The following is a 57,138-nucleotide window of genomic DNA, read 5'->3' as shown; positions in this document are numbered from 1 at the left end:
GGCGCACGGCGAGCACGGCGGCCATGACAAGGTAGATGAGCATCGAGGCCAGCGCGGGGCCCGCGGTGTCCGCCGTGCTGCGCTCCATGAGGCTGCGCAGCAGTGTGGGCAGCGCGGTGCGACCGACGGTATCGACCACGCCGACGATCAACGCCGCGAGAAACGCGCCGCGCACCGAGCCGATGCCGCCGATCACGATCACGACCATCGTCAGAATCAGGATCGGCTCGCCCATGCCCGGCTGAACCGACAGGATCGGGCCTGCCATCAGGCCGGCAATCCCGGCGAGAATCGCGCCCAGGCCGAAGAGCAGCGAATTGAGCAGCACGATATTCACGCCCAGCGCGCCGACCATCTGGCGATGCGTGGAGCCGGCGCGGATCAGCATGCCGATGCGCGTGCGATGGATGAGCACGTAGCAGCCCAGCGCCACCGCAAGGCCCACCACGATGATGAGGAAGCGGTATGCCGGATACGCCAGGCCGAACAGATTCACCGTGCCGGCGAGCCACTCGGGCACTTCCATGTAGTACGGCGATGGCCCCCAGATCATGCGGGCCAGTTCGTTGAAGAACAGGATCAGGCCGAAGGTGGCCAGCACCTGGTCGAGGTGATCGCGGTCGTATAGGGTCTTGAGCGCGACAAACTCGACAATCAGGCCGATGAGGAGCATGGCCGGCACGATCGCCACGGCCGCAAGCGCGAACGAGCCCGTGTGGTTATATACGGTCGCGGCGATGAAGGCGCCCATCATGTAGAGCGAGCCGTGCGCGAGGTTCACGAAATTCATGATGCCGAAAACCAGCGTGAGGCCGGCGGCCATCAGGAACAGCAGGATGCCCAGCTGCAGCCCGTTCAGGCACTGCATGATGAAAAGCGTGAGACTCATGTCGCCTCCCGGGGGAGCCCCATCTGGCGGAAGATGGCCTGCGTGAGCGGGCTCGCGGTGTCGTTGAGCGTGAGCACGATATCGAAGTGATTGGTGCCGGGCATCGGCACGTACGTCCCTTCGAAGCCCCTGGCGCGCCAGGCCGCGAGGTAGTCGTCGGTCTGGCGCTTGAACTCGGTCGTCTCGGTCTCGCCGTAAGACACCACCAGCGGGCAACCGTGCGTGGGCAACTGGAAATACGGACTGTTGCGGCGCGCGTCTTCCTCGGAGAGCTTCATCCATTCATTGATATGCGTGAACGGAATGGGCGTGAGGTCGAACAGGCCCGAGAGCGGCGCCGCGCCGGCGATCACGTTCTCGGGCACGCCGTACGCCGCGTGCCAGCCGTGGGCGAGCAGCATGCCTACCAGGTGGCCGCCGGCCGAGCTGCCGCAGACATGGATGCGGCGCGCGTCGCCGTGGTGCTCGCCGATGTGGCGATGCACCCACGCGAGCGCACGTCGGGTCTGGTCGACGATGGTGTCGAGCGACGCGCCTGGCGCGAGCGAGTAGTTGACGGCGACCACCGTGGCGCCGGCGCGCGTGAAGGCGGGTGCCATATTGCTCGAATCGCTCTTGTTGAGCGCGCGCCAGTAGCCGCCGTGCACGAAGAAGAATACGGGGGCGCCGGGCGCGGGCGCGGGAAAGATGTCCAGCGTTTCGTCGGGATGGTCCCCGTAGGCGACATCCAGGACGCACGGCGTGGTCGCGCGGGCATGGGCGCTGTCGGCGGCGTACTGTTCCAGGATGTCGAGAATGTTCGGCGTGGTGGCGCGAGCGTTGTATTGAACGTCCAGCTCGGCGTCGTCGAAATTGCGGTAGCGCTTCATAAACCCTCGATGGTGCTCCGGTATGACCCGGGTCGTGCAACGGCGGTGACGGTGGCGGTGGGGGCCACGGACACTTCAGCAGCGGCCCGCGGCGATCACGCGCGCCGGGCGCGCTCGCCGTGTGCCGGTCCAACAGTTCACATCACGCATGGCGGGACATCGTGAGTCACGACGGCCCCACCATGCAATGCGCGGCAGCTTACGATTTGATCTTGCACTGTGCGGCCAGATCGGCGCGCGTCTTGATGTGGATTTGCCCCTTGGTGGCGAAGGCGGCGCCCGTGGCGTCCTTCACCACGTCCACGCGATAGAACTGCGCGACGGGGAACTGGTTGCTGGCGAACTTGAACGGTCCGCGCACCGACGCGAAGTCGGCCGCCTTGAGCGCGGTGCGCAGCGCTTCGCGGTCCGCCACGCTGCCCTTGGTCTTGGCAAGCGCGGAGTCGATCAGGTTGGCTGCGTCATACGACTGGGCGGCATACATCGAGGGCACGCGGTTGTACTTCTTCTGGAAGGCTGCGACGAACTGCTTGTTCTGCGCGTTGTCGAGATCCGGCGAGTACGGCGCACTGGTTATCGCCCCCACGGCCAGTTCCTTGAGCGCGGGCAGGGTGGAGCCGTCGATGGTCGACACCGAGATCAGCGGGATCTTGCCGAGCAAGCCGGCCTGACGGTACTGCTTGACGAAGTTCACGCCCATGCCGCCCGGATAGAACACGTAGACGGCGTCGGGCTTGGCGGCCTGCAACTGGGCAATTTCGGCCGAGTAGTCCGGCTGATTGACCTGGGTGTACACCTCGTCGACGATCTGCCCCTTGTAGTCGCGCTTGAAGCCGTTCACGGCGTCGCGTCCCGCCTGGTAGTTCGGCGCCATCACGTACATCTTCTTGTAGCCGAGATCGGTCGAGAGCTGACCGCCCGCCTCGTGCAGCTCGTCGTTGTCCCACGAGGTCGAGAAGAAGTTAGGTGAGCACTGTGCGCCGGCGATCGGCGTCGGGCCGGCATTCGAGCCCACCATGACCACGCCGGCGTTCGTCACGTTCTTGTGGATGGCCATCATCACGTTCGAGAACGTCACGCCGGTGATGATCGACACCTTGTCGCGCTCCACGAGCTTCTGCGCGGCCTGCACACCCACGTCGGGCTTGAGCTGGTCGTCTTCCTTGATGACCTGCACCGGCACGCCGCCGAGCTTGCCGCCCTTTTGCTCGACGGCGAGCATGAAGGCGTCGTACTGGTCCTGCCCGAGCGCGCCGCCGGGGCCGGAGAGCGTACCGATGAAACCGATCTTCACCTGGGCGTGCGCCCCGGTCGATGCGAACATCGCGGCGGCTGCGGCGACGGCGCCCAGTACGGCGATGGCTTTGCGTTGCGTGGTCTTCGTTCCCGTCATCATGGTCTCCAAACTAAGTGCCGAAACTGGCAATCACTGTCAGCAGAGGACTTGCGCCGGGATACTTGACCGCTTCTTCACGTCGGTCATGGCAGGCCAGGCGCGTCAGACTAATACAAATCGTCCTATATTGTTTAAGCGTCAAATATTTCAGTGCCCAGCCTAAACGACGCCTTTTGCGTAGGCAAGCAATTTCAAAAACACCTCGGGAAAGCACCAGTCAGAGGTTGAAGAACTCCCGGGCGTTGCCGGCCAGAATGCGTGCCCGGGCGGTCTCGTCCAGGTCCGGCTGGTCGGCCACGAGCCGGCCGATGTCCTGTTCGCCGAGCGGGAAGGGGTGGTCCGAGCCGAGCATGATGCGCGCCACGCCCATGGTGTCGACCAGCAGGCGCAGGGCGCGCGGGTCGAACACCGCGCTGTCCACGTAAAAGCGATCGAGATAGTGGGATGGCGGGTGGGGGCTGTCGGCGCGCACGATGTCGCGGCAGTGCCACGCATTCTCGGCGCGGCCGAGCAGATACGGGAACGCGCCGCCGCCATGGGCGAAGCACAGCTTGAGCGAGCGCGGCAGGCGCTCGAACGCGCCGGAGAGGATCAGCGAGAGGATCGAGAGCTGCGTCTCGGCGGGCATGGCCACGAGCCACGGCATCATCCACTTCTTCATGCGCCCGTCCGTCATCATGTCCCACGGGTGTACCAGCACGGGAATGTGCTCGTTGCCGCAGTGCCGCAAAAACGCCACGAGTTGTTCGTCATCCAGATCTTTCGGTCCGAGGTGGTTGCCGATCTGCACGCCCACGTGACCGGTGGCCTTGGCGCGCGAGGCTTCCGCGCAAGCCAGGTCGAGGTCCTGCAGCGGCACCTGCGCCATGGCCTTCAGCCGGGTGGGGGCGTAGGCGCAGTGTTCGAGCGCGAGATCGTTCATGCGCTGCACCCAGTCGACGACCTTTCGGCCCTCGTAGCGGTAGCCGAACATGATCGGCGTGGCGCAGACGACCTGGAGGTCGATGCCGTGACGGTCGAGTTCTTCGATACGCAGCGCGGGATCCCACAACGCGCGGTAGACCGGCCGGAAGGCACGGTCGTCGAGCATGATGTTGCCGGTCTCGCCGCTGTCGTCGATTCGAAGCCAGGGCGCGGTGGCGGGGTCGAGGCGGGCCGCTTCCTCCCGCGTGATGCGCGGGAAGAAGTGGGCGTGCATGTCGATTTTCTTCATGACGTGACGTATTGGGTTCAGAGGGCGACGCCGCGGCTCAGGCGGACGCCGCGGTGGTCTTCGGTTGCGCGGCGCGCCCCGGGTGGATCTCGCCGCAGCCCGGGCAGCGGCGCAGCGCCTCATTGCCGTAGAACGCCTCGAAAAGCGGGGGCAGGTCGGTCACGATGCTCTTGAGCTGGACTTCCACGCGGTGCACGCGGGTGCCGCAATTCAGGCAGTACCACTCGAAGCCGTCGAGCAGTCCGGCGGGGCGCTGGCGCTCGATCACGAGGCAGAGGCTGCCGGCCTCGGGACGCTGCGGCGAGTGACGCACGTGCGGCGGCAGCAGGAAGATGTCGCCTTCCTTGAGATCGATGCGCTCGGCGCGGCCGTCGATCCACAGGTTCACCCAGGCATTGCCCTTGAACTGGTAAAAGAATTCCTCGAGCGGATCGTCGTGATAATCGGTGCGATGGTTCGGCCCGCCGACGACCGTCACGATGAAATCGCTGTCCTGCCAGACCTGCTGGTTGCCCACGGGTGGTTTGAGCAAATGTGCGTGGTCGTCGATCCAGCGCTGGAAATTGAAAGGCTTGCCATACGTCAACATGCTGTCTCCCGGGTCATGCCGCGTCAGGTGGGGTATCGGTTGGCCGCTGTCTCGTCAGCGTGCGCGCGGCGAGTAAGCCACGCACTTGATCTCGACGAGCAGTAGCGGATGCGGCAACTGATGTACTGCCACGGTGGTGCGCGTGGGGCCGTTTTCGTCGAAATACTCGCCGTACACTTCGTTGTAGCCGCCGAAGTCGTTCATGTTGACGAGAAACGCGCCGACTTCGACCACGTCGGAGAGCGACGCGCCTTCGCTGGCGAGAATGTCGCGAATGTTCTCGATGACGGCGCGCGTCTGCTCGCGAATGTCCAGTTGGGTCACGCCCAGGGCATCGACCTGGGCGCCGGCGTAGGTATTGTCCGGACGGCGCGAGCTGGTGCCCGAGACGAACAGGAAGTCTCCGGCGCGCTTGATGTGCGGGAATTTGCCGCGAGGTCTGGCCTTGCCTTCGACCACGCGGGCCTGCGTGTCTTGCGATGCGCTCATGGATTCAGTCTCCGATTGGCTTGGGTAGCGTTGGCGCACGGGTGCGGCGCGCTCGACCCCCATCGATTGCGCCGCACCGTCGCCTCACAGTTTGATGCAGATGTTGGTGATCTCGGAATAGAAATCGAGCGAGTGGCGGCCGCCCTCGCGGCCCAGTCCCGAGAGCTTCACGCCGCCGAACGGCGTGCGCAGATCGCGCAGGAACCACGTGTTGACCCACACGAGTCCGGTCTGGAATTGACGCGCCACCCGGTGCGCGCGCGAAAGATTCGTCGTCCAGACGCATCCGGCCAGACCGTAGTCGCTGTCGTTCACACGACGAACCACTTCCTCTTCGGTGTCGAACGGCGCCACGTGACACACCGGTCCGAAGATCTCTTCGCGCACGCAGCGCGCCGAGTCCGGCAGGCCGGTCCAGACGGTGGGCTGCACGAATGCGCCTTCGTCGCGGTCGTCGCCGAACGTCGGCACGCCGCCGCCGGTGACGACCGTGGCCCCTTCCTCGACCGCGAGCCGATAGTACGAGAGCACCTTCTCGCGATGCTTTCGAGAAACGAGCGGCCCCATCTGCACCCCCGGGGCATCGGGTGCGTCGATGCGCAGCGCGGCGGCCCGTTCGCCGAGCGAGGCCACGAACTTGTCGAAGATCGGGCGCTCGACATAGACACGCTCGGAGCACAGGCAGACCTGGCCGGCATTGGTGAAGGAGGAGCGCACCACGCCATCGACGGCCTTCTCGAAGTCGGCGTCGGCGAACACCACGGCGGCGTTCTTGCCACCGAGCTCGAACGAGATTTCTTTCACGCCGTCGGCCACGGCCTTCATGATGGCGCTGCCGGTGCGCGATTCGCCGGTGAACGTGATTGCGGCGACGTCCGGGTGCCGGGTGAGGAATTCGCCCGCCGAGTTCGGCCCGAATCCGTGCACGAGGTTGAACACGCCCGGCGGCACGCCGGCATCATGCATTACCTCGGCGAGCAGCGTGGCGGACGACGGGGTTTCTTCCGAGGGCTTCGCCACCACGCAGTTGCCCATCGCCAGCGCGGGGGCGACCTTCCACGTGAAGAGCAGCAGCGGCAGATTCCACGGCGAGATGATGCCGATCACGCCGAGCGGCTTGCGCGTGACGTAGTTCATCACGTCGCCGCCGTCGGCCGCACGCATCTCGAAGACCTCGCTGCCGGCAGTCTTGATGAGATCCGCAAACATGCGGAAATTGGCGATGCCACGCGCGATGTCGAGCGTGCGGGCCTGCTCCTGCGGGCGTCCCGTGTCGGCGACTTCGGCGGCCACGAACTCGTCGAAGCGCGCCTGGATGCCGTCGGCGATGCGATGCAGCACGGCCGCGCGCTCCGCCGGCGTGGTCTTGCCCCATGGGCCTTCGTGCAGGGCACGGCGTGCGGCGCGCACGGCGCGATCGACCGTGGCGGCGTCGGCTTCGCAAACTTTCGCGACGCAATGCCCATCGACCGGGCTGAGGTTATCGAACTGACGATCGGTGGCGACAAACGCACCGTCCACGTAATGCCGCAGCAGCGGCGCAGTCGCAAGGCTCACGAGGTCTCCTGGAGCTGAGTGTTTTGCGGGGTGGCGGCGCGGCGCTCGGCGCCATGGGTCCTCCACCGGATGCCTTCAAGTCTAGGCATCCGGATCTATAAAAAATAATGAAATGTCGTGGATCGTCTATTCCTGAATGGAATAGCAGCGGGAATAGCAGCGGGAATAGCAGCGGGGTCAGTGGTGGGAAGGGTGGCTCACCCGGGCGCGGGCTTCACGAAGGTCGCGCGGGTCGCGTTCCTCGCCGATGGCCGCGGGAGGCAGGTCGGAGTCCAGGTACTCGACCAGGTGGGCGTTGAGCAGGGCGGCAAGTCCTTCGCCGCCGCGGCGCATCACGTAATTATGGTTCCAGCGGAACAACGGCTGGGCAAGGGGGGCGAGCTTGTTCATCCATGGTCGCGTGGTGTGCACGTCCCAGGCATAGCGCACGACCGTGATCGCGCCTTCGGTGTCGAAACGCCACACGCCGGTGCCTTGCGCCTCGCCGCTGGCCACGCTGCGCACTTCGCGCATGGGCTCGACGTGGGTGATGCGGGTCTCGAACGTCAGTGAGTAGGGCAAGGCGCCATGCCATGTGAGTTCGCGCACGGCGCCCACGCCGTCGGCATCGCCCGGATCCAGCGTGCGCACTTCGCGCACGCATGGCCACCACCGTGCCCAATGGTCCACGTCGCGGATCGTGTCCCAGACTTCGTTGAGCGGCGCCGTGAGCCGCCAAAGGGTCAGAAAGTGATACTCGTTCATGGCCGATCCCGTTCGTGGTTGGAGGGGGCGTCGTCATGCTCCGCAACGGCAAATTCGCCCGCGGGGAACCGCATGGGACTTTCAGTATAGGCGGCCTGTCGCGCTTCGTCGGATGTCGGTCAGTGCCCCGGCTGTCATCGATTCATCACATTTCCTCCATACAATCCCGTAGTGAAAACGTTTTCGTAAACGTTTACATTTACGCAAAATCCGTCAACGTCGATATCGGCGTCGTTTGACGACACTAACGAGAGGAGCATGGGCGTGGCAGATATCCGGGACGTGGCGCAGCGCGCGGGATGTTCGATTGCGACGGTGTCGCGCGCCCTCAATTCGCCGCAACTGGTGCGCCCTGAGACGCTGGCACGCGTGCAGGCCGCCGCGGCGGAACTCAAGTTCCGCCCGAATGCGCTCGGCCGGCAGTTGCGTGGCGAGCGCACCGGCCTGATCGGCGTGATGCTGCCCACGCTGGGCAACCCCGTGTTCGCCGACTGTCTCGAAGGGATCGAGGCGGCCATCGACGGCACCGGCCGCCGGCTGCTGCTCGTGACAACGCAGTACGACCCCGAGCGCGAGCGCAACGCCATCGAAACGTTGTTGCAACAGCGCGTCGACGGCCTGCTGCTCACGCTGGCCGATGCCGAGCACAGTGCGCTGATCGACGATCTCGCCGCCGAAGGCGTGCCCTGCCAGATGCTCTACAACGATGCGCCGGCGCGTCCCTGCGTGTCGGTCGACAACCGGGCGGCCGCCGCGCAGGGCGTGGCAATGCTGATCGATGCGGGACACCGCGACATCGTCATGGTGACCGGGGCGCTGCACGCTTCCGACCGCGCCAAGCGACGCTATCTCGGCTATGGGGACGCGATGCTGGCCGCCGGCCTCACGCCGCTGCCCGCCGTGGAAATCGATTTCAACAGTGGTGCACGCGGCGAGCGCGTGCGCGAGTGGCTGGCGCAGCGCGAGCGCGACGGCGCTCGTCCCACCGCCATCTTCTGCTCCAACGATCTGCTTGCCCTGGGCGTGATGCGCGCGCTGCGCGAGGCAGGGCTACGCGTGCCCGACGACATGTCCGTACTCGGTTTCGACGGCCTGGCCGTGGGCGAGCTGCTCTCGCCCACGCTCGCCACCGTCGTGCAGCCGAGCGTGGAGATCGGCCGCCACGCGGCGCAACGCCTGCTCGCGCAAATCGACGCGCGCGCCGGTGCTACGCCGGCACACGACGCGTCGCTGACCCATGCGCTGATCCTGCCGCACGAAATTCGTCGCGGCGGCACCGTGGCGGCGCCGCCGCACGACATCGGCCCGCAAGGCCCAGGCAGACATGAATAGCGGCCGCCGAGGGTTGCAATGGATTTACGGTTTTGAAGGTTTTGCAAGGCAGCAGTAAGCAAGGAAATTGGCGCACGACTGGCTCCGCCAAGAGAGCACAGCGTTCGCCGAGGCAATCAGGCATTGGACCAGCACTAGACCGCAACTTGAGGCGGCATGAAGTTGCCGCCAACGCTCAGACATTCAGGAGCCCGGAAATGAAGCTTTGGATTACCCGCGCCGCACGCACGCTGGCGCTTTTCACCTTGCTCGGCGCCGGCGCCGCGCAGGCCCAGCAGACCGCCATCTGTTACAACTGTCCGCCGGAATGGGCGGACTGGGCCGGTCAGGTCAAGGCGATTGCGCAGGACACCGGCATTCGCGTGCCGCTCGACAACAAGAACTCCGGTCAGGCGGTCGCGCAGCTCATCGCCGAGCAGAAGGCGCCGGTCGCCGACATCGTGTACCTGGGGATCACGTCCGCGATCGAGGCGGCGAAGAAGGGGCTGCTCGCGCCCTACAAGCCCGCCAACTGGGACCAGGTGCCGGCCAATCTGAAGGATCCGAACGGCTTGTGGACCACGATCCACTCCGGCACGGTGGGTTTCTTCGTGAACCGCGACGCGCTCGAAGGCAAGCCGGTGCCGCGTTCGTGGGCCGATCTGCTCAAGCCTGAGTATCGCGGCATGGTGGGCTATCTGGACCCGAGCAGCGCGTTCGCGGGCTATGCCGCGGCGATCGCGGCCAACCAGGCGCTCGGCGGCTCGATGGACAACTTCGGTCCGGCCATCGGCTATTTCCAGAAGCTCAAGGCCAATGCGCCGATCGTGCCGAAGCAGACGGCCTACGCCCGCGTGCTCTCGGGTGAGATTCCCATCCTGATCGACTTCGACTTCAACGCCTATCGTGCGATCTACAAGGACCGCGCCAACGTGCAGTTCGTGATCCCGATGGAAGGCACCGTATCGCTGCCGTACGTCATCGCACTGGTCAAGGGCGCGCCGCATGCCGACAACGGCAAGAAGGTGATCGACTACACGCTCTCGGACAAGGGCCAGGCGCATTGGGCGCATGCGTTCCTGCGTCCGGTGCGCGCCAGCACGATGCCGGCCGACGTGGCCGCCAAGTTCCTGCCGGCCACCGACTATGCTCGCGTGAAGCCGGTCGATCTGCAGAAGCTGGCCGCGCAGCAGGATGCGTTCGGTCAGCAATATCTGAAGAACGTGCGCTGAGCACGGCCAAGTCCAACGAGGAAGAGGAGCAAAGCAAGCGATGCGTGACCTGACTCTGCCGCGCGGCTGGCGCGTGGCACTTCTGCTACCGGCGCTGGCGGTCTTTCTGGCGTTCTGGCTGTTGCCGATGGCCGCCCTCGTGCAGGTGAGCGGCGACGGTCATGCGTTCGAGACCTATCGCGCGATTCTCACCAATGCGCGCTATCTCGACAGCCTATGGCAGACCGTGGTGCTCTCGGCACTGGTCACGCTGGCCACACTGGCGTTGTCGCTTGTGGCGGGCCTCTTCCTCACCCGTCATGACTTTCGGGGCAAATCGGCACTCGTGTCGATGCTGACCCTGCCCTTGGCGTTCCCCGGCGTGGTGGTCGGCTTCATGGTCATCATGCTCGCGGGGCGTCAGGGCCTCATCGGCGATCTCACGCTCAAGCTCGTCGGCCACAAGCTCGTGTTTGCCTACTCGCTCGCGGGCCTGTTTCTCGGATATTTGTACTTCTCGATTCCGCGCGTCATTCTCGCCGTGATGGCGGCGGCGGAATCGCTCGATCATTCGCTCACGGAAGCGGCGGCGTCGCTGGGCGCGGGGCCCTTCGCCATTGCGCGCGACGTGACACTACCCGCGCTGGCTCCGGCGCTGATCGCCTCGGGCGCGATGTGTTTCGCGACCTCGGTTGGCGCATTCGGCACGGCCTTCACGCTCGCGACGGATATCGACGTGCTGCCCATGACCATCTACACCGAATTCACGCTCAACGCCAACGTGGCGACCGCGGCGGCGCTCTCCGTCATTCTCGGCATCGTGACCTGGGCCGTCCTCATGCTGGCCCGCAATTTCACGGGTCAGGCCGTGGCCGCCGGAGGTTGATCCGATGCTCAAGAAAATGCTCTTCGTACTTCAGCTCACGCTCACGCTGCTGATGTGCGCGTTCCTGCTGATTCCCGTGGGTATGTCGATTCTCGCCGGGTTGTCGGTGAATTACTTCCGCGGGCCGTCGGCCGGACTCACGCTCCGATGGGTGATCCAGGTCTGGCAGGATTATCACGACGCCATTCTGAATTCGCTGTACGTCGGGCTGAGCACGCTGCTGCTGGTGACGCTGCTCGGCGTGCCCGCCGGCTATGTGCTCGCGCGCTGGAAGAGCCGCGTGGCGCGATGGATCGAGGAACTGCTCACGCTGCCCATTGCGCTGCCCGGCCTGGCGAGCGCGCTGGCGCTGATCAGCGTGTATGGCGGCATGCGCGGTTTTCGCGAGAGCCTGGCGTTCATCGTGGTGGGCCACGTGATCTTTACGCTGCCGTTCATGGTGCGCGCCGTGGCCGCGGCGTGCGCCGACTCGCGCATCAAGCTGATGGAGGAGGGCGCGGCCAGTCTCGGGGCGAGTTTCCTGCGACGCTTCACCACCGTGGTCCTGCCCAACATCCGCAGCGAGATCGTGGCCGCGGCGCTCATCGTGATCACGCTCTCGCTGGGCGAATTCAACCTCACCTGGATGCTGCACACCCCGGACACCAAGACATTGCCGGTCGGCCTCGCGGACGCCTACGCGTCGCTGCGACTGGAGATCGGCAGCGCCTATACGGCGGTGTTCTTCGTGCTGATCGTGCCCCTGCTCGTCGTGATGCAGATGACGGCGCAGCGCGCGAAGGCCACCAACGGGAAAAATTCGGCGCGCGGTCGCACCTGAACCGAACGCCAAGGACATGACGATGAAACTGACTTCCATCCCCATTCATCTGGAACGTTGTGCCAAGACGTTCAACGGCAACACCGTGCTCCAGCCGCTGGACCTGACCATCGGTGCGGGCGAGACGCTGGTCCTGCTCGGGCCGTCCGGCTGCGGCAAGACCACGACACTGCGCATGATCGCCGGGCTCGAGCGCCCCGACGCGGGAGGCCGCGTGCTTTTCGGCGACGAGGACGTCACACGCCTGCCGATCGAGAAGCGGCGTGTGGGCATGGTGTTCCAGAACTATGCGCTGTTTCCGAACTTCAGCGTGCGCGGCAACGTGGCGTACGGGCTCAAGCTGCGCGGCCTGCCGTCGGCGCAGATCGACAAGCGCGTGAACGAATTGCTCGAACTCGTGCACCTCACACCGTTCGCCGAGCGCGCCATCGCGCAGCTCTCGGGCGGCCAGAAGCAGCGTGTGGCCCTGGCGCGTGCGCTCGCACCGGAGCCGCGCGTGCTGCTGCTCGACGAGCCGCTCACGGCGCTCGACGCCAAGCTGCGCGAGACCGTGCGTGCCGACATGGATCGTCTGCTGCGCGGGCTCGGGGTGACGACGGTGTACGTGACGCACGATCAGGACGAGGCGATGGCGCTGGGCGATCGCATCGTGGTGATGAGTGCCGGGCGCATCGAGCAGATCGGTGCGCCGCGCGACATCTACTATCACCCGTCGTCGCGGCATGTGGCCAACTTCGTCGGTACGCTCAATCGTCTGGCCGGCGTGTGGCGCGACGGGCATTTCCATCTCGAGGGCGGCCGCCTGGCCTGTCCGGACGTACGAGCCGACGTGCAAGAGCTTTACTTCCGGCCTGAGGATGCCATCGTCGTGCCCGCGGGCGAGGCCTCGCTCGTCGGCTGCATCGACGAAGTGCAGTTCCTCGGCGACCGCACGCGCCTCACGCTCAGCGGTGTGTCGTCGGCCGGCGCGGTGCTGGTCGAAGTCTCGAGCCGTCGCGAATGCCGCGTCGGCGACCGGGTGGGCCTGTCGTTGCCCGCCGCTCATGTCTTCTCGCTTCACGGATAAACCGCTCATGCTGTTCGCGCAAATCAGCGACCTTCACATCAAACGTCCCGGCAAACTCGCCTATCGGCGTGTCGATACCGCCGCCTATCTGACGCGTTGCGTGGCACGGCTCAATACGCTCGCGCCACGCCCGGACTTCGTGGTGCTCACCGGCGATCTCGTCGATTTCGGCGCGCGCGAGGAGTATGAACACCTGCGCAGCCTGCTCGCGCCGCTGGAGATTCCGTACTACCTCGTCATCGGCAATCACGATGGACGCGATGCGCTGCGGGAAGTGTTTCCGGAGCACACGTATCTGGGCAATCCCGGGGAGTTCGTGCAGTACGCTGCGACGTTCGGCCCGATGCGGCTCGTGGCGCTCGATACCCAGGATCCGCCCAACGGCGGCGGCAGGCTGTGCGATGCTCGACTGCAATGGCTGGAGGCGACTCTGGCCGGAGATACCCAAACGCCGACGGTCATCGCGATGCACCACCCGCCGTTCGTGTGCGGCATCGAGCACATGGACGTGCAGTCGCTCGACGCGGCCGACGCCGCGAAGCTTGCCGCCGTGGTGCGCCGGTTCGACAACGTCGAGCGCGTGATCTGCGGGCACGTGCACCGTCCCATTCACACGCGTTTCGCGGGCACGATTGCCAGCGTGTGCCCTTCGCCCGCGCATCAGGTCGCGCTCGATCTGCGCGACGGCGGCCCGTCCGCGTGGGTGCTCGATCCCCCGGCGTTCCAATTGCATCGTTTCACGCCGTCGACGGGACTGGTGTCGCACCTCGCCTTCGTCGACGACGCGGGGGGCGCGCATCCCTTCTACGATGCCGCCGGTGCGTTGATCGATTGAGGCGATGGTACCGGCGCGACCCGCGCCGAATGCCCGAAACGACACAAGGCCCCCACGGGGGCCTTGTCGTTGGCGGCAATGACCGTGCGGCGACGGCTTACAGCAGATGGTCGAGCGCGTCCGGGCCGAAGACCTCGCGATGCAGGCGTTCGGCCGGCACCCCGGCATCTCGCAGGGCACGCCATTGTGTCTGCATGAACGGTACCGGACCGCACAGCAGGTAATCGGCATTGGCGGGCAGCGACAGGTGAGCGACGTCCATGCGCCCGGCATGGGTGAAGTCGACGCCTTCGCGCTCGGTGTCCTGCGGCGTTTCGAAGAACGTGATCACGCGCAGGTGCGGCAATTGCTTCGCCGCGTATGCGATGTGACGGCGCAGCGCCATATGCGAACCATTGCGGGCGGCGTGAGCGAACACGATGTCGCGCCGCGAGCCCTTGGCCGCGAGTGCCGCGAGCATCGACATCATCGGCGTGATGCCGACGCCGGCGCTGAGCAGCACGAGCGGACGATCGACGTCGAGACGGGGGGTGAATTCGCCGTAAGGCGGGCTGACCATGATGCGATCGCCAGCCTTCAGATGGGCGTGCAACCAGTTCGACACCTGGCCGGCCGGCCTCGCGGCGTCGGCGTCTTCACGCTTGACGGTGATGCGCCAGTGCGGGGCGCCCGGCGCGTCCGACAAGCTGTACTGGCGGCGCTGAACCAGCCCGTCCGGCAACGTGACCGACACGCTCACGTATTGGCCCGGTACGAAGTCGCCCGGGGAGCCGCCCTCGGGCGTACGCAGGTAATACGAGACGACGTGGTCCGTCTCTCGGTCCACATCGGCCACGATCAGTTCGCGCAGCGTGCCCAGCGGCGCATGGGTGCGCTCCGACAGACGCGCCTCGGCGGCGATCAGCTCCCCGGCGAGCAGCCAGTAGGCTTCATCCCAGGCGGCGATGAGTTCGGGCGTGGCGGCCTCGCCGAGCACGTCCTTGATGGCGCCGAGCAGGTGGCGACCGACGATCGGATAGTGCGACGGCGTAATGCCCACGGAGACATGCTTGTGCACGATGCGCTCCAGCACCGGCCCGAGCGCCGCGGCGTTATCGATGTTGGCCGCATAGGCGAACACCGCCGAGGCGAGCGATTGCTGCTGTGCCCCGCTGGCCTGATTGCCCATGTTGAACAGATTGCGCAGCTCGGGGTGGGCGTCGAACATGCTCGCGTAGAAGTGGCGCGTGATCGCAAGACCGTGCTCGCGCAGAACGGGAACGCTGGCGTCGATGTAAGGGCGGGAAGCTGCGGAAAGCATGGCAAGACTCCTGGATATATAAGATGCAATTCATATGCATCTTTTTGGTCGCACGTGTGCGTGTTTCGTTGGCATCGTGCCAGGCGTCTGGCGAGGTAGTGGCACGGTGCGGCATTCGGTCGCCGGTACCCCAGGGCTCACAGCTCAACTCACAACGACAACATCGGGGCCCGGCGAAGTGATTATAAGATGCAAATCAAATGCATATTATTGGGATGCGGCGGAATGTCGCATCGGTGGGGCAGCGGCGCCCGCACCGCGCACCGCAGGCGCGGCGCGCTGGCGACGATGGGCAATCGTCCATTGGGCGCGGCGTTGAGTTTCGGCGACAAACGCGTGGGTGGCGCGCACGAACCGCGCGCGTTCGCCGCCGAGCATGGCCAGCGGCGTGGTGCCCGCCCGGTTCGCGCGGTTCGGATCGGCACCGTACCGCATGGCGACATTGAGCAGGTAATCGGCGTGGGTCGGGTCGCCTGCCGCGCGCGTCGACCCGGCGAGGTAGTGCATCAGGGTGTTGCCTTCATCGTCGGGCGCGTTGCCGGCGTCCGGATGCAACGAGAGCAGGACTTCGGCGGCGCCGCAGTAGCCGTGCCGGCCGAGCCAAACGATGGGCAACGTGCATTCCCGGTGGACGGCCTCCCGGTCGGCGCCTGGACGTAGCAGTGCTCTGGCCGTCTGGAACAGCGACGCGTGCGGCAGCAGCGGATCGTGCCCGGCATCGCACAGGCGCTTTGCTTCGCGCTGCATGGCGACGGTCAGCGGTGACAGGCGAGCGTCGGTGTCCGACGCCGTCGGCGCGTCGCCTGTGAGTATCAGATGGCGGGCGCGCTCTCGCGCCTGCGAGAGCATCGCCTGGTAGAGGCGGACGTATTTGACGAGGCTGCTCGACAACAGGGCGATGGGCGTGGCACCGGCATGATTGGCGTGGCCCGGATCGCCGCCGTAGCGAAGGGCGACCGTGAAAAGAAAGAAGGCAGCGAACGAGTGCGCCGTGTGCTGGGTGGCAGCGGCCAGGTGGTGCATCAGGGTATTGCCGTCGTGGTTCTCGACGTTGCACGTCTCGCCGAGCGACAGCACGGCCTCCGCGGCGGCGCAATAGCCGTTCAGGGCGAGCAGCATTGCCGGCGGCGAAGCCGTGGGCGCCGGTTGCGACGCGAGGGCGCCGTTCGACAGAAGCAAGGCGCCCAGGCGGTAGAGCGATTCGTGAAGGATCAGCGGATGGTGTCCGCTGTGGTGCAGGCGCTCGGCCTCGGCAGCCATGGCGGCGGCGAGCAGCGGCACGCCGGAAGCCGCGCGCTGATTGGCATCCGCGCCGAACGCCAGCAGACGTGGCAACCACTCCGGCGCGACCACGCTGCACAGATGCGACAGCGGAGGATGGAAGTGACCGGGCATCTCCGAGGCCGCAACATCGTTGGTCGTGTCGCGACCACAGGCGACGAGCACGCGCAGCGCCGTACCCAATCGTGAGTCGGTTGCGCTCGCCTCGGGCGTCACGCTCATTCCGGTCATGCCGACCGTGATGCATTCGTTCATGATCGTGTCGATGAACACGCTCGGGTAGGCGCTGGGCGACGCGGCGTATTGGAGCCAGAGGAGCAGCCCCTGGTCGCTGAGCAGCAGGTCGGCTTCGTCGCGGCGCAAGTGGAGGCGGCGCGATGGCGTGACGAAAATTCCGCACTCGTCGAGTTGCGCGAGCGTTCGGTCCTTCGCCGGTGTGCCCAGCAGCGATGCCATGGAGAAGACGAGGGCCTCGCACGCCTCGATGTCCCTCATTCGGCAGGCATCGCGCAGTTCACGGCCCGCCGCGGAGTCCGCGCGCAGCAGCAGGTCGCGCACTGCTTGCGCGGCGCAATGGCCACGTCGCATGGCGGCAAGCAACTGGGGCAAGGACAGTTCCGTCAGGTTCACCGGTTTGGGTTGGAGGGGTCTCAGTGGGGTGGACGACGATGTCGAAGGCAGGGGCGGTACGGTGGAATTCGTCGCGCGTAGGTCGTGTGGCATGGTGCGTCGGTGCAAGGAGAAGCCGTTTGCGGCGCGTGCCGCCGCTCGTCGTGTCGATGCCTGGGGGGCGGCGTGGACAGGGGGCCGGTGACCGGCCGCGGTCACAGGGCGGGACCGCCGATGCGGCGCAATGCTGTCTTGCGCACGGCCTCGAGGAATTCGGGACTGATGGCGGGCGGCGTGCCCTGGGCGTCGGGCATCCAGGACAAGGGGGCGTGGCCCGCGAGGTTCTTGCGCGCCAGGTCGCCGTGGTGTCGCGCCGCCACGGCAAGGCTGTAAAGGGCGAGGTTGGCGTTGTCGCGCTTCGCGGCGGTGTCGCGCGCACGGGCGATGACGCCCAGATGGTGCATGAACGTATTGCCGTGGCGATCAGGGGTGTTCGGATCCGCGCCGGCCAGGAGCAAGGCTTCGACGGCGCCGCACAGTCCGAGCATCGTGAGCATCACGCCTGCGGGTGCGCCGTGCCGGTTGGGTTGCATCAGGTCGCCGCCGTAATGTCTGAGCAAGCGGGCGAGTTGGCTCAGCGACACATGCGGATGCAAGGGATCCTCTCCAGCGCAATGCAGGCGCAGTGCCTGTGCACGCATGGCGATGACGGTGAGCGGCATGCCGTGGCGGTTGGTCTGATTGGGACTGGCGCCGATTTCCAGAAGACGCCTGAGCCATTGCGGGGCGATCTGGCTGCACAGGTGGACGAGCGGGTTGTCCGGCACTGTGCGCGTCATGCTCGAGGGGCGCGCGTCGGTTCTGTCGCGGCCGCAGGCGACCATCACCTGGAGGACGTGGTCGATACGTTCGGCGTTTTCGTCGTCCGGTTTGCCGAAGATGTCGGAGGCGTCGAACAGGTTCAGATAGCCGGTGGGCGTCGCCGCATATCGCAGCCAGAGCATGAGGCCTTTGTCGCTGCGCAGCAGGGCGCTGGCATCGCGGCTCGGGGACAGGTCGCGTGTCGGTATCAGGAAGACGCCGGCGTCGGACAGTCGATCGATCGAGCGTTCGGCTTCCGGCATCATCAGCAGCGTCACCATTTCGAGGAAAAGCGGGCCGTTCGGGCACGCGGCTTCGCAGAGGTCGTGTAGTTCGCGGCCTGCGTAGGAGCGCGTGTTGACCAGCGTGTTCCAGATGTCCTGCGGGCGAAATTCGCGGTGAAAGTGGGCCTGGAGGACTTCTCGCAGCGACTGAGTGGCCAGAGGTGCGGTGTCCCGGTAATACCCCCGTCGCTCGGATTCGATGGCGGGGCGAGTGACCGGACTGCTCGTGCTGTGAGCGGCGGAGGCGACGGGAGGTGTGCCTGGCATGGTGTGAAGGTGAACGGTGGTGGGAAAAGCGCATGGTTGCGCACAAGGCGCGTGCGTGTTTTGGCATTCGTGCCGCGGAGCTATCGGACGCGGCCTTGCCGAAGGCGACGCGCGGCGATTTACAATGCCGTCTTCAGGATTCATCGCCAGTTTTTGATATGCCGGAGAAAAATTCCCCTGCTGCGGGTTCGATCGCGCAGTCTGCGCAGACATCGGACCACGACGCCGTGATTGCCGCCACGCGCCACTGGCTCACGCGTGCGGTGATCGGGTTGAACCTTTGCCCATTTGCAAAGGCGGTTCACGTCAAGGAGCAGATTCGCTATGTCGTGAGCGACGCGCGCGACATGGAGGGGACGCTGGTTGATCTCGAGCGCGAACTGCAATGGTTGGCCGAGTCGGAACCGCAGGCGGTCGACACCACGCTGCTGATCGTGCCCGCCGCACTGCGCGACTTCCACGAGTACAACGACGCACTGTTCTTTGCGCAGCGCATGCTCAGGCAACTGGGCCTGGAGGGCGAGTTGCAGATCGCGAGTTTCCATCCGGACTATCAGTTCGAAGGGACCGCGCAGGACGACGTGGAGAACTACACGAACCGCTCGCCATATCCGATTCTGCACCTGCTGCGGGAGTCGAGCATCGACCGCGCCGTGGAGGCGTTTCCGGAAGCCGAGACGATCTATGCGCGCAACGAAGCGCTGATGCGCAAGATGGGCGTGGCCGGTTACCACGCATGGATGGCGCAGCCCGCCGCCGACGAGGACGGCGCAAATGACAACGCGGGCGAGATCATGGACACTGTGGATGCAACGCGCGATACGCGGGGTAACGCAGGGCAGTGAGGCGATACGGCCGCATCGGTGCGACCCGCGCGCCGCATCGGAATGCAAGCCGCGGGCGCGGGGATGGTGAACATGGGGGCGGCAGGCATGACCCGGGAACCCCGGGCGATTCGAACCGGACGCAGAAAACAAAAAAGCCGCGCGACGAATTCGGGCGGCTTTTTTGATGACTGCTGAGGACTGCGGTCTTGCTTGCATGACCAGGGACTTGAAGAAGTCGCTGGTGCCGGAGAGAGGAATCGAACCCCCGACCTTCTCATTACGAATGAGCTGCTCTACCGACTGAGCTACTCCGGCGCTGCGAAGAAGTGAGATAATAGCAGAATTTCCGTGATTGTCACGACTTTTTTCAAAGATTTTTTGCTGTCTCTGCGCGAGTCACGCGTAAATCATTGAAATTTCAGAAATCCTGCGCTTCGCCGTCGAGAAAATTTTTGCGCGACATTTTCGTGCGACGTCTTCCCACCTCTCTCGCATCACTGAGACTTACTTTGCCCCGGCTTCATGGTGATAGCCGGTGACACGTTCGACCTCGTTCTTCGAACCGAGGAACACCGCCACGCGCTCGTGCAACTTTTGCGGCTGGATGTCCAGAATGCGCTGCAAGCCGTTCGTCGCCGCACCGCCCGCCTGCTCGACCAGGAAGCTCATCGGGTTCGCTTCATACATGATGCGCAGCTTGCCCGGCTTGTCCGGATCGCGCTTGTCGGCCGGATACATGAACACGCCGCCGCGCGTCAGGATGCGATGCACGTCCGCCACCATCGACGCGATCCAACGCATGTTGAAGTCCTTGCCGCGCACGCCTTCCTTGCCTTGCAGCAACTCGCCGATGTAACGCTGCACCGGCGGGTACCAGTGGCGCTCGTTCGACATGTTGATGGCGAATTCCTTCGTGTCCTCCGGAATGCGCATGCCTTCCTGCGTGAGTACCCACGAACCCATCTCGCGATCCAGCGTGAAGCAGTTCACGCCATGTCCCGTCGTGAGCACCAGCACCGTCTGTGGACCGTACACGGCATAACCGGCGGCGACCTGCTGCGTGCCGGGCTGAAGGAAGTCCTTCTCCGTCGGATCCGTCACGCCTTCCGGGCAACGCAACACCGAGAAGATCGTGCCGATCGACACGTTCACGTCAATGTTGGACGAGCCGTCGAGCGGATCGAACATCAACAGGTATTCGCCCTGCGGGTAACGGTTCGGAATGTGGAAGACGTCCTCCATCTCTTCGGATGCCATCGCCGCCAGGTGGCCACCCCACTCGTTGGCCTCGAGCATGATCTCGTTGGAAATCACGTCGAGCTTCTTCTGAACCTCGCCCTGCACATTCTCGCTGCCAGCGCTGCCGAGCACACCGCCCAGCGCACCCTTGGACACCGCATGGCTGATGGACTTGCACGCGCGCGCGACGACTTCGATCAACAGGCGCAGCTCGGCAGGAATATTATTGTATTCCCGCTGCTGTTCGATGAGATATTGCGTTAGGGTCTTGCGCCGCATGAGGGCCTCCAGAAAAGCAAAAAAGCGTACATATTCGCGATGGACGCAATTTTACTCGTAAAGCGACGCTGCCCCCGGGAAAATCCTCGGGGGCAGCGCATTTTCAGCGGTGTCAGAAGCACGTCTCGGAAGCGTCAGAGACATGCGGGCGGCACGTTCGTCGCTCAGTCGATGGCGTCGAACAGGGCGTCGTCCGGACCGATGTGCGACGGTGCGCGCCAGGCGGCGTCACGCATGCTGTGCTGTACCTGCTTGTCCACACCGAGCAGCACGGCGAAGATCGCCATGCGCACCGGAATGCCGTTGTCCGTCTGGCGGAAGATTGCCAGGCGCGGGTCGTGGTTCAGGTCGGTCGACAGGTCGTTCGCGCCCGGACGGCTGTCGCGCGGCAGCGGATGCATGATGATCGTGCGGGCGTCGCAGTACTGATTGATCAGCGCCTCGTTGATCTGGAAGTCGGGCGTATAACCCTCGATCGCCTCGTCGGCGAAACGCTCCTTCTGGATGCGCGTCGCGTACACGACGTCGGCTCCGGTCAGGTCGGCGAGCGAGTTGCTCTGCACGATCACGTGACCGTTCTGCGAGATCTGGTCGAGAATGTACGTCGGCATTTCCAGCGATGGCGGCGAGATCAGCGTGAACTTCAGGCCGCGGTACAGGGCGAGCAGCTTGATGAGCGAGTGCACCGTGCGGCCATAACGCAGATCGCCGACCATGGCGACATGCGCGCCGTCGACCAGTTTGCCCAGACGCGAAAACTCGCGACCGATCGTGTACAGGTCGAGAATCGCCTGGCTGGGGTGTTCGCCGGGGCCATCGCCGCCGTTGATCACGGGGATGTTCGTGGCGCGGGCGAATTCGGCGACCGACCCCTTTTCCGGGTGCCGTACGACGAGGGCGTCGACGTAGCCGCTCATCACGCGGCTCGTGTCGTAGATCGATTCGCCCTTGGCCATCGACGAGAACGTGAAGCCGGTCGTGTCGCACACCGAGCCGCCCAGGCGGCAGAAGGCGGCGCCGAAGCTCACCCGCGTGCGGGTGCTGGCCTCGAAGAACAGATTGCCCAGCACGGCCCCCTCGAGCACGCGCGAGATCTTCTGGCGGCGTGCGATCGGCTGCATGATGTCGGCAACGTGAAACAGTTCTTCGAGCGAGTCGCGCGAGAACTGGTCGACTGAGATCAGGTGCGGCTTGCCGTCGAGGCCCATGCGTTCGCGTAGCGGCTTGTGTGCGCTTTGCGTAGATTCCGCGGAGGGCGCTTCACGGCCGAGGATTTCGCCCACGAATTTCTCCACGATGCTCGGCATCGTGCGGTATTCGCTCGAATCCTCAGGCAGCAGCCAGGTGTCGAGGGCGCGCCGGCGAACGCCGATGCGCTCGGCGAAACTGTCGCGGGTCATGTTCAGGCGACGCATCGCGTCGCGCAGGAAAGTCTGCTGTGCACTCATGGTCGGGTCGGCAGGGCTGTGTACGCGATGCGTATAATAGGCGTCGAATCGTTGTTTGTCCAGCAAAAGACGTGCTCCGCGTGGAGCCGCGCCGGCCGGGCGTTTCCGGCATTTCCGATGGGTTGCACGACGGGTATGGAAAACCTTCTCCGCAAGCTTGACCTCACTTCTTTGCGCCTTTTCGTGGCCGTCTGCCAGGAGCGGAGCATGGCACGCGCGGCCGAGCGAGAATTCATCGCGCCCTCGGCGATCAGCCGACGCATCGCCGACGTCGAAGCGATCGTCGGGCTGCCCTTGATTCAGCGTCATCAGCGTGGCATTACCGTCACGCCGGTGGGCGAGACGGTGCGCCGCTACGCCGAACGTATCCTGGGGACCATCGAATCCCTGGGGGCCGAGCTGTCGCAATTCCACGAGGGCGCGCGCGGGAGCGTGCGCATTGCGGCGAACCTTTCGGCCATCGTGCAGTTCCTGCCGGAAGACCTCGCCGCCTTCGGTCGGGTGTTTTCCGCCGTGGACGTCGAGCTCGACGAGCAGCACAGCAACGAAGTGCTTCAGCGTGTGGCCGAGCGCGCGGTGGATGTGGGTATCTGCAACGCCGTCGAAGGTATCGAGGCATTCACGATGGTGCCGTACCGTCGCGACCGGCTGGCGGTGATTCTGCCGGTGGGGCATCCGCTGGCCGCGCGTACGGGCGAGATTCCGTTCTCGGCCTGCGTTGGAGAGACGCTCGTGGGGCTTCAGGGCAATAGCGCCCTCACGCAGTTGCTGCGTCAACAGGCGAGCGCGGCGGGTGCGTCGTTGCGCATCAAGATCCGGGTGTCGAGTCTCGATGCGCTGTGCCGCATGGCACACGCGGGCCTGGGCATCGCCATCGCGCCCGAGCAGGTCGGCCAGTTGTACGTCGGCAAGCTCGACGTGGTCGTGCGCCCGCTCACCGATGAGTGGGCGCACCGACAGCTCTGGCTCGTGTTCCCGTCGCGCGAGCAGTTGAGTGCGACCGCGTCGGCGGTGGTGAATTTCCTCGCGCAGGGGCAGGGCGCCGGCGACGTGGCCAACGTCAAGGGATAACGACGCCCGCCGGCGCACGCCACACTTCGCGATCTGTCATGCCGGGCTTGCCGAGACGGCACGGCAGACGCTCTGCCCGGCCGCTATGCTGTCTTCCGGAGGTAATTGCCGCATGGAAGACACCATTCGTTTCGACGGTCGCATTCTGTTTCTGTCCGACGACCCTGCCATCGTGCGTCGACAGTTGGCGGGCGAGTCCCTCGCCCGCGTCGAGGCCGGGCGGCTGCGCGACAACGTCTCGACCGACGAGATCACGCCCGTCACCGTCATGCTCACTTATGACGAGCGGCTCGGGCGCTACCCCTACGTCGGTTTCAAGGCGGGAAACGAGATGCCCATCGGCGAGCACGACGTGCGCCGCGGCGGTTTTCAGGTTACGGTCGCGGGCAAGCGCTACGGCAAGGGCTCGTCGCGCGAGTCGAGTCCGCTCGCCGAGCTCAGCGCCGGCATTCGCCTGATCGTGGCCGAGAGCTTCGAGCGCATCTATCAGCAGAACTGCGACAACATCGGCATTCTGACCACGACCGACTTCAGCGTTCTCGATCGCATCGCCGCCGGCGAGCCGATCCCCATCACCGAATTTCTCAAGGGGCGCGACGCCCTCACGCAACAGATCATCCGCAGCGGCGGCCTGCTTGCGTTCAGCAAGTTTGCCGACTGGCCGGCGCCCGCCACCGACTCGCACGACGAGGCGAATGCCGACGATCGGCCCGCCCGAACCCTCGTCGAGAAGATCATGGCGCGTCGGCTGCATCCGTCGACACCCGGGCTCGCCCACGGCGACGGCGTGTTCCTGCGCGCGGACTGGCGCTTCTCTCACGACTACTTCACCGGCATGTGCGCGCATCTGATGCACCGTGCCTTCGGCGAACCGGCGGCATTGCACGATCCTGCGCGCATCATCGCGTTTCAGGATCATCTGGTGCTGGCCGGGCAAAGCGTGCCGCACGTCAGGCAGGGATTGCTGCCGGGCGTGGCCAATCTGACGCGCGGCCACCGCGACTTCGTGACGCGATATCCCGTGCTGGCGCATGGCGAACGGGCGGCGCGGGGCGGGCCGGCGGGCGATGGGGGGCAAGGCGGCGGTGGTGCCGATGGTGTCGATGGCGCTGATGGCGTTGATGGGGCGGACGGCATTTGTCATGCGCTGATGGCCGAGCGCTACGCGCTGCCCGGACAGATTGTGATCGGCACCGATTCGCACACGCCGCACGCCGGCGCGCTGGGTTGCCTGGCCTTCGGCGCGGGCGCGACAGATGTCGCCAACAGTTGGGTTACCGGTTACGTGCGCTGCAAGGTGCCTGAGACGCTGCGCGTCGAGATCGACGGTGAGCTGCCCGCCGGTGTCACGGCCAAGGACGTGGTGCTGCACCTGCTGCGCCTCGATGCGATTCGCGGCGGCGAGGCCATCGGCGTTGTGTTCGAGTACGCGGGAAGCGCGGTGCGCGCGATGTCGATTGACGAGCGCGCCACACTGACCAACATGGTCGCGGAGCTTGGCGGCTTCACCGGGATCGTTGCCCCCGACGAAAAGACCGTGGCGTTTCTCAAGACCCGTCGGGGCGTCGATATCACGCTCGAGCCGTGGATGACGAGTGACGAGGGCGCGCGCTACCGCGATGTGATCCGTGTCGATGCCAGGTCTCTCACACCGATGCTGGCGCGTCCGGGCGATCCGGGCAACGGCGTGGCGCTTGCCGAGCTCGCCTCGCCCGTGGCCATCGATATCGCATACGGCGGCTCGTGCACGGCGGGCAAGCGCGACGACTTCGACGCCTATCACGCCGTGCTCGCCTGGGGCGTGGCGAATGGGCTGCGCGTGGCCGACGGCCGCCGGCTGTTCCTTCAGTTCGGCACGATGGACGTTCGCGCCTATTGCGAAGCGCAGGGCTATCTCGCCACGTTCGAGGCGGTCGGCGCCACGCTGATCATGCCCGGTTGTGGCGCGTGTGCGAATTGCGGGCCTGGGCAGTCGACATCGGCCGATCAGGTCACGATCAGCGCCATCAACCGGAATTTCCCGGGGCGTTCGGGGCCTGGCAGCGTGTGGCTGGCGAGCCCCTATACGGTGGCCGCCAGTGCGCTGGCCGGACGTATCGCGAGTTTCGAGGAACTGAAGGCGGCGGCCGCCGTGGCGGACTGAGCGCGCGGCGACGGCGGCGTTGGCGCGGCCATTTCGCTGGATGAGGCGGATGCCGCGAATGGACGAATTCGTGGAACGCTCCGCTCGGCGGCAGACGGGAGATCGGCACGCGGTGCTGCCGTCGGCGTACATCGTAGTTTTTTCGTAGTGCGTGATAAAGCTTGGCAAAGGTGACCGGCGCGGTGTCGTTCGTGGCACAATTTCGGCCTCGTGCCTGTCGATTCATGGTGTATCCGGCGTCCCGGCGACCGTTGGCGAACGCCTTCGGGAACGCGCTGCGCGACGCCGGCCAATGAGCAGTTCGGCCATGACCGAACGGGCCCGGAGACGATTTTCATGCCATCCCCCGACGTTTCGATGCCTTCCATGCCTCATACCGGCCAAGCGGTTTGCGCGGCCACCCGCCTGACTGCCGGCGACATTTCCGCCCGCCTCGACCGACTTCCCCCAACCCGCACCGTGTGGAAACTGGTGGTGCTGCTCAGTCTCGGTTTCTTCTTCGAGCTTTACGACCTGCTGTACACCGGCTACGTGGCGCCCGGCCTCGTGAAGAGCGGCATCCTCACGCCGACCACGCCGGGCCTGTTCGGCACCACGGGGGTCGCCAGTTTCATCGCGGCGCTGTTCTCGGGGCTGTTCATCGGCACCATCGCGTGCGGTTTCCTCGCCGATCGTTTCGGACGTCGCGCGGTGTTTACGGGCTCGCTGCTCTGGTACACCGCGGCCAACGTCATCATGGCGTTTCAGGAGACGGCCACGGGGCTGAACTTCTGGCGCTTCGTGGTGGGCCTCGGCATCGGCGTGGAGCTGGTGACGATCGGCACCTATATCGCCGAGCTTGTGCCGAGGCAGATTCGCGGACGCGCGTTCGCCTGCGAGCAGGCCGTGGGCTTCACGGCCGTGCCGGTCGTCGCGTTTCTCGCGTTCTGGCTCGTGCCGCGCGAATTCCTCGGGCTGGAAGGCTGGCGCTGGGTCGTGCTGATTGGCGCGCACGGCGCGTTGTTCGTCTGGTGGATACGCCGGGCGCTGCCGGAAAGCCCGCGGTGGCTGGCGCAGAAGGGGCGGCTGGACGAGGCGGACCAGGTGCTGCGCGACCTCGAGGCGAAAGTCGAGCGCGAGTATGGCCGACCGCTGCCGCCGCCGGGCGAGCCCGAGCCGGTGGTGCCCAAGCGCGCGTTTCGCGACATGTGGGTGCCGCCGTATCGCAAGCGCGCGATCATGATGATCCTGTTCAACATCTTCCAGACGGTCGGCTTCTACGGCTTCGCCAACTGGGTGCCCACGCTGCTCATCAAGCAGGGCATCACCGTGACGACGAGTCTGGCCTATTCGAGTGTGATCGCGCTGGCAGCGCCGGTCGGCCCGCTCATCGGGCTGTGGATGGCCGACAAGGTCGAGCGCAAGCACGCCATCGTCTGGACGGCCGGTATCGGCATCGTGTGCGGCCTGGTGTTCTCGCAGGTGACGTCGTCGCTGCTGCTCGTCGCCATGGGCATTGGCCTGACGCTCGCCAACAACATCATGTCGTACAGCTATCACGCGTACCAGACGGAGTTGTTTCCCACCGGCATTCGCGCGCGTGCGGTCGGTTTTGTTTATTCGTGGAGCCGCTTCTCTGCGATTTTCACGGCATTCCTGATCGCATCTGTGCTGCGCAATTTCGGTGTGACGGGTGTTTTCGTCTTCATTTCGTGCGCGATGCTCGTGGTCATGCTTTCCATCGGCCTGATGGGGCCGCGCACCCGCGATCTCGCGCTGGAGACGATTTCGCAGTGAGGCAGACAACCCTGGCGTGACGGCGAAGGCGCGCCGTCGCGCGCGAACTTCCGGAGATCGGACCATGACGGACCTGAAAACCGAAGCGGCCTATGAGGCCAATGCCGTGCGTTACAGCGAGGACTGGCTCAACCAGCCGCCCCCCGACGACATGTACGCGCTGCTGATGCGGCACTTCATTGCCGGCGGCCGTACCGTCGATGTGGGGTGCGGCAACGGGCGCGACGCGGCTTGGCTGGCCCGTCAGGGATTCGACGTGGCGGGATATGACAGCTCGCCCGCGCTGATCGAACTCGCTCGCAGGACGTTTCCGTGGGTGCCTTTCCACGTGGGCCGGCTGCCGTTGCTGGAGAACGTGTCTGGCCAGTTCGATAATGTCGTGTGCGAGACGGTGCTCATGCACTTGCCTGCCGCGCAGGTGCCGCAGGCCGCCGACCGCCTTTGGACGCTCGTGCGTCCGGGCGGCGTGCTCTATGTGTCGTGGCGAGTGACCGAGGGGGCGGATCTGCGTCATGACGACGGCCGTCTCTACAGCGCTTTTGCGCCGGACGTCGTGCGCGCCGCGTTGCGCGATGCCGTTGTGCTACACGAGGAGGACGTGACAAGCGCGAGCTCGGGCAAGCGCGTCTGCCGGCTGGTCGTGCGCCGTCCGGTCTGAGCCGTCGGCGCGTCGCGCCTTGCACACACCCTGAGGGCCCGGCGCTTCGACGATCAGAGCAGTTCGATCTCCGGCAGCGTCAACAGGCTCGTCTCGCGCATGAGCGAGACGAACTCGCCGATGTATGGCCTGGCCGTGACGCTCGGCAGCGTGGCCGCCCACAATTCGGCGGTCAGCCCCTCGGGCGTGATCGGCCTCGCGCTTACGTAGCGCCGCTCCAGATAGCCCGTGACTGCCCACAGCGGGAGCGCGGCCAGTCCACGACGACTCGCCACCAGTTGCAGAATCGCCACCGTCAGTTCGGTGGTGCGGCGTGTGGGTTCGATGCCCGCCGGTCGCAGTACCTGGCGCACGATGTCGAGCATCTCGTCGGGCACGGGGTAGGTGATCAGCGTCTCGTCCCGGAAGTCCTCGGCGTCGAGATGGGGCTTCGCGGCGAGCGGGTGGTCGTTCGCCATGAGCGCCATCATCTGGAAGCGGAACAGCGGGTGGAAGTCAACGGCTTCGCCTTCCTCGTGCTCCGAGATGATCGCGAGATCCGCACGATCCTGATGCAGCAGGCCGATCGGATCGGCATGAAAGCCCGACACGATGTCGAGCTCCACCTCTGGCCAGCGCGCGCGAAACGCATCCATCGCCGGCATCAGCCAATCGAAACAGGTGTGGCATTCGACAGCAATACGCAGCGTGCCCTGCGTGCCTTGCGCCAGCCGGGTGAGGTCGCGTCCCGCCTCGTCGACCGCCGGCACCACCTCTTCGGCCAGGGCGAGCAAGCGCTTGCCCGCCGGAGTGAACACCAGCGGCGACGACTTGCGCACGAACAGCGGCAACCCATAGAAGTCCTCCAGTGCCTTGATCTGATGCGACAGCGCGGACTGTGTCAGGTGGAGCCACAGCGCGGCGCGCGACACGCTGCCCGTATCGCGCAGCGCGAGCAGCGTTTGCAGATGACGCAGTTCGATGGGGGTTCTTTGCATGAATAAAATTAATAATAATCCATAAAAACTTTCGTTTGAATAATACATGGGCCGCCGGGATACTGCCAGCCTGGGCGGGAATCGCCCGCCAGCAAAGACGTTGCGACGTCGCCACATTGGAATCTCCCGGAAGGACAACGGACATGGCTCAGGCCCACGTACTCGGATTGCCGCGCATCGGCGCGCAGCGTGAACTCAAATTCGCCGTGGAGGCTTTCTGGCGTGGCGAGATGGACGTGGCGGCGTTGCAGGACGTCGGCCGGCGCATTCGCGCCGCGAACCGGCGCGCGCAGCGCGACGCCGGCCTGGACTGGATTGTCGTGGGCGACTTTCATTGGTACGACCAGGTACTGTCCACGCTCGCGCTGGTCGGCGCGTTGCCGGCACGCTTCGACGCCTCGCCTTCGGCGCTGACGCTGTCCGACTACTTTGCGGCGGCTCGCGGCACAGCGGCGCAGGGCGCGATGGAGATGACGAAGTGGTTCGACACGAACTACCACTATCTCGTGCCGGAGTACTCTCCGCAGACGCGTTTCGGCAACGGTACGGACTGGTTCTTCGAGGAAGTGACGGAGGCGCTGGCCGAGGGCGATAACGTCAAGCCCGTGCTGCTGGGGCCGCTCTCGCTGCTGTATCTCGGCAAGGAAAAGGGCGGGCTCGCCGACCGCCTCGCGTTGCTCCCCGACCTGCTCGCGCAATACGAGCGCGTGCTGGCGCGTCTCAAATCCCTGGGGGTGCAATGGGTGCAGATCGACGAGCCGATCCTCGCGCTCGATCTGCCGGCAAACTGGTGCGAGGCGTTCGCGCCGGTGTATGCGCGGCTGGCGCCCGTGGCGCCGTCGCTGCTGCTCGCCACGTATTTCGGCGACGTGACCGATCATCTGTCGTTGCTCACCGCATTGCCCGTGTCCGGCATTCACCTCGACGGCGTGCGTGCACCGAGGCAACTCGAAGCGTTTGCCCGACAGTGGCCGTGCGACAAGGTGCTGTCCGCCGGGGTGGTCGATGCGCGCAACGTCTGGCGCTGCGATCTGGCCCGCGCGCGCGACATGCTCGCACCGCTGGCCGAAGCGCTGGGTGAGCGGCTGTGGGTCGCTTCGAGCGGTTCGCTGATGCACTGCCCGGTCGATCTGTCGAGCGAAGCGCGCCTGGACAAGGAAGTGCGCAACTGGCTCGCGTTCGCCATGCAGAAGCTCGACGAAGTGGCGCTGCTGTGCCGCTCGCTCGACCCGGCCGAATTCGCCCGGGCCGACGTGCGGGCCGCCTACCTCGCGGACGCCGCGGCGCAGGCCGCGCGCCGCACATCGCCGCGCATCCACAACACGATGGTGCAGAGGCGTCTGGCCGCATTGACCGAAGCGGATGCGCGCCGCAGGTCGGACTATCCGGCACGCGCCGTCGCGCAACGCGCCTGGCTCGAGTTGCCGGTGTTGCCGACGACCACGATCGGTTCGTTCCCGCAGACGGCGTCGATCCGCGCGGCGCGCGCGGACTTCCGGCGCTGCGCGCTGTCGCATCTCGATTACCTCGAGACGATGCGCGAGCAGATTCGCCTGGCGATCGAGAAGCAGGAAGCCTGCGGGCTCGACGTGCTGGTTCACGGCGAGGCCGAGCGCAACGACATGGTGGAGTATTTCGGCGAACAGCTCTGGGGATTTGTCATCACCGAACATGGCTGGGTGCAGAGCTACGGCTCGCGCTGCGTGAAGCCGCCGGTGATCTATGGCGACGTGTATCTGCCCGAGCCGATGACCGTCGCCTGGAGCGCCTATGCGCAGCAACTGACCGACAAGCCGGTCAAGGGCATGCTGACCGGGCCGGTGACGATGCTGCAATGGTCGTTCGTTCGCGACGATCAGCCGCGCGAGATCACTGCCCTGCAGATCGCACTGGCGCTGCGCGAGGAAGTGGCGGCGCTGGAGAAAGCCGGCGTGCGCGTGATCCAGATCGACGAGCCCGCGTTGCGCGAAGGGCTGCCGTTGCGAGAGCGCGACCGGGCGGAATATCTCGAATGGGCGGTCCGCGCGTTTCGTGTGTGCTCGTGCGGCGTGGCCGACGAGACGCAGATTCACACGCACATGTGCTATTCCGAGTTTCACGACATTCTGCCGTCGATCGCAGCGCTCGACGCCGACGTGATCTCCATCGAGACCACGCGCTCCGACATGGAACTGCTCGACGCGTTCGAGGCGTTCGATTATCCGAACGAAATCGGGCCGGGCGTGTACGACATTCACGCGCCGCGTGTGCCGTCACAAGCGGAAATCGAGCGTCTGATCGAAGCGGCGCTCGCACGCATTCCGGCCGAACGCCTGTGGGTCAATCCCGACTGCGGTCTGAAGACGCGCGACTGGGCTCAGGTCGACGCCGCGCTTGCAAACATGGTCGCGGCGGCCAAAGCCGTGCGTGCGCGTCTCGCATCGGCGCGAATTCAGGCCGAGATGCAAACCCGGCTTTGCGCGCAGGTCCAGGCCGCCTGAGCGCACCTCTGGGGTGATATCGGCGGATCTCGGCCGCTTCCCATGTGCTACCGGTACGGCCAGGCGATGGCGGGGTCGTTTCGGCAGCGCGACGAGGGCCGTGCCGGCACCTGTCAGGGTTGACAGGTGCGTAACCGAGGGGCGTCGCCTAGACTGCGCAGCAAATAGCGCGCGTACGAAATATAGGGTGACGACGGCGTACGCGGTAGCGGCATCGTTGGCGAAGTGAACGACGCGCGCGCGGCAACGGCTTTCGGTTCGAGGCAGAAGTCGGGAGGTAGCGCATGGATGAGTTCATTCTCACGCGCGGTCAGCTCGTCGCGCCGTTATCCGTGGACCGTTGCTATCCGCGCGTCATGATCGATGCGCAGGGGGTCTCCGAGCGCGAGTCGGTGCACGCCGACGGTTGCATGCGGGCCTGCCTTTACGAGGATGGCGACAGGAAGCCGTTTCGGCCTGTCGATGTGCGAATCGATACGGTGGACGGCTCGCCTTTCTGGTGGTGCGTGCGCGGGGAAGTGCGCTCACCCGTCGCGTCGCATGCGGCATTCGACGAAGTGCTCACGCTCACCTTCCGTTCGAGTCTGCTCAACGGCACCCATGCGGTGGGGGCGCCGCCCGGCGCTGACGTCATGCTCATTTATCGCCTGATGTTTCGCGATCCACCGGCCTACCCCGGGCGCGACGTCTATGTGGTCGCGGGCGCGACGAGCGGCATGGTGACACTGGGCAACGACCCCGCCAATTACCTCATGGCCGGGGCATTCGGCGAAGCGATCATTCAGGTTCCGGCGCTGTATCCGCTGGTCGGGATCGGGCCACGGTGGCCGTACGACCTTTGCATCAAGGGCGGGTATTTCGAAGTCATGCGGCCGTGACGCGTGCGCGCGTCGGGCCGCATGACGGGTGGACCATCGATCAGGCGAGGGCCTTCTCGACGATCTCGCGCACGTCTTTCGACAGTGCCTTGTGATCCGCGACCCGCTGCAGCGCCTCGCGCATGCGCTCGCGCAGGGCCGGCGTGTATTTGCGCCACCGATCGAGCACGCGGGCCAGGCGCGCGGCGACTTGCGGGTTCAGTGCATCGAGCGCCAGCACCTGTTCCGCCCAGAACTGATAGCCCGAGCCGTCGGCGGCGTGGAACTGGGCTGGGTTGCCGCTGCAGAAACTGAAGATCAGCGAGCGTGCGCGGTTGGGATTCTTCAGCGTGAACGCCGGGTGACGCATGAGCGCACGCACCGCGTCGATCACGCAGTGGCTGCCGTCGCCGCGCTGCATCGCCTGCAGCGCGAACCACTTGTCGATGGCGAGCGGCTCGTGCTCGAAGCGCTGATAGAAGTCGACGAGCGCTTCGGCGGCGTGATTCGGGCCGTGCGCGGTATCGCTCTCGCGAGCGGCGCCGCCGCGCTGCACGAGCGCGGTGAGGGCGGCGAAGCGGTCCGTCATGTTGTCGGCTTCGTCGTATTGGGTGCGCGCGGTTTGCGCCACGCCCGCGTCCGAGAGCTCCATCAGGTAGGAGAGCGCGAGGTTCTTCAGCGCGCGCTCGCCGGCCGACGCGGCGTCGGGGCGGTACGGACCGGGCACGCGATGGTTGTGGTACGCCGCGAGCCATTCGGTATGCAGCGACGCCGCGAGGCGCTGGCGCAGGTATTGGCGCGCCGCGTGAATGGCTGCCGGGTCGATCTCGGCCATCTGCTCGCCCAGGTACGACTCGGCCGGCAGCGTGAGCGCCTGCGCGCGGAAGGCGGGGTCGAGCGTTTCGTCGCGCAGCACCTGGCGGAAGGCTTCGAGCACATAGCTGTCCACGCTCGGCAACTGCCCCATCTGGATCGACTCGACGAGCGCCAGCAACTGGCGGGTGGCCAGTCGCTGACCGGCTTCCCAACGGTTGAAGGGATCGCTGTCGTGCGCCATCAGGAATGCGAGTTCGTCGATGGTGTACTCGTGTTCGACGATCACCGGCGCGGAGAAGCCGCGCAGCAGGGAGGGCATCGGCGCATGAGGCACGTCGACGAACGTGAAGCTCTGACGCTCCTGAGTGAAGTCGAGTACGCGCGTGGTGGCCGCCGGGCCATCGCTCGCCTGGCTCATCTGACGCGTCTCGCCCGCCATGCGCAGCGGCATGTCGCGGCCGTCGCGATCGAGCAGGCCGACGGCGAACGGGATATGGAACGGCTGCTTGACCAGCTGGCTGTCCTGCAACTCCACGCCGACCTTCGGGCAGCGTTGCGTGAGCGTCAGCGTGTAGGTGCGCTCGGCCTCGTCGTAGACGGCGTCGACGGTGACACGCGGCGTGCCGGCCTGGCTGTACCAGCGGCCGAACTGCGTGAGGTCACGCTGGTTCGCGTCGGCCATCGCGGCGCGGAAGTCGTCGCAGGTCACGGCCTGGCCATCGTGGCGCTCGAAGTACAGGTCCATGCCGCGGCGAAAGCCGTCGCGACCGAGCAGCGTCTGGTACATGCGTACGACCTCGGCGCCTTTCTCGTAGACGGTGACGGTGTAGAAATTGTTGATCTCGACGTAGCTCTCGGGGCGCACCGGGTGCGCCATCGGACCGGCGTCCTCTGGGAATTGCGCCTGACGCAGCACGCGGACGTCGTCGATGCGCTTGACCGCGCGGCCCGACTCGGAGCCCATCATGTCGGCGGAGAACTCCTGATCGCGGAACACCGTCAGGCCTTCCTTCAGGCTCAACTGGAACCAGTCGCGGCAGGTCACGCGGTTGCCGGTCCAGTTATGGAAGTACTCGTGGCCCACCACGGCTTCGATGTTGCCGAAGTCGTCGTCGGTCGCGGTGGCGGCGTCGGCCAGCACGTACTTCGTGTTGAAAATGTTCAGCCCCTTGTTCTCCATCGCGCCCATGTTGAAGTCGCTCACGGCAACGATCATGAAGCGGTCCAGATCGAGCACGCGGCCGAAGCGTTCCTCGTCCCAGCGAATCGAGTTCACGAGCGAGTGCATGGCGTGCTCGGTCTTGTCCAGATCCTGCGGCTGCACCCAGACCTGAAGCAGCTTCTCGCGCCCGTCACCCGCGACGATGCGCTCCTCGCGGCAGACGAGGCGTCCGGCCACCAGCGCGAAAAGGTAGCTCGGCTTCTTGAACGGGTCGTCCCAGATGGCGAAGTGACGGCCGTCGGGCAGGTCGCCCTGGTCGATCAGGTTGCCGTTGGCCAGCAGGACGGGATACGCCTCCCGATCGGCGCGCAGCGTCACGGTGTAGGTGGCCATCACGTCGGGTCGATCGAGGAAGTATGTGATCTTGCGAAAGCCCTCGGCTTCGCATTGCGTGAAGAAGTTGCCGCCGGACACGTAGAGCCCCATGAGCGACGTGTTCTCCTGCGGCCGGCAACGCGTCACGAGCGTGAGCTCGAACGTCTCGGGGGGGGCTTCGATCGTGAGCGTTTCCTCGCCCGTCCGATAGCCGGCCCATGGCTTGCCGTCGAGTTCGAGGCTCACCAGTTGCAATCCCTGGCCCACCAGTTCCAGGTCGCCACCGGCGCCGGCCGGGTTGCGGTGCAGCCGCATTCGGCTGGTCACCGTGGTGACATCGGGGGCGAGATCGAAGTCCAGTTGGACGGTGTCGATCAAATACGCCGGGGGCGTATAGTCGGAGCGTTGGATGACACCTGCAAGGTCGGTTCTGAGCATGGACGGTATTTCACGGACGGCCAAGGATCCATAAATTGTAACGGAGTGGCGGGCCATTCGCGCCCGGCGTCGAAATTTGCTGAATTTTGGTGCGTCCCGGTTATCGAAAGCCCGGGACGTGCGCGAGGCGCCGTCCTATGCTTAAATCGGCGCGAGCGGCGCGCATGGGTGTGCCCGGCCTTTCTGTGGAGCAGTGAATCATGTGGAAACGATGGGCAATGGCGACGTTTGCCGTCGCCAGCGTATTGCTGGCGGGTTGCGCCAGCACGGTTACGAGCCAGGTGACCGCTTTCGGGAGCACGCCGGGCTTTGACGGACCTCGCACGTATGCGCTCACGCGCACGGCCGAGCAGCAGAACAACCAGGAGCACGCCACTTACGAGCAATGGCTGCGCAACCGTCTCGCGGGTGACGGCTTCAGCGAGCAGAGCCCGACGAGCGCGCATTACCTGATCGGCATGAGTTATGGCATCACCCAACAGGTGATGCGCGTGACGGAGCCCGCCTACGATCCAATGTTCTCGCCCGGCCCGTGGGGGCCGTGGGGGCGCCCCTGGGGCTGGTACGGCGCTCCGTTCGGTCCGCCTCCGATGTACGTCCAGCGCGACTATCCCTACGGGCTGGCCGGTCTGCAACTGCGCTTCATGGACCGCGCGAGCGGCAAGGAGGTGTATCGCGTGCAGGCCAGTACCAGCGATGCCGGGACGTCGCTCGCCGCGGCCATGCCGTTCCTGATCGACGCGGCGCTCAAGCAACTGCCGTTCCCGAGCGGGCGCACGGTCAACGTGCAGCAGAAAGTCGGACAGTAGTCGCAAGCAACACCGAAGCCGCATGGCGGCCGACCCGCCGGCGGCGACACGGACTGCGGTGAAGGACGACGCCGACGGTGCGACGCGTGATGGCAACGCGTCGCACCGTCGGCGTTTTCGTGTTTACTGCAGCAGCGTGACGATGCCGAGCACCGCGAAGATCACGGCGGCCACGACATGGACGGCCCGCGTGGGCAGCCGGCCGGCGAACTTGTGACCCACGACGACGGCCGGCACGTTGGCGAGCATCATGCCCAGGGTGGTGCCCGCGACCACGCCGAAGAAGTCCTGATATCGCGCGGCGAGCATGACCGTCGCGATCTGCGTCTTGTCGCCCATCTCCGCGATGAAGAAGGTGATGACGGTGGTGACGAAGACGCCGAACTTGCGGCGCGTGTCCGCCTCTTCCTCGTCGAGTTTGTCAGGCACGAGGATCCAGATCGCCATGCCGATGAATGACGCGACGATCGCCCACTTCATGACGGCGGGGCTGACCGCGCTCGAGAGCCATTCACCGACGGCACCGGCAAAACCGTGATTGACCAGGGTGGCGACGAGAATGCCGAGAATGATCGGCACGGGCTTCTTGAAGCGCGCGGCGAGCACGAGGGACAGCAACTGGGTTTTATCGCCGATTTCGGCGAGCGCGACCACACCGGTCGAGACGAGGAATGGGGACACCTTGTATTTTCTCCGCCGGGCCGTGTAAACGCGAGCCAATGACAATGCATCCCGGCCCGGTTGGCGGAAGCATCGTCATCGGTCTCGCCAGGCCCGAGGGCTGCGCACGCCATAGCCGGAACCGGCCAAGTCTGTTGACGTACGCCCCTGTCGAACACGAGTGTCTATGACAGGGCGGCTACTCCCCAATGAATCGAAGCGGATTATAGCATTGCGCGTCGGCGCGGGGGCAAGCGACTTGGTGCTCGTGCCGCGGCACGGCGCGGCTGGGGATTTTCGACGGCCGACGACAAAAAAGGGCAGCCGTTGGCTGCCCAAGGAGATCCCCGACCGCATGCCCCTTGCGCGCGGTCGGTGACCGCGAGGCGGCGTGCGTCGCACCAAGGCGACGACGCCCGCTGCCTCGCGTAAGCGGTACGTGAACGATACGAACCGCCACGACGTGGGTGGCGCCCCCACGCGGCGTCCGGAAGGGACGCGGCACGCGGGAGGCCGCGACTCAATGCGCCGCGCGGCGATGCACCGGCTTGCCGGCCGCATAGGTTGCGGCGATCGCGCGGTCGTCGCCGAGCATGGCGAAGGCAAACAGAAGCTCTTCCAGCGATTCGGCCAGTGCGGTTCGGCGCGCGAGCAACGGCGTCGCCTTCGGGTCGAGCACCACGAAATCGGCCTCCGCCCCGGTTGCGAGCGTGCCGATCGTGCCGTGCAGATCCAGCGCGTGTGCGGCGCCTTCGGTCGCCAGATAGAACATGCGTTCGGCCGACAGGTGATAGCCCGAGAGTCGGGCGACCTTGTGCGCCTCGTTCATCGTTTGCAGCATCGAGAAGGTCGAACCGCCGCCCACGTCGGTCGCGAGTGCGACCGGCATGCGCGAGGCCTCGGCGGCGGCAAAGTCGAACAGGCCGCTGCCAAGGAACTGGTTCGACGTCGGACAATGCGCCGCGACGGCGCCGGTCTCGAACATGCGACGCCGATCGTGTTCGTCGAGCCAGATGCAATGGCCGTACACGGCGCGCTTGCGCAACAGCTTGTAATGGTCGTACACGTCGAGGTAGCTGCGATGCCCGGGAAAGAGCGAGCGCACCCACTCGACTTCGTCGGTGTTCTCCGCCACGTGGCTCTGGATGAACACGTCCGCGTAGCGCTCGGCGAGCTCGCCGCACACGCCGAGCTGCGCCTCGGTCGAGGTCGGCGCGAAACGTGGCGTGAGCGCGTAGAGCTGACGGCCCTTGTTGTGCCAGCGCTGGATCAGCGCCTCGCTGTCGCGCGCGCCGCTCTCGGCGGTGTCGCGCAGAAATTCAGGGCAGTTGCGATCCATCATCACCTTGCCGGCGATCATGCGCAGGTCGCGCGCCTCGCTGGCACGGAAGAAGGCGTCGGCGGAGCCGGGATGCACCGTGCAGTAGACGAGCGCGCTGGTGGTGCCCCCGCGCAGTAGTTCGTCCAGGAAGAACTGGGCGACGTCGGCCGCGTAGTCCGGATTCTCGAATCGCCGCTCGGTCGGGAACGTGTATTTCTCGAGCCACGGCAGCAGCCCCGGCGCGGGCGACGCGATCATGTCCGTTTGCGGATAGTGGATGTGCGTGTCGATGAAGCCGGGTGTGACGACCTTGTCGCGCAGGTCTTCGACAGGCGTGCCGGCCGGCAGCGTGGGCGCCACCCTGGCGTAGTCGCCCACGGCCGTGATGCGTCCGTTCTCGAAGGCGACGATGCCGTCGGTGTGGTGCACCGTGCCGGGCGTGCCGTCGAGGTAGGCACGCGCCGGATCGTGCGTGAAGTAGACCAGTTGCGCGCGTATGGCGCGCAAGCCTTGGTTCGTGGTGGACATGTGCGGGGTCCTTCAGTCGTTACATTTGTGTGAGCAGCAGCACTGCCAATACTGCGACGATCCACATTGCCGGCTTGATCTCCTTCACGCGCCCCGTGAACAGCTTGAGCACGACGAATGCGAGGAAGCTGTAGGCGATGCCGTCGGTGATCGAGTACGAAATCGGAATCATCACCAGCGCAATGAAGCTCGGGATCGCCTCGTCCATGCGGTGCCATTCGATGCGCGCCACGGACTCCATCATAAACACGCCGACCAGAATCAGCGCCGGCGCCGTCGCGATGGCGGGCACCAGCGAGAGCATCGGCGACAGGAACAGGAACGGCAGGAAGAGCAGCGCGCATACGACCGCGGTCAGGCCGGTGCGCCCGCCCTGGGCGATGCCGGCGGCCGACTCGATGTACGCGTTGGCCGGGCTCGTGCCGAGTGGGCCGGAGATGAGCACCGAGAACGAGTCGACGATCATGGCTTGCCGCATATTGCGCGGGTTGCCGTCGCGATCCTTCATGTTGCCGGCTTCGGCAATGCTCATGAAGGTCGAGAGGGTATCAAAGAACGCCGTGAAGAGCATCACGAAGATGAACGGCAGGTACGCGACCTTCAGTGCGCCAAGCAGATCCAGCTGGCCAATGCCCGAGAAGTCCGGCGCGGCGAAGAAGCCCTGGAAGTTCACCAGCGTGGCCGTGGCGATCTCCTTCGGGAAATAGGCGCTGCCGTCGCCCCAGTATCGGCCGATCGGAATGGCCATCAGCGTGGTGACGACGATGCCGATCATCAGCGCGCCGTTCACGCGGCGCGCGACGAGCACCGTCGTGAGCGCCAGGCCGATGAGGAAGGTGACCGTCGGCGGCGACAGATGCGCCAGGCGCACGACCGTGACCGGATCGCTCACCACCAGTTTGGCGTTGACCAGACCGATCACCGTGATGAACAGGCCGATACCGCAGGAAATGGCGTAGCGCAGGTTCGACGGGATCGCCTCGACGACGAAGCGCCGCACGTTGAGCGCGGCGAGCAGCGCGAACAGAATGCCCGACCAGAACACGCAACCGAGCGCCGTCTGCCACGGCATGCCAACGCCGTGCACCATCGTGAAGGCGAACAGGGCGTTCAGGCCCATCCCCGGCGCGACCAGCACCGGGTTGCGCGCGTACAGGCCCATGGCGCAGCTGCCGAAAAAGCTGATCAGCACGGTGGCCGTCAGCGCGGCCGGGAAGGCCATGCCAGTCTTCGAGAGGATGGCCGGGTTCACGACGATGATGTACATCGCCGCGAGGAAAGTCGTGATGCCCGCGATCACTTCGGTGCGCAATGTCGAACCTAGGGCGGTGATGCCGAAGTAGCGGTCGAGCGACGAGACAGGGTGCGCGCCCTCCACGCGCGTGCTGTCGTGGGCCACGTCGGGCGTGGCGCTACCCGCCGGGGGGCTGAGCGATGAGTCCATGGGGTGTTGTCTCCGATGTTCTAGGGTGTCGTGTGCGGTCGGCCTGCGCGGTGTGGGGGCACCGCCTGAAACCTATATGGGCACGCTCGAAAAATAGCATCGGGTCCCGGGGAAAATATTCCCCAGCGGGAATGTTCGACATCATCCGGGGGTAATGTGGGTTGGGGTCGGGGGCGGGGGCGGGGGCGGGGGCGGACCGGTGGAGGACCGGGGGAGTATCAGGGTGGGCTCGGGGTGCCCACGCGGCGGCGGCGATCGTGCCCGACGCCGTGCGTGGCGGTGGAAGGAAAACGCCCGAACGGGGTCGGGCGTAGGGCGCGTGAGGAACGCAAGGGACGAACGGGACGAACGGGGCGGCCGAGTCGCCGCTGCGCTCAGGCCGGATGCGCGGCGCGGAACCGGTCGAGTTCCGCGATGAGGCGGCGCTTCTCGTCGTCGTCGATGAACGACGCCTCGAAGCTGTTCCTTGCCATGGTGTAAGCGTCGTCGAGGGTCATGTCGAGCGCATCGAACGTGGCGAGGAAGTTTTCATTCAGATAGCCGCCGAAGTAGGCCGGATCGTCGGAATTGATCGTCACGGCCAGTCCGCGCCTGAGCAATTGGTGCAGCGTGTGCTGGCCCATGTGATCGAACACCTTGAGGCGCACGTTCGAGAGCGGACACACCGTGAGCGCGATCTTCTCGCGGGCGAGCCGCTCGAGCAGGGCGTCGTCCTCGATGGCGCGCACCCCGTGGTCGACCCGCTCCACGTGCAAGGTGTCGAGTGCCTCGTGAATGTATGCGGGCGGACCTTCCTCGCCCGCGTGCGCGACGATGCGCAGCCCCAGGGCGCGGCAGCGTTCGAACACGCGGGTGAATTTGCTCGGCGGGTGACCCTGCTCCGACGAATCGAGCCCCACGCCGACGAGCCGGTGCGCGTGGCTGTCGAAATAGGGCAGCGCCGTCTCGAGCGTTTGCAGGGCATCTTCCTCGGACAGGTGGCGCAGGAAGCAGAGAATCATGCGGCTGGTAATGCCGTGCCTGCGCTGCGCCTCGGCCAGCGCTCGCTCGATGCCGTTGATGACGGTGGCCATCGAAACACCGCGCGACGTATGCGTTTGCGGATCGAAGAAGATTTCCGTGTGGCGGATGTTGTCGGCCACGGCACGTTCGAGATACGCGCGCGTCATATCGTGGAAATCATCTTCCGTGAGCAGCACGCTCGCGCCCGCGTAGTAAATGTCGAGGAACGATTGCAGATCCTTGAACGCATAGGCGTCGCGCAGCGCCTGCACGCTCGGATAAGGGAGTTTCACCTGATTGCGCTCGGCGAGCCGGAAGATCAGTTCAGGCTCCAGCGTGCCCTCGATATGCAGATGCAACTCCGCTTTGGGCATGGCACAAAGGGTTTTGGCGAGTTCTGGCGTGAGAGGCATGGATCGATCGTGTAATGGGGGATGGCGGAGATTTTACCGTCGACGTCGTTCGCCCGGGCGTGACATGTCACGCGGGCGCAGCGGCGCCGGGCAAGGGGGCGCCAGCACCCATCCGCATCTGCTGCTCACGCACGCGTAACAGCTGTGCGGCGACGGCGATCGCGATCGTGGCGGGCGCCTTGCCGCTGATGCCCGCCACGCCGATGGGGCAGATCATCTGTTCGAGCCGCTCGGCCGACACGCCGCGCTCTCGCAGACGATGCTCGAACTGACGCCGCTTGGTCATCGAGCCGATCAGGCCGAAGTAGGCAAAGTCGTCGCGCCTGAAGATCGCCTCGCACAGGCGCTGATCGAGCGCGTGGTTGTGCGTCATCACGAGGAAATAGGCGCCTGCCGGCGCCTCGGTCACCAGGGCCTCGGGCGTGTCGGTGGATTCGACCACGGTGTTGGCCGGCACCGTTTCGGGGAACGTTTCGGTACGCTCGTCGGCCCACGTCACGCGGCACGGCAGGGTGGCGAGCACCTGGACGATGGCCTGTCCGACGTGTCCCGCACCGAACAGCACGATATGAAAGTCGCTCGGCGCGAGTCGCTCGCTCAGCCACAGCCAGCCGTCGCTGCCCTGCCAGAACGAACAGGCGGCGTCGTCGGCGTCGCGAGTGAGCGTGTGCGGATGCGCAAGCGGTTCGTCGGGACCGAGCTCGGTCAACATGACCGGACCGCCTTGCTGCTGGCTGGCGGCGGCATTCGCACCGGGGGCGCCGAACGCTACGCTGCGCAAGCTCGCCTCGCCCGCCGCCAGGCGCTTGTGCAATGCGCTCACCCACGCCAGATCGGTCAGCGTGAGCACCTCGAACGCGAGCGTGACGGCTCCGCCGCAGCATTGCCCGAGACTGGGGCCGAGGGCGAAACGCTCGACGTGACGTGCGCCTTGCTGCCCGTATTGGCGCAACAGCGTGCGCGCCACCTCCATCGCCTTCCATTCGAGATGACCGCCACCGATGGTCTCCCAGACGTGCTCGCGCGTGACGAGCAGGTGCGTGCCCGCTTCGCGCGGCGCGGAGCCTTCCACGCGTGCGATCGTCACCAGTACCGCAGCTTCGCCGCGGGCCAGCAGCTTGTGGGCGGCGTCGACCCAGCGATGCATCAGGCGGCGCTCCGGGTGCGCAACTCGGTGATGGCCATGAGCAGTGCCTCGGAAGTGGCGGGCGCATTGAGCAACGGTTCGTCGCGATAGTCGTTCACGCTGGCCACGGCGTCGCGCAGGGCGTTGAAGACCGAGAACGGCAGCAGCAGCGGGGGCTCGCCCACGGCCTTGGAGCGATGGATCGAGTCCGAGACGTTGGTGTTCTCGAACAGCGCCACGCGAAAGTCCGTCGGGCAATCGCTGATGCCGGGGATCTTGTACGTGGAGGGCGCGTGCGTCATCAGCTTGCCGTCCTGGTTCCACCAGAGTTCTTCCGTCGTGAGCCAGCCCATGCCCTGGATGAACGCGCCTTCGACCTGCCCGATGTCGAGCGCCGGGTTGATGGACTTGCCGGCGTCGTGCAGCACGTCGGCGCGCAGCAGGCGCCATTCGCCGGTCAGCGTGTCGAGAATGACTTCCGAGACCGCTGCGCCGTAGGCGAAGTAGAAGAACGGGTTGCCGTTCATGGTCGTGGCGTCCCACGACAGGCCTGGTGTGGCATAGAAGCCGTCGGACCACAACTGCACGCGCGCCCAGTAGGCCGCTTCGACCAGATCGGGGAAGGGGACGTCGGTGCCGTTGACGCTGACCACGTCGTTGGCGAAGCGCACGTCATCGGCCGAGCCGCCGTACTTCTGCGCGGCGAAGTCGGCCAGACGCCGGCGAATCTGCCAGGCGGCGTTCTGTGCCGCCTTGCCGTTCAGGTCGGCTCCCGTCGACGCGGCCGTGGCGGAGGTATTGGCCACCTTGCTGGTGTCGGTCGCCGTCACGCGCACGTGCGAGAGATCGACGCCAAGCTCATGTGCGACCACCTGTGCGACCTTCGTGTTCAGGCCCTGGCCCATCTCGGTGCCGCCGTGATTGACGAGCATCGAGCCGTCGCGATAGACGTGCACGAGGGCGCCCGCCTGATTGAAGGCCTGCACGTTGAACGAAATGCCGAACTTCAGCGGCGTGAGTGCGAGCCCCTTGCGCAGCACCGGACTCGTGCGATTGAACGCGCGCACGGCTTCGCGTCGTGCCCGGTAATCGCTGGTCTGTTCCAGTTGCGCCACCAACTCATGAATGACATTGTCCTTCACGAGCTGGCCGTAGGGCGTGGTGTTGCGCTCGGTCTTGCCATAGAAGTTCGCGCGGCGCACATCGAGCGCATCTTTGCCCAGGCGGCGCGCGATCGCGTCCTGGAGGACTTCCATGATGAGCGCGCCCTGCGGGCCACCGAAGCCTCGAAACGCCGTGTTCGATTGCGTATTGGTCTTGCCGCACAGGGCGCGCAGATCGGCGGCCGGCACGAAGTAGGCGTTGTCGAAATGGCAGATGGCGCGCGTGGCGACAGGGCCGGACAGGTCCGCCGAGAAGCCCGCGCGCAGTGTCATGTCGACCTTCGCGCCGACGATGCGGCCGTCGTCGTCGTAGCCGACGTCGTACTCGAAGTAGAAGCCGTGACGCTTGCCGGTCATCATGAAGTCGTCGTCGCGATCCAGACGGAGCTTCACCGGACGTTTCAGTCGCGAGGCACACAGCGACGCCACACACGCGAACAGGCCCGATTGCGATTCCTTGCCGCCGAAGCCGCCGCCCATGCGGCGGCACTCCACCTGCACCTGATGGCTATGCCAGCCGAGTGCGTGCGACACGAGCGCCTGCATTTCGGTGGGGTGCTGCGTCGAGCAATACAGGTGGATACCGTCGTTTTCCTTCGGAATCGCGTACGAGATCTGCCCTTCGAGGTAAAACTGCTCCTGGCCGTTGCACTCGAACGTGCCGCTCAGGCGATGCGGCGCGGCTTGAAGCGCGGCATCGGCATCGCCGCGGCGCAACTGCATCGGCGGCAGCACGCCCGCGCCGGCGGCCTTGGCGGCCTGTGGCGTGAGAATCGCGGGCAGGTCTTCGTACTCGCCCTTGGCCAGGCGCGCCGCACGTCGCGCCGCGTCGTGCGACTCGGCCACCACGGCGAACATCGGCTGGCCGATGTACTGGACCACGCCGTCGGCGAGGATCGGGTCGTCGTGAACGACCGGACCGCAATCGTTCACGCCCGGGATGTCGGCGGCGGTGAAAACCGCGACCACGCCCGGTGCGCGTCGCACGGCGTCGAGATCGAGCGACAGAATGCGGGCGTGCGCCCTCGGCGACGCGCCCAGCGCGCAGTGCAGCGTGCCTTGCACTTCGGGAATGTCGTCCGTGTACGTGGCCTCGCCGGCCACATGGAGGACGGCCGACTCGTGCGGGCGCGAGCGGCCCACCTGCGCGGTGGCCGCGGCCAGGTCGGCATGTGCGGTCTGCGGGGTCTGCGTCATGAAGCCTTCGACTTGCGTGTTCATGGGCAACTCCGGTTAGACGTTCGCGAACGCGTTGACTTCATGCGCCGCAAGCGGCGCATCGGTGCGCGTTTCCAGGAAAAAACGATACAGCAGATTCTGCGCGCCGGCGAGGCGGTAGGCGCTAGTGGCGCGCATGTCGGACAGCGGCTGGTAATCCGTGGGCAGCGCGGCCATGGCGGCGCGCACGGTGGCCTCCGACCACGGCCGGCCCGTCAGTGCGGCCTCGATGGCGCCACCTCGCCTGGGCGTGGCGGCCATGCCGCCGAACGCGACACGGGCCGAGCGCACGGTCTCGCCGTCGAGTTCGATGGCGAACGCGGCACACACGGCCGAGATGTCCTGGTCGAAGCGCTTGGCCAGCTTGTAAGTGCGAAAGCGCTGTACGGCCACCGGCAGCGGCACGCGAATACCTTGCACGAATTCGCCTGCTTCCAGCGCGTTCTTTTGATACGCGAGATAGAAATCCTCGAGCGGCATTTCGCGCACGACGCCTTCGCGATGCAGCACGATGCGCGTACCCAGCGCGATCAGCGCGGGCATCGAGTCGCCGATAGGCGAGCCGTTGGCCACGTTGCCGCCGAGGGTGCCGGCGTTGCGAATCGGGAACGAGGCGAAGCGCTGGCGCAATTCGGCCAGCTCCGGATAGTGAGCCACGAGTGCGTCGAACGCGTCGTTGAGCAGTGCACCGGCGCCGATGTAAAGGCCGTCGGGGCCCTCGGAAATCTCGCGGAGTTCGGCGACCTGACCGACGTAGATCAGGTGAGGGAGCTCGCGAAACTGTTTGGTCACCCACAGGCCGACGTCTGTGCTGCCGGCGAGCAGGCGGGCCTGCGGGTGCGCCGCGCGCAGGCGAGCCAGCTCGGCCAGCGTGCGGGGTGCGTGGAAAACCTGGCCGTCGTGTTCGTACGAGAGCGTTTCGCCGCGCTGCAGGGCCCGGAGCTGTTGGGCCAGTGCGCCGCGGTCGAACGCCTGACGCGGCAGATCGAACATTTTCTGGGCGGCGTCCACGATGGGACGATAACCCGTGCAGCGGCACAGGTTACCGGAGAGCACGTCGTCGATTTCGCGCCGGCTGGGGCAGCCGGCGTCGGCCGGACGGTTCTGGTACATGGCCCACAGCGACATCACGAAGCCCGGCGTGCAGAAGCCGCACTGCGACGCATGGCAATCCACCAGTGCCTGCTGCACCGGGTGCAGCGTGCCATCGGCGCCGCGCAGGTCTTCCACCGTGAAGAGGGCGCGGCCGTCGAGGGTCGGCAGGAACTGGATGCAAGCGTTGACCGCACGCAGCGCCACGTTGCCGTCGTCGGCCAACTCGCCGATCACGACCGTACAGGCCCCGCAGTCGCCTTCGGCACACCCTTCCTTGGTGCCGGTGCAATGCAGGTCTTCGCGCGTGTACTGAAGCACGGTGCGGGTCGTGGCCTCGCCAGTGACCTCGTGCACCTTGCCGCGGTAAAAAAAGCGGATGGCTTGTGTCTCCATGGTTCTCAGTGTAGTGCAGTGCATTGTGGACGCGCCGGATATCGTTGTCTCCGCCGGCGTGGGGGATGGGCCGAAGATAGCACCGCGGGCCGAGGGAAATATTTCGTCGGCATGATGATGCCTATTCGGGCGCCCCGATGACGTGGCATTGTCATAAACTATGGCTCAACCCGCCGTCATCCGGTGTTCAACACGCCATCAGTGCGCCCCAGCTCATGCAAAGACCCCGCGAACAGATCGACGCCTACCTGCTGCGGGTACTCCATACGTTGCTGACCGAACAGAGCGTGTCGCGCGCGGCCCTCAAGCTCGGACAGTCGCAGCCGGCCATCAGCAATTCACTGCGTCGTCTGCGCGAGATCACCGGCGACGCCATTCTGGTGCGTGGCAAGAGCGGGATGGTCGCCACTGAACGCGGGCGGGAGCTGCTGGGCTACGCGACCGATGCGCTTGCCGCCATCGACCGGATCACGCATCCGAGCACGGAGTTCGCGCCGCAGACCACGACCCGGGCCTTCCGGCTGGGCGCGCCCGATTATCTCGACGCCGTCTTCCTGCCCAATATCGCCGAGGTGTTGCGTCGCGACGCACCGTCGGCGCGCCTGCACGTCCAGCCGATCAACGCGGGCTTCGATTACGCGGGCGCGCTCGAAAACGGCTCGCTCGACGTGGTGATCGGCAACTGGCTCGAGCCGCCCCCCCAATTGCACATGTCGCGCCTGTTCGACGACGAGGTGGTCTGCATGCTCGGAGCGCAGCATCCGCTTGCAAGCAAGGGCATTTCGCTTAAGCATTATCTGGAATTACCGCATCTGGCACCCACGCCTTACGTGGCCGAGCGACAGAGCTTCATCGACGGATGGCTGGCCGACCAGGGCCTGCGCCGCAACATCCAGATGACGATGCCGTACTTCGGTCTCGTGCCCTACGTGCTGATGCGTACCGACCTGGTATTCACGACCGGCCGCCAGTTTGCGCAGCACTACGCGCGGTACCTGCCGATCCGGGTGCTGCCGTCGCCCTTTGCCTTCCCGCCGATGCGCTTTTATCAGTTGTGGCACGAACGCACGCACGCGGCGCCGGAGGTGACCTGGCTGCGTCGACGCATAGCGGAAGTGGCGACGGAGCTTGACGTCGCGAACGGGAGCGGGAGCGGGGCGCAAGTGCCGGTGGCGTCGCGGCCCTGAGATTTGGGGCGCGCGTGCCAGGATTCGGGGCGGGTCGGGGGGCGCGTGAGGGCCGCCGTCCGGAGGTAGGCGGCTAGGCGGCACGAGGGCGGCTTGGGATCGGCGGGAGGCGCGAGCGGTAGACGCGCGTTAGCGGGGGGGGCGGAGTCGCGAGCGAGGCGGGAGGCGGCTACCTGAGCGAAGCCCCGGCCGTTGCCTGAAGGCGAACGGCCGGCAAAACGAACAACGCTCAGCGCAGCGAGACAGCGCGAGGCGGGCGGTGCAGCGCCAGCGACAGGAAAATCACGACGAACGCGGCGAGCGACCACATCGGCAGCGTCAGCCCCAGAATCGGCGGGTACATCGTCTGGCACATACCCTGCACCTGGAAGACCTGCGGCAGCAGCTGCGAGGTCGGCAGGGCGTCGACGAACGCCTCGACCACGTCGTACCCGCAGCTCACGAGCGGATTGGCCTGCACGTAGATCAGATAGCCCGACGCCGCCATGCCGCCGATGGCCGACAGCGCTGCCAGCACGCGGGCGACCTGAATGCCTGTCCGATGGCGCGAGATCGCACCGACCAGACCGAAGATTGCGATCAGCACGAGGGCATAACGTGTCAGGATGCACAGCGGACACGGATCTTCGTGACGCACGTACTGGAAGTACAGCGCGCCGCCCAGCAGGGCGAGGCAGACCACGGTAAGCAGGAGATACAGCAGACGTTCGCGGCGCAGGGCCGGGTCGAGTTGGGCGTTCATGTCACTTCGGGCGGTGGGCCATCACAATTCCCGCAACATCCCGAATGACGCCGGGCGACGGGCACTTGGGCTGGGATTGTAACCCCACCCCGAGGCCAATGTGCGTCTCGCATGGCGCGAAAATGAAGCGAAAAGCCGGGGAACTTTTCGCCCCGATTTGACACGTCCGGGCACATTCCCACCGCGCGGCGCCCCGGCACGCGAGCGGCACCGTCTTCCGCTCGGCGCGCGGCGTGGCGCCGCGCGGATGCGATCAGGCGCCGAGGCCCGCCGAGCGCAGCGCGTGCTCGATGGCGCGCGCCACCGGGAACAGGCGGGCATCGTCGCCCGCCGCGCCGCTGGCCATGAGCCCGATTGGGGCTTCTCCCTTGCCGTGGCAGGGCAGGGAGAAGGCGCATCCGTCGATCATGTTGATGGCAGTCGGGTTGCGCAGTACCAGCGCGTTGGTTGCCGTGAAGGTCTCGTCGCTCGCTTCGAGCGGAGCGATGGCCGGCGGAGTGAGCGGCACGGTGGGGCAAAGCACTGCGTCGAAACTTTGCCACACCGGGTTCGCCGCAGCGATGAGCGCCGCGCGCGCGTTCAGCAGATCGATGTAGTCGGCGGCGCCGGCGGGCTCGCCCTTGCGAATGCGTACGAGCACGCGCGGATCGTAGTCCTGCGCGCGCTCCGCAAGCCACTTGCGATGCCAGGCGTAGGCCTCGATCGGCGAGAACCCGAAGCGATTGATGGCAGGCAGGTCGTCGAACGGCGTGAACTTGAATTCCACCAGCGTGGCACCCGCCCTGGCGAGCGTGGCCAGGGCCCGTTCGTAGATGGCGATGGCCGCCGGTTCGGCGCCGTCCAGCACGAAGTTCGTCAAGACGCCGAAACGCATGCCGCGCACCTCGCGCGGTGCGGCCGGGGCTTCGTCCACGGCCTGTCCCGCGAGGATGGCGTCGACCCGGGCACAGCAGTCGACCGAGCGGCCGATGGGGCCGACGGAGTCTAGCGACGTCGACAGCGGCAGGGCGCCCTCGCGCGGTGTGCGCGCGGCGGTAGGCTTGAAGCCCGTGAGGCCGCAGAAGGCCGACGGAATGCGAATGGACCCGCCGGTGTCGGTGCCGAGGCCGATGGCCGCCATGCCATCCGCGACCGAGGCGGCGGCGCCGGACGACGAGCCGCCGGCGATGTGGCCCGCGTCGCGCTGCCACGGCGAGCGCGGCGTGCCGTAGTGCGGATTCAGTCCGAGGCCGGAAAAGGCGAATTCCGTCATGTTGGTGCGACCGACGATCACGGCGCCCGCCTGCCGCAGCCTGGCCACGGCGAGCGCGTCGTGCTTGGCCGGGGGCGCGTTGTCGAGCACCCTGGAGCCGGCACGCGTGACTTGTCCGGCGACGTCGAACAGGTCCTTCACGGACACGGGGATGCCCATCAGCGACGATAGCCGCACCCCGGCGCGGCGCAATGCGTCAAGCCCGTCAGCGGCGTCGCGGGCGGCTTGCGCGTCGACGTGCGTGAAGACGACGTGGCCCTGGCCCGCGGGGTCGGCAATGCGTGCGAGCGCCTGTTCGGTGAGGGCGCGGCTGGTGGTGCGGCCGGCGTCGAGCGCGGCGGCGAGGTCGGACAGCGGGCGTTGCAGATCGATGGCGTCGGTGCTCATGTTCAGATCGCTTTCAGGATATGGGTGCGGAATTCTTCGATGTGACGGGCGATGGCCCGGCGGGCGCGCGCCGCGTCATGCGCGGCGAGCGCTTCGTACAGCTCGAGATGCTCCTCGTAGACGTCTTCGAGATGGCTCGGTGTCGACAGCGCGAGGAACCAGAAGCGCAGCGAGCGCTCGTGCAGACCTCGCAGCAGATCGGCGAGTGTCTGGTTGCGCGAGGCGCGCGAGATCGCGAGATGGAAGTCGCGGTCGATGCGCATCATGGCGGCCACGTCGCGCGCGGCGATGGCCTCGCGAGAGCGCAGCAGCACCGCCTCGATGGCCGCGAGGTCGTCGGGCGTGGCCGCGCGCGCGGCCAGCTCGACGCAATAGGTCTCGTTGATCATGCGCACGTCGATGATCTCGAGTGCGTCGTTCAGCGAGACGGGCGCGACCATGGCGCCCTTGCGCGGCAGGATGACCACCAGCCCTTCCAGCGCGAGTCGATGCATGGCCTGATGCACCGGCGTGCGCCCAAGCCCCGTCGACTGCATCAACTGCGCTTCGTTCAGGGGTTCACCCGGACGCAGACGCAGCGTGATGATGTCGTGCTTGATGGCTTCGTAAGCACGCTCGGTGAGGCTTCGGCCCTCGGAGCTCGCGCGCGAACGGGGTGGGTTCGGGGCGGCTGTCGTGTCGGGCATGCGGCGCTCGGGGGCGTCGGGGGGGGCGGGGAAAGTGGCGGTCGTCTCGTTGGGCATCGGGTCGGGGGGCGGTCAGTCGGCGATGGCCAGCGCCTGCGTGACGTAGCCGTGCCGGATCGTGCGGTCGAGCACGGGGTCGTGCAGCTCGATCTCGAACCGCTCGCCGCCGGCCACGCCGCCAATGGCAGCGAGTGTGCCACAGAACATCGCGGCGCCCGAGCGCAGTCCGCCGACACTCCCCGCAGCAACGGCACCGTCGATACCGACGGCCCCGGCCCCGGCCCCGGCGCCGGCTTCGAGCCGCGCCATCAACTCCCTGGGCGCGAGCAGCCCCGCCACGGTGCCCTCCTGATACAGGCGACGCTTGCCTGCGCACGTGACCCAGGAGCGCAGTTCCAGCCGGTCCCAGTGCGCTGCGACATCGGCAAGGTGCCATGCGTCGCGCGCGACCGGCTTGGCGCAAATCTGCTTCGAGACCGTCACTCCATACGCCTCGACTTCCCGGTCGGTGTGGTCCGAACCAACGCTCACGAGCAAGGCGTCGCCGTGACGCACGAGCACGCATTCGGCCTCTCCGCTGCTCGTCTGGCCGACGACGTCGATGGCCTCGTCCTGCGACAGCAACGCTGGCGACAGTCGATAGAAGCAGGGCGTGCTCGATGGACGGCGCACGCCGAGAGCGGCCAGCTCCGCGATGTGATGCTCGACGGCGTCGCGATCGCGGCCAGCCCAGCCCGCAATGATCAGGGTGTCGACCGGCACGTCGACGCGCGTGGCGGTGCCGTTACCGCCGACAGCGGACACCGAAAAGGACAGACGGGAACCCATACGTTGCGAACTCCTTGGAAGTGCGGTCCGTGAAATTTATTTGATATTTCTGTGATATTTCACTGGTGGCGACGACAAAAAGCAAGCGAAAAAATTTCGTCGCATCTTGCGGAAAACGGGAATCTTTTATGAAAAGCCCCGTCAATCTTGGGTTGCGCGCCAGTTCGCCCGTCGCGTATATTGATTCCGCACCCGTTTTCGGCCTGTGGTTTGTGTGGTTTCGGCATTCCGGCGAGCGCGCCGGAGCCCTCCCGGGGGAGGGGATGCGAACCCGCGACCCGGTGGCCGTCCGGTCGGCGGGATCGGGCAAGCGAGCGCAACGTCTATCAAGCCGGCGGCACATGGCCGGCTTCCCACCTTCATCAAGCATCACGTCTTGTGTTGCCGCTGCGGCCCGCGAGGGGCGCGGCGCGTGGCCGGCGTGGAGTCAAGAACAGCAAAATTGGCGCAATGCGCCGCGGGGAGAACGTATCGGATGCATCACGCCATCGACTTCATTCAGGACCTGGCCGTCATCATGCTGCTGGCCGGCATCGTGACGGTCATCTTCAACCGGTTCCGGCAACCGGTCGTGCTCGGCTACATCGTGGCGGGGGTGATCATTGGCCCGTACACGCCGCCGTTTGCCCTGATACACGACGAGAAGACCATCGGCATTCTGGCCGAGCTGGGCGTGGTGTTCCTGATGTTCTCGCTGGGGCTGGAGTTCAGCCTGCGCAAACTCGCACGCGTGGGGGTGACCGCCTTCGTGGCGGCGCTCACCGAGATCGTGCTCATGCTGTGGATCGGCTACGAGATCGGACGCTTCTTCGGCTGGGGCACCATGGATTCGATCTTCCTCGGCGCCATGCTCGCGGTGTCGTCGACGACGATCATCGTGAAGGCGCTCGACGAACTTGGTATGAAACGCGAACGTTTCGCGCAGCTGATCTTCGGTGTACTGATCGTCGAGGACGTGTTGGCCATCGGCATGATTGCGCTGCTCTCGGGCATTGCCATCAGCGGCTCGGTCGACGCCGGGGAGGCCACCTTCACCCTCGGCAAATTGCTGTTGTTCATGGTGGTGTCGCTGGTCGTGGGTATCCTGCTGGTGCCGCGCATTCTCGCGTACGTGGCCAAGTTCAAGAGCGACGAGATGCTACTGGTCGTGGTGCTCGGCCTGTGTTTCGGCTTCTGCCTGCTCGTTATCCAGATGGGTTACAGCGTGGCGCTCGGTGCGTTCCTGATCGGCGCGATCATGGCCGAGGCCCGCGAGCTGCATACGATCGAGCGACTCGTCGCGCCGCTTCGCGACATGTTCAGCGCGGTGTTCTTCGTCACCATCGGCTTGCTGCTCGATCCGCACGTGCTCGCCACGTACATCTGGCCGATCCTGGTGATCACGGTGGCGGTGGTGCTCGGCAAGATCGTGTCGTGCGGGCTGGGGGCCTATCTCTCAGGGCAGGACGGCCGCACATCGATGCGCGTGGGCATGGGGCTGTCGCAGATCGGCGAGTTCTCGTTCATCATCGCGTCGCTTGGCCTGTCGCTCAAGGTGACCAGCGACTTCCTCTATCCGATCGCGGTGGCGGTGTCGGTCATCACGACGCTGCTCACGCCCTATCTCATCAAGAGCGCCGACCCGGTAACGGGCTGGCTTGGACGCGCGATGCCGGGCCGTCTGTCGTATGTGCTCGGACAATACACGCAGTGGTTGCAGAGCATTCATCTGACGGGCGACAGCGCGGCGATCGTCACCATCGTGCGACGCATCGTGGTGAGCGTTGCGATCAATCTGGCGCTGGTGGTGACGATCTTCCTCGGTGGCGCATTCTTCTACCGGCGTTTTGCCGAACTGATGTCGCCGTGGGTGAGTGATCCGAGTCTGCAAAGTGCGGTGGTTTGGGGCGCGGCGCTGGTGTTGTCGCTGCCGTTCCTGATTGCGGTGTACCGCAAGCTCAAGTCGCTCTCCTTGCTGCTCGTGGAGCTTTCCGTGCCACCGAGCCTGACGGGGCGCTACACATTCCAGGTGCGACGTGTGGTGGCGGAGATCCTGCCGATCGCGGCGATGGTCGGCGTGATCCTGCTCGTGGCCGCGCTCTCGGCGAGCATTCTGCCGTCGACGGAGATGATCGTCCTGATCGTGGCGGGCACCGTGGTGCTGGCCGTCGCCATGCGCAGTTGGTTCGTGCGCATGCACGCAAAGCTGCAGATCGCGCTCAAGGAAACGCTCGAGCATCAACCGGACAGCGGGGAGCAGGGCGGCGGCGGGGCATCGCACTGAGCGGCACTGCGTGACCCTGAGCGGCTTCCGACGCTTCAGCTTCGTCGCGGCGGGAAATCGAAGATCAGGCACGTGGTCGTGGCGTGTGCGTATAGCGTGCCGTCCGGCCCGACGATGCGCCCCTCCGCGATGCCAACCTGACGCCCCGCCTGAATGACTTTCCCTTCGGCGCGTACGCACGGTACGTCGCGGGTGAGGGCGCGCACCATGTTGGTCTTGAGTTCCAGTGTGGTGTAGCTGCGACCGGCGGGGAGCGTCGAATGAATGGCGCAGGCCACGGCGGAATCGAGCAAGGCCGCGAACCACCCGCCATGGACCGAGCCCAGCGGGTTGTAATACGGCAGGGCCGGGCGTCCCTGAAAGACGGCACGGCCTTCGGCCACTTCGATGGCGATGAAGCCGAGCGTCTCGCTGATCGGCGGCATCGGCAGCGTGCCGTCGAACATCGCCTCGAAAATCTCCCGGCCCGACAGCCCGACGACGTCGGCGGGGTTGGCGACGCCGTAGCGCGCCGGTCCGCGCCGCTCGATACGTTCGCGCACTGCGGCTTCGTCGGCATTCCACTGGGCCAGCACTGCGGCGGCATCCGGCTTGTTGTTCATGACGTCTTCCTCGTAACTTTTATGATGCTAGGGATGTGACCCGATTATAGAAGTCGCGACGCATGCCCAGGGGCATTTGCGTTAGAGGGAAGTGTCGAGGTTCGGTGACGCGGTTCGGTCACGATGCGCGGGCGGGGAGGGGATCGGATCGGACCCACTCTCCCCGCTGGCCGTCGCTGTTGCCGTTCAGGCCGCTTGCGCGTGGCTGCGGCGGTAGTTCGCCAGTTCGTCGATCGTGAGGATCGGCAGACCGTGCAATTCGGCGAAGCGCTCGATGTCGGCGCCTCGCGTCATCGTGCCGTCCGGGTTCATCAGCTCGCACAGCACGGCGGCCGGCTTCAGACCGGCGAGGACTGCCAGGTCCACCGATCCCTCGGTGTGGCCCCGGCGCGTGAGCACGCCGCCGGGCTGCGCACGCAGCGGGAAGACATGACCCGGGCGCGACAAATCGGAGGGCTTGGCATTGTCGGCGATGGCGGCGCGGATCGTAGTGACGCGATCGGCCGCCGAAACGCCGGTGCTCACCCCCTGGCGCGCCTCGATCGTCACCGTGAATGCGGTGCCGTAACGGCTCTGGTTCTGCTCGACCATCGGAGGCAGATCGAGACGGCGCAGTGTCTCGTCGGGCAGGCACAGACAGACGATGCCGCTGCATTCGCGGATCAGCATGGCCATCGTGGTCGGGGTGATTTTCTCTGCGGCAACGATCAGATCGGCTTCGTTCTCGCGATCGAGATCGTCCATGAGGATGACCGGGCGGCCTTCGCGCATGGCGTCGAGCGACGCCGCCAGGCGAACCTCGACGGGCGGCAGGTTGGCGAATGCCGGATAGGCGTGCAGATCGTCGGCGCCGTTGACGGCCGGCGTATCGGCTTGCGGTGCGACTTGGGCAGTGCTTTTGAATGCGGACATGAAACGCTCCTCGCGTAAGTCAATCGGGCGAAAAACGTTTTCGGGGCATGCGAACGGACGTCACCATGGGACGGCATCCCATGGCGCGCGGGTATCGACGCATCTTCTCTCATCCGGACTATGACCGTCGGCTCTGGCTTCGCACCAGATCTGCTGACCCTGCCGGTGTCGCGAAAGCAACGATGGCAGGCGCTCGCGGGCTCGTGACGCACGCGGCTCGCGCTGCGTGCGGTGTCACATACCGCCGGTGGGGACTTTCACCCCGCCCTGAAGACGTGTGTGCCGAACGCCGGACACCTCGCGGTTACTCATTGCGCGGCATCACTGCGTATTCGACACGCCGGAGCGTAGCACAACGTGTCGAGGGTTCGCAGCGAAGACTGCGCGGCATAAGGGGGCATTCGAGACGCGCAGGGCGCGAACCAGGAGGATGTCGCAGCGCGACAGTAGCGCTGCGACCTCGCAACGACGTTGCCGAGGACTTCAGGCGCTCGTGCCCTTGACGGTGTACCCGGCGTCCGTGATGGCGGCGCTGACTTCCGTCGCCGAGAGCCGGCTTTCGACGTCGACGCGGCCGGTGCCGAGATCCACATTGACCCTGGCCGTGGCGTCGCGCTCGGTGATTGCCCGCGTGACAGCCTTCACGCAATGACCACAACTCATTCCTTCGACTTGCACTTGCATGTTGCTCTCCTTGAAATGGGTATCGGTTACGGATACTTGAAGACGATCATAGACCTTCCTATGGCAGGAAGCTCAAGCACTTTTTCGGAGGATTCGCGTCAGCGCCCAGACATGCCCCAAACTCATGCGGCGCCGGCGGCGCTATTGTTGATGTGTGGACAGCGTTCTGGCGCGGTACTGCCTGCGACACGTTGACGCGGTGCGGCCCCAAGGCGCGAAAGCGCTCGACGAGACACTTGACCTTCCCGCCATGGCAAGCTCTAGGCTGCGAAACATGATGACAGTCCTCCCGGAGGCCGATAAATGACTCAGAACTGGTCGGTGGGTATCGAAGGTATGACCTGCGCGTCTTGCGTGACGCGGGTCGAGAAGGCGTTGCGACGCGTGCCGGGCGTCGCCCGCGCCAATGTGAATCTCGCCACCGAGACGGCGGCGGTGGAAGCGGACGCTGGCGTTGCGCCAGCCGCCCTGCTGGGGGCGGTCGAATCCGCCGTGAGCGACGCCGGCTATCAGGTGGCGGAGCAGTCGTTCGAGCTGGCGATCGGCGGCATGACGTGTGCGTCCTGCGCGGGGCGCGTGGAAAAGGCACTTCGCGGCGTGCCGGGCGTGGCGGAAGCGAACGTCAATCTGGCGACCGAGCGTGCCGCCGTGCGCGGAGTGCGCGGGGTCGTCGACATGAATGCGCTGACGGCGGCGGTTGAGAAGGCGGGTTACGAGGCGTCGCCCGTCACCGACCCGGCGCAGGCGGCATCGTCCGGAGAGGGCCCGACGTGGTGGCCCGTGGCCGTGGCGGCACTGTTGTCGTTGCCATTGCTGTTGCCGATGTTGCTTGAACCGACGGGCATCCATTTGATGCCACCGCCTTGGGTGCAGTGGTTGCTCGCCACGCCCGTGCAGTTCTGGCTTGGCGCACGGTTCTATCGGGCGGGATACAAAGCCGTACGTGCCGGCAGCGGCAACATGGATCTGCTGGTGGCGTTGGGCACGTCTGCCGCGTACGGCTTGAGCCTGTACGAATGGTGGCGCGCGCCGAGCGGCAGCATGCCGCATCTGTATTTCGAAGCGGCTGCCGTCGTGATCACGCTCGTCCTGCTCGGCAAATGGCTGGAAGCGCGCGCGAAGCGACGTACGGTCGAGGCGATACGCGCGCTCGCGGCATTGCGGCCTGAAACCGCGCGCGTGCTGCGCGACCCGCAGGGACTGGCGAGTGAAGTCTCCGTGCCACTGGGGCAAGTGAAGGTTGGCGACTGGGTGGTCGTGCGCGCCGGCGAGCGGGTGCCGGTCGACGGCGTGATTCGCGATGGCGCCAGCCAGCTCGACGAGTCGCTGCTCACCGGCGAACCGTTGCCGATCGACAAGGCGGTGGGAGACACGGTCGTGGGCGGCTCGATCAACGGGGC

At 66.0% G+C, this 57,138-nt stretch carries 46 protein-coding genes, 1 tRNA gene and 2 riboswitches (2 of these 49 running past the window's edge); of the genes, 17 read left to right on the top strand and 30 right to left on the bottom strand.

The window, feature by feature from the left end:
• From PMO31116_RS10315 to PMO31116_RS10280, 8 genes are all read right to left on the bottom strand, one after another.
• Window positions 1-889, bottom strand: the 5' portion of a protein-coding gene (locus tag PMO31116_RS10315) for a branched-chain amino acid ABC transporter permease (protein WP_150566643.1). Its footprint begins 32 nt before the window's first position; 889 of the gene's 921 nt are visible here — the first part of the coding sequence; its start codon is at window positions 887-889; its stop codon lies off the left edge, out of view.
• Window positions 886-1,758, bottom strand: a complete 873-nt coding sequence (locus PMO31116_RS10310; protein ID WP_150566642.1) for an alpha/beta hydrolase — start codon at window positions 1,756-1,758, stop codon at window positions 886-888. The genes PMO31116_RS10315 and PMO31116_RS10310 overlap by 4 nt, the downstream gene beginning before the upstream one ends.
• Before the next feature lie 199 nt (window positions 1,759-1,957).
• Entirely contained in the window at window positions 1,958-3,151 is a 1,194-nt protein-coding gene (locus PMO31116_RS10305) for an ABC transporter substrate-binding protein (RefSeq protein ID WP_150566821.1), read from the bottom strand.
• Window positions 3,152-3,371: 220 nt separating this feature from the next.
• Window positions 3,372-4,367, bottom strand: a complete 996-nt coding sequence (locus tag PMO31116_RS10300) for an amidohydrolase family protein (RefSeq protein ID WP_150566641.1) — start codon at window positions 4,365-4,367, stop codon at window positions 3,372-3,374.
• Window positions 4,368-4,404: 37 nt separating this feature from the next.
• Entirely contained in the window at window positions 4,405-4,956 is a 552-nt protein-coding gene (locus PMO31116_RS10295) for a 3-hydroxyanthranilate 3,4-dioxygenase (protein WP_023595074.1), read from the bottom strand.
• Between the two features lie 54 nt (window positions 4,957-5,010).
• Entirely contained in the window at window positions 5,011-5,445 is a 435-nt protein-coding gene (locus PMO31116_RS10290; protein ID WP_150566640.1) for a RidA family protein, read from the bottom strand.
• An 84-nt stretch (window positions 5,446-5,529) separates the two neighbouring features.
• Window positions 5,530-7,002, bottom strand: a complete 1,473-nt coding sequence (locus PMO31116_RS10285; protein ID WP_150566639.1) for a 2-hydroxymuconic semialdehyde dehydrogenase — start codon at window positions 7,000-7,002, stop codon at window positions 5,530-5,532.
• A gap of 177 nt (window positions 7,003-7,179) precedes the next feature.
• Window positions 7,180-7,746 (bottom strand): SRPBCC family protein, encoded by a 567-nt coding sequence (locus tag PMO31116_RS10280; protein WP_150566638.1) that lies wholly within the window; start codon window positions 7,744-7,746, stop codon window positions 7,180-7,182.
• Between the two features lie 258 nt (window positions 7,747-8,004).
• Here PMO31116_RS10280 and PMO31116_RS10275 point away from each other — a divergent pair, with 258 nt between their 5' ends.
• From PMO31116_RS10275 to PMO31116_RS10250, 6 genes are all read left to right on the top strand, one after another.
• The gene (locus tag PMO31116_RS10275; RefSeq protein ID WP_150566637.1) at window positions 8,005-9,078 is read left to right on the top strand and encodes a LacI family DNA-binding transcriptional regulator; all 1,074 of its coding nucleotides are present in this window, start codon (window positions 8,005-8,007) and stop codon (window positions 9,076-9,078) included.
• 197 nt (window positions 9,079-9,275) lie between these two features.
• The gene (locus PMO31116_RS10270) at window positions 9,276-10,289 is read left to right on the top strand and encodes an extracellular solute-binding protein (RefSeq protein WP_150566636.1); all 1,014 of its coding nucleotides are present in this window, start codon (window positions 9,276-9,278) and stop codon (window positions 10,287-10,289) included.
• Window positions 10,290-10,329: 40 nt separating this feature from the next.
• The gene (locus tag PMO31116_RS10265) at window positions 10,330-11,154 is read left to right on the top strand and encodes an ABC transporter permease (protein ID WP_023595080.1); all 825 of its coding nucleotides are present in this window, start codon (window positions 10,330-10,332) and stop codon (window positions 11,152-11,154) included.
• Between the two features lie 4 nt (window positions 11,155-11,158).
• Window positions 11,159-11,974: an ABC transporter permease gene (locus PMO31116_RS10260; RefSeq protein WP_150566635.1), complete on the top strand. Its 816-nt coding sequence runs from the start codon at window positions 11,159-11,161 to the stop codon at window positions 11,972-11,974.
• Window positions 11,975-11,996: 22 nt separating this feature from the next.
• A complete protein-coding gene (locus tag PMO31116_RS10255; protein WP_150566634.1) occupies window positions 11,997-13,040 on the top strand; it encodes an ABC transporter ATP-binding protein in 1,044 nt (347 codons plus the stop codon).
• A 7-nt stretch (window positions 13,041-13,047) separates the two neighbouring features.
• Window positions 13,048-13,875: a phosphodiesterase gene (locus PMO31116_RS10250; protein WP_150566633.1), complete on the top strand. Its 828-nt coding sequence runs from the start codon at window positions 13,048-13,050 to the stop codon at window positions 13,873-13,875.
• A gap of 97 nt (window positions 13,876-13,972) precedes the next feature.
• On the opposite strand, the gene hmpA is transcribed toward PMO31116_RS10250, so the two are convergent.
• The 3 genes from hmpA to PMO31116_RS10235 form a co-directional block, all read right to left on the bottom strand.
• The gene (gene hmpA, locus PMO31116_RS10245; RefSeq protein WP_150566632.1) at window positions 13,973-15,175 is read right to left on the bottom strand and encodes an NO-inducible flavohemoprotein; all 1,203 of its coding nucleotides are present in this window, start codon (window positions 15,173-15,175) and stop codon (window positions 13,973-13,975) included.
• 207 nt (window positions 15,176-15,382) lie between these two features.
• The gene (locus PMO31116_RS10240; RefSeq protein ID WP_150566631.1) at window positions 15,383-17,065 is read right to left on the bottom strand and encodes an ankyrin repeat domain-containing protein; all 1,683 of its coding nucleotides are present in this window, start codon (window positions 17,063-17,065) and stop codon (window positions 15,383-15,385) included.
• A gap of 215 nt (window positions 17,066-17,280) precedes the next feature.
• Window positions 17,281-18,477: an ankyrin repeat domain-containing protein gene (locus tag PMO31116_RS10235; protein WP_150566630.1), complete on the bottom strand. Its 1,197-nt coding sequence runs from the start codon at window positions 18,475-18,477 to the stop codon at window positions 17,281-17,283.
• 158 nt (window positions 18,478-18,635) lie between these two features.
• Between PMO31116_RS10235 and PMO31116_RS10230 the strand changes: the two genes are divergently transcribed.
• Window positions 18,636-19,322, top strand: coding sequence for a DUF1415 domain-containing protein (locus PMO31116_RS10230; RefSeq protein ID WP_150566629.1), 687 nt, complete (start codon window positions 18,636-18,638; stop codon window positions 19,320-19,322).
• Window positions 19,323-19,543: 221 nt separating this feature from the next.
• On the opposite strand, the gene PMO31116_RS10225 is transcribed toward PMO31116_RS10230, so the two are convergent.
• The 3 genes from PMO31116_RS10225 to PMO31116_RS10215 all read right to left on the bottom strand — a co-directional run bounded on the left by PMO31116_RS10225 (window position 19,544) and on the right by PMO31116_RS10215 (window position 22,270).
• Window positions 19,544-19,619 (bottom strand) — tRNA-Thr (locus PMO31116_RS10225).
• A 189-nt stretch (window positions 19,620-19,808) separates the two neighbouring features.
• On the bottom strand, window positions 19,809-20,822 hold the full coding sequence (locus tag PMO31116_RS10220; protein WP_150566628.1) for a class 1 fructose-bisphosphatase: 1,014 nt from the start codon (window positions 20,820-20,822) through the stop codon (window positions 19,809-19,811).
• Between the two features lie 164 nt (window positions 20,823-20,986).
• Window positions 20,987-22,270 (bottom strand): aspartate carbamoyltransferase, encoded by a 1,284-nt coding sequence (locus PMO31116_RS10215; RefSeq protein WP_023871850.1) that lies wholly within the window; start codon window positions 22,268-22,270, stop codon window positions 20,987-20,989.
• Window positions 22,271-22,387: 117 nt separating this feature from the next.
• On the opposite strand from PMO31116_RS10215, the gene PMO31116_RS10210 reads away from it, so the two are divergent.
• From PMO31116_RS10210 to PMO31116_RS10195, 4 genes are all read left to right on the top strand, one after another.
• Complete coding sequence (locus tag PMO31116_RS10210) at window positions 22,388-23,341, top strand: LysR substrate-binding domain-containing protein (RefSeq protein ID WP_484555849.1); 954 nt, start codon at window positions 22,388-22,390, stop codon at window positions 23,339-23,341.
• A gap of 112 nt (window positions 23,342-23,453) precedes the next feature.
• Window positions 23,454-25,484 (top strand): aconitase family protein, encoded by a 2,031-nt coding sequence (locus tag PMO31116_RS10205; RefSeq protein ID WP_150566626.1) that lies wholly within the window; start codon window positions 23,454-23,456, stop codon window positions 25,482-25,484.
• Window positions 25,485-25,841: 357 nt separating this feature from the next.
• Window positions 25,842-27,260 (top strand): MFS transporter, encoded by a 1,419-nt coding sequence (locus PMO31116_RS10200; protein ID WP_150566820.1) that lies wholly within the window; start codon window positions 25,842-25,844, stop codon window positions 27,258-27,260.
• A gap of 64 nt (window positions 27,261-27,324) precedes the next feature.
• Window positions 27,325-27,918: a class I SAM-dependent methyltransferase gene (locus PMO31116_RS10195; protein ID WP_150566625.1), complete on the top strand. Its 594-nt coding sequence runs from the start codon at window positions 27,325-27,327 to the stop codon at window positions 27,916-27,918.
• Between the two features lie 53 nt (window positions 27,919-27,971).
• On the opposite strand, the gene PMO31116_RS10190 is transcribed toward PMO31116_RS10195, so the two are convergent.
• Window positions 27,972-28,895: a LysR family transcriptional regulator gene (locus PMO31116_RS10190; protein WP_150566624.1), complete on the bottom strand. Its 924-nt coding sequence runs from the start codon at window positions 28,893-28,895 to the stop codon at window positions 27,972-27,974.
• A gap of 143 nt (window positions 28,896-29,038) precedes the next feature.
• Between PMO31116_RS10190 and metE the strand changes: the two genes are divergently transcribed.
• Together metE and PMO31116_RS10180 are read left to right on the top strand one after the other, a co-directional pair.
• A complete protein-coding gene (gene metE, locus PMO31116_RS10185) occupies window positions 29,039-31,375 on the top strand; it encodes a 5-methyltetrahydropteroyltriglutamate--homocysteine S-methyltransferase (protein ID WP_150566623.1) in 2,337 nt (778 codons plus the stop codon).
• 284 nt (window positions 31,376-31,659) lie between these two features.
• Window positions 31,660-32,253 carry a hypothetical protein gene (locus PMO31116_RS10180; RefSeq protein WP_150566622.1) on the top strand — a complete coding sequence of 198 codons (594 nt, stop codon included), beginning with the start codon at window positions 31,660-31,662 and terminating at the stop codon, window positions 32,251-32,253.
• 40 nt (window positions 32,254-32,293) lie between these two features.
• Here PMO31116_RS10180 and pepN read toward each other — a convergent pair whose 3' ends face one another.
• Window positions 32,294-35,023, bottom strand: a complete 2,730-nt coding sequence (gene pepN / locus PMO31116_RS10175) for an aminopeptidase N (RefSeq protein WP_150566621.1) — start codon at window positions 35,021-35,023, stop codon at window positions 32,294-32,296.
• Window positions 35,024-35,223: 200 nt separating this feature from the next.
• Here pepN and PMO31116_RS10170 point away from each other — a divergent pair, with 200 nt between their 5' ends.
• On the top strand, window positions 35,224-35,832 hold the full coding sequence (locus tag PMO31116_RS10170; protein WP_150566620.1) for a DUF4136 domain-containing protein: 609 nt from the start codon (window positions 35,224-35,226) through the stop codon (window positions 35,830-35,832).
• Window positions 35,833-35,955: 123 nt separating this feature from the next.
• On the opposite strand, the gene PMO31116_RS10165 is transcribed toward PMO31116_RS10170, so the two are convergent.
• The 7 genes from PMO31116_RS10165 to xdhA all read right to left on the bottom strand — a co-directional run bounded on the left by PMO31116_RS10165 (window position 35,956) and on the right by xdhA (window position 46,195).
• A complete protein-coding gene (locus tag PMO31116_RS10165; protein WP_150566619.1) occupies window positions 35,956-36,513 on the bottom strand; it encodes a TMEM165/GDT1 family protein in 558 nt (185 codons plus the stop codon).
• A 14-nt stretch (window positions 36,514-36,527) separates the two neighbouring features.
• Window positions 36,528-36,712: riboswitch (yybP-ykoY riboswitch) on the bottom strand.
• 300 nt (window positions 36,713-37,012) lie between these two features.
• A complete protein-coding gene (guaD, locus tag PMO31116_RS10160) occupies window positions 37,013-38,341 on the bottom strand; it encodes a guanine deaminase (protein WP_150566618.1) in 1,329 nt (442 codons plus the stop codon).
• A 19-nt stretch (window positions 38,342-38,360) separates the two neighbouring features.
• Window positions 38,361-39,785 carry an NCS2 family permease gene (locus PMO31116_RS10155; RefSeq protein ID WP_246185240.1) on the bottom strand — a complete coding sequence of 475 codons (1,425 nt, stop codon included), beginning with the start codon at window positions 39,783-39,785 and terminating at the stop codon, window positions 38,361-38,363.
• A 374-nt stretch (window positions 39,786-40,159) separates the two neighbouring features.
• Window positions 40,160-41,200, bottom strand: a complete 1,041-nt coding sequence (locus PMO31116_RS10150) for an adenosine deaminase (RefSeq protein ID WP_150566617.1) — start codon at window positions 41,198-41,200, stop codon at window positions 40,160-40,162.
• 67 nt (window positions 41,201-41,267) lie between these two features.
• The gene (xdhC, locus tag PMO31116_RS10145) at window positions 41,268-42,347 is read right to left on the bottom strand and encodes a xanthine dehydrogenase accessory protein XdhC (RefSeq protein ID WP_150566616.1); all 1,080 of its coding nucleotides are present in this window, start codon (window positions 42,345-42,347) and stop codon (window positions 41,268-41,270) included.
• Entirely contained in the window at window positions 42,347-44,710 is a 2,364-nt protein-coding gene (gene xdhB / locus PMO31116_RS10140) for a xanthine dehydrogenase molybdopterin binding subunit (protein ID WP_150566615.1), read from the bottom strand. The genes xdhC and xdhB overlap by 1 nt, the downstream gene beginning before the upstream one ends.
• A 12-nt stretch (window positions 44,711-44,722) precedes the next feature.
• Complete coding sequence (xdhA, locus tag PMO31116_RS10135) at window positions 44,723-46,195, bottom strand: xanthine dehydrogenase small subunit (RefSeq protein WP_150566614.1); 1,473 nt, start codon at window positions 46,193-46,195, stop codon at window positions 44,723-44,725.
• A 215-nt stretch (window positions 46,196-46,410) separates the two neighbouring features.
• Between xdhA and PMO31116_RS10130 the strand changes: the two genes are divergently transcribed.
• On the top strand, window positions 46,411-47,382 hold the full coding sequence (locus PMO31116_RS10130; RefSeq protein WP_150566613.1) for a LysR substrate-binding domain-containing protein: 972 nt from the start codon (window positions 46,411-46,413) through the stop codon (window positions 47,380-47,382).
• A gap of 229 nt (window positions 47,383-47,611) precedes the next feature.
• Here PMO31116_RS10130 and PMO31116_RS10125 read toward each other — a convergent pair whose 3' ends face one another.
• The 4 genes from PMO31116_RS10125 to PMO31116_RS10110 all read right to left on the bottom strand — a co-directional run bounded on the left by PMO31116_RS10125 (window position 47,612) and on the right by PMO31116_RS10110 (window position 51,277).
• Window positions 47,612-48,124, bottom strand: coding sequence for a disulfide bond formation protein B (locus PMO31116_RS10125; protein ID WP_150566612.1), 513 nt, complete (start codon window positions 48,122-48,124; stop codon window positions 47,612-47,614).
• 253 nt (window positions 48,125-48,377) lie between these two features.
• Window positions 48,378-49,763, bottom strand: a complete 1,386-nt coding sequence (locus PMO31116_RS10120; protein WP_150566611.1) for an amidase — start codon at window positions 49,761-49,763, stop codon at window positions 48,378-48,380.
• Window positions 49,764-49,765: 2 nt separating this feature from the next.
• On the bottom strand, window positions 49,766-50,449 hold the full coding sequence (locus PMO31116_RS10115; RefSeq protein WP_150566610.1) for a GntR family transcriptional regulator: 684 nt from the start codon (window positions 50,447-50,449) through the stop codon (window positions 49,766-49,768).
• Between the two features lie 72 nt (window positions 50,450-50,521).
• Window positions 50,522-51,277, bottom strand: a complete 756-nt coding sequence (locus PMO31116_RS10110) for a DUF2848 domain-containing protein (RefSeq protein ID WP_150566609.1) — start codon at window positions 51,275-51,277, stop codon at window positions 50,522-50,524.
• Between the two features lie 475 nt (window positions 51,278-51,752).
• On the opposite strand from PMO31116_RS10110, the gene PMO31116_RS10105 reads away from it, so the two are divergent.
• Entirely contained in the window at window positions 51,753-53,540 is a 1,788-nt protein-coding gene (locus tag PMO31116_RS10105; RefSeq protein WP_150566608.1) for a cation:proton antiporter, read from the top strand.
• A 35-nt stretch (window positions 53,541-53,575) separates the two neighbouring features.
• Here the strand turns inward: PMO31116_RS10105 and PMO31116_RS10100 are convergent, their stop codons facing one another.
• From PMO31116_RS10100 to PMO31116_RS10090, 3 genes are all read right to left on the bottom strand, one after another.
• Entirely contained in the window at window positions 53,576-54,142 is a 567-nt protein-coding gene (locus PMO31116_RS10100) for a PaaI family thioesterase (protein WP_150566607.1), read from the bottom strand.
• Window positions 54,143-54,328: 186 nt separating this feature from the next.
• Complete coding sequence (gene ribB / locus PMO31116_RS10095) at window positions 54,329-55,054, bottom strand: 3,4-dihydroxy-2-butanone-4-phosphate synthase (protein WP_246185239.1); 726 nt, start codon at window positions 55,052-55,054, stop codon at window positions 54,329-54,331.
• A 97-nt stretch (window positions 55,055-55,151) separates the two neighbouring features.
• A riboswitch (FMN riboswitch) is annotated at window positions 55,152-55,333 on the bottom strand.
• A 204-nt stretch (window positions 55,334-55,537) separates the two neighbouring features.
• Window positions 55,538-55,738 (bottom strand): heavy-metal-associated domain-containing protein, encoded by a 201-nt coding sequence (locus PMO31116_RS10090; RefSeq protein WP_150566606.1) that lies wholly within the window; start codon window positions 55,736-55,738, stop codon window positions 55,538-55,540.
• A 303-nt stretch (window positions 55,739-56,041) separates the two neighbouring features.
• On the opposite strand from PMO31116_RS10090, the gene PMO31116_RS10085 reads away from it, so the two are divergent.
• On the top strand, window positions 56,042-57,138 hold the beginning of the coding sequence (locus PMO31116_RS10085; RefSeq protein ID WP_150566605.1) for a heavy metal translocating P-type ATPase. It continues 1,396 nt past the right edge of the window; only the first 1,097 of its 2,493 coding nucleotides appear in the window; it begins with the start codon at window positions 56,042-56,044; its stop codon lies off the right edge, out of view.

The organism is Pandoraea morbifera, assembly GCF_902459575.1.
Lineage (GTDB): Bacteria > Pseudomonadota > Gammaproteobacteria > Burkholderiales > Burkholderiaceae > Pandoraea > Pandoraea morbifera.
Note: the sequence above shows the minus strand (reverse complement) of the source record. Positions and strands in the feature narration are given on the sequence as shown.

What these genes read in the sequence shown, in the direction of transcription:
- PMO31116_RS10310 (WP_150566642.1), bottom strand. Translation starts at nt 1,758, where the DNA reads ATGAAGCGCTACCGCAATTTCGACGACGCCGAGCTGGACGTTCAATAC.
- PMO31116_RS10305 (WP_150566821.1), bottom strand. Translation starts at nt 3,151, where the DNA reads ATGACGGGAACGAAGACCACGCAACGCAAAGCCATCGCCGTACTGGGC.
- PMO31116_RS10300 (WP_150566641.1), bottom strand. Translation starts at nt 4,367, where the DNA reads ATGAAGAAAATCGACATGCACGCCCACTTCTTCCCGCGCATCACGCGG.
- PMO31116_RS10295 (WP_023595074.1), bottom strand. Translation starts at nt 4,956, where the DNA reads ATGTTGACGTATGGCAAGCCTTTCAATTTCCAGCGCTGGATCGACGAC.
- PMO31116_RS10290 (WP_150566640.1), bottom strand. Translation starts at nt 5,445, where the DNA reads ATGAGCGCATCGCAAGACACGCAGGCCCGCGTGGTCGAAGGCAAGGCC.
- PMO31116_RS10280 (WP_150566638.1), bottom strand. Translation starts at nt 7,746, where the DNA reads ATGAACGAGTATCACTTTCTGACCCTTTGGCGGCTCACGGCGCCGCTC.
- PMO31116_RS10275 (WP_150566637.1), top strand. Translation starts at nt 8,005, where the DNA reads ATGGGCGTGGCAGATATCCGGGACGTGGCGCAGCGCGCGGGATGTTCG.
- PMO31116_RS10270 (WP_150566636.1), top strand. Translation starts at nt 9,276, where the DNA reads ATGAAGCTTTGGATTACCCGCGCCGCACGCACGCTGGCGCTTTTCACC.
- PMO31116_RS10265 (WP_023595080.1), top strand. Translation starts at nt 10,330, where the DNA reads ATGCGTGACCTGACTCTGCCGCGCGGCTGGCGCGTGGCACTTCTGCTA.
- PMO31116_RS10260 (WP_150566635.1), top strand. Translation starts at nt 11,159, where the DNA reads ATGCTCAAGAAAATGCTCTTCGTACTTCAGCTCACGCTCACGCTGCTG.
- PMO31116_RS10255 (WP_150566634.1), top strand. Translation starts at nt 11,997, where the DNA reads ATGAAACTGACTTCCATCCCCATTCATCTGGAACGTTGTGCCAAGACG.
- PMO31116_RS10250 (WP_150566633.1), top strand. Translation starts at nt 13,048, where the DNA reads ATGCTGTTCGCGCAAATCAGCGACCTTCACATCAAACGTCCCGGCAAA.
- hmpA (WP_150566632.1), bottom strand. Translation starts at nt 15,175, where the DNA reads ATGCTTTCCGCAGCTTCCCGCCCTTACATCGACGCCAGCGTTCCCGTT.
- PMO31116_RS10235 (WP_150566630.1), bottom strand. Translation starts at nt 18,477, where the DNA reads ATGCCAGGCACACCTCCCGTCGCCTCCGCCGCTCACAGCACGAGCAGT.
- PMO31116_RS10230 (WP_150566629.1), top strand. Translation starts at nt 18,636, where the DNA reads ATGCCGGAGAAAAATTCCCCTGCTGCGGGTTCGATCGCGCAGTCTGCG.
- PMO31116_RS10220 (WP_150566628.1), bottom strand. Translation starts at nt 20,822, where the DNA reads ATGCGGCGCAAGACCCTAACGCAATATCTCATCGAACAGCAGCGGGAA.
- PMO31116_RS10215 (WP_023871850.1), bottom strand. Translation starts at nt 22,270, where the DNA reads ATGAGTGCACAGCAGACTTTCCTGCGCGACGCGATGCGTCGCCTGAAC.
- PMO31116_RS10210 (WP_484555849.1), top strand. Translation starts at nt 22,388, where the DNA reads ATGGGTTGCACGACGGGTATGGAAAACCTTCTCCGCAAGCTTGACCTC.
- PMO31116_RS10205 (WP_150566626.1), top strand. Translation starts at nt 23,454, where the DNA reads ATGGAAGACACCATTCGTTTCGACGGTCGCATTCTGTTTCTGTCCGAC.
- PMO31116_RS10200 (WP_150566820.1), top strand. Translation starts at nt 25,842, where the DNA reads ATGCCTTCCATGCCTCATACCGGCCAAGCGGTTTGCGCGGCCACCCGC.
- PMO31116_RS10195 (WP_150566625.1), top strand. Translation starts at nt 27,325, where the DNA reads ATGACGGACCTGAAAACCGAAGCGGCCTATGAGGCCAATGCCGTGCGT.
- PMO31116_RS10190 (WP_150566624.1), bottom strand. Translation starts at nt 28,895, where the DNA reads ATGCAAAGAACCCCCATCGAACTGCGTCATCTGCAAACGCTGCTCGCG.
- metE (WP_150566623.1), top strand. Translation starts at nt 29,039, where the DNA reads ATGGCTCAGGCCCACGTACTCGGATTGCCGCGCATCGGCGCGCAGCGT.
- PMO31116_RS10180 (WP_150566622.1), top strand. Translation starts at nt 31,660, where the DNA reads ATGGATGAGTTCATTCTCACGCGCGGTCAGCTCGTCGCGCCGTTATCC.
- pepN (WP_150566621.1), bottom strand. Translation starts at nt 35,023, where the DNA reads ATGCTCAGAACCGACCTTGCAGGTGTCATCCAACGCTCCGACTATACG.
- PMO31116_RS10170 (WP_150566620.1), top strand. Translation starts at nt 35,224, where the DNA reads ATGTGGAAACGATGGGCAATGGCGACGTTTGCCGTCGCCAGCGTATTG.
- guaD (WP_150566618.1), bottom strand. Translation starts at nt 38,341, where the DNA reads ATGTCCACCACGAACCAAGGCTTGCGCGCCATACGCGCGCAACTGGTC.
- PMO31116_RS10155 (WP_246185240.1), bottom strand. Translation starts at nt 39,785, where the DNA reads ATGGACTCATCGCTCAGCCCCCCGGCGGGTAGCGCCACGCCCGACGTG.
- PMO31116_RS10150 (WP_150566617.1), bottom strand. Translation starts at nt 41,200, where the DNA reads ATGCCTCTCACGCCAGAACTCGCCAAAACCCTTTGTGCCATGCCCAAA.
- xdhC (WP_150566616.1), bottom strand. Translation starts at nt 42,347, where the DNA reads ATGCATCGCTGGGTCGACGCCGCCCACAAGCTGCTGGCCCGCGGCGAA.
- xdhB (WP_150566615.1), bottom strand. Translation starts at nt 44,710, where the DNA reads ATGAACACGCAAGTCGAAGGCTTCATGACGCAGACCCCGCAGACCGCA.
- xdhA (WP_150566614.1), bottom strand. Translation starts at nt 46,195, where the DNA reads ATGGAGACACAAGCCATCCGCTTTTTTTACCGCGGCAAGGTGCACGAG.
- PMO31116_RS10130 (WP_150566613.1), top strand. Translation starts at nt 46,411, where the DNA reads ATGCAAAGACCCCGCGAACAGATCGACGCCTACCTGCTGCGGGTACTC.
- PMO31116_RS10125 (WP_150566612.1), bottom strand. Translation starts at nt 48,124, where the DNA reads ATGAACGCCCAACTCGACCCGGCCCTGCGCCGCGAACGTCTGCTGTAT.
- PMO31116_RS10120 (WP_150566611.1), bottom strand. Translation starts at nt 49,763, where the DNA reads ATGAGCACCGACGCCATCGATCTGCAACGCCCGCTGTCCGACCTCGCC.
- PMO31116_RS10115 (WP_150566610.1), bottom strand. Translation starts at nt 50,449, where the DNA reads ATGCCCGACACGACAGCCGCCCCGAACCCACCCCGTTCGCGCGCGAGC.
- PMO31116_RS10110 (WP_150566609.1), bottom strand. Translation starts at nt 51,277, where the DNA reads ATGGGTTCCCGTCTGTCCTTTTCGGTGTCCGCTGTCGGCGGTAACGGC.
- PMO31116_RS10105 (WP_150566608.1), top strand. Translation starts at nt 51,753, where the DNA reads ATGCATCACGCCATCGACTTCATTCAGGACCTGGCCGTCATCATGCTG.
- PMO31116_RS10100 (WP_150566607.1), bottom strand. Translation starts at nt 54,142, where the DNA reads ATGAACAACAAGCCGGATGCCGCCGCAGTGCTGGCCCAGTGGAATGCC.
- ribB (WP_246185239.1), bottom strand. Translation starts at nt 55,054, where the DNA reads ATGTCCGCATTCAAAAGCACTGCCCAAGTCGCACCGCAAGCCGATACG.
- PMO31116_RS10090 (WP_150566606.1), bottom strand. Translation starts at nt 55,738, where the DNA reads ATGCAAGTGCAAGTCGAAGGAATGAGTTGTGGTCATTGCGTGAAGGCT.